The organism is Xenorhabdus aichiensis, from assembly GCF_028598775.1.
GTDB classification, from domain to species: Bacteria; Pseudomonadota; Gammaproteobacteria; order Enterobacterales; family Enterobacteriaceae; genus Xenorhabdus; species Xenorhabdus bovienii.
Window position 1 is genome coordinate 1 of the sequence record NZ_JAQRFO010000019.1, and the last position, 57,671, is coordinate 57,671.

Here is a 57,671-nt window from a genome sequence, read left to right on the forward strand (position 1 = left end):
TTGATCATCGATTTCGCCAGCCAGCCATTTCAATGAGGGTTGACCGAATAGAGTACGCCCGACAGCAAAACCTTTGACGATAGGTTTACCTGCCGCAGCATTGAAACTCGCTTTCAAGATCGCTTCTGATGCATCAAGGCCAAGGATCACAACACCACGGCAATAGCGATCACGTTGTGCAATCAAGGCTTCAATCTGATCCCACGTTGCTGATTGCATTGGCGGTAATTTCCACCAGTCCGGCTTGATGCCAAGATTGTAGAAACGCTGGAGGGCGCGCAGGTAAAATTCATCAGAATGTGTCATATCGGATGGCAAAATCACTTCCAGCAACAATTCATGACCCGATTGGCAGCAGGCGGCGTACACTTCCTGCACGGTTCTTTCCTGCTCCAGACGTAAAAGAGGGCTGTCTTCAGGATGGAAGAACACCAGACATTTCACAATATGCTCCAGTGGCCAACCAACAAGCTGAGAGCCAATGTCACCGTGTTCTAAACACAGTGGACGAGAGCCGGGTAATTCAATCGGACGCCCAATCCATAACCCTTTTCCTGTCGCGGAATTGAGCACATCCTGCCCGAAGGTGCTGTCACATAATATTCCGGCCTGCCCTTCAAGATGGGCTTCCGCGATCACTTCCTGGCTCGCACGGAATAACAGTTTTTTCAGTTGCGGGATGCGTTCGAGACTGGCGTTAACCTTACGCGCCATTTCAACAAACTGGATACGGTGATCAAACGCCATAACACACAATTCTTCCCACTGTTTGTGACGGCGGCTAATGCGGTGCAAATGGTTAAGGTGAACATCCAAATCCGGGCGCAGCACATCCTCAGCCCGAGCAAGGTAATTATCCAGTTCAATTTTATCTGGCATAGCTGGCGCGCAGCCATGACGGGAAACCACCAGTGCGCCGCAGGCATTGGCATAAATACAGGCCTGTTCCCAGCTTTCGTTATTCAGATAGCCACGCAGTAAGCCAGACATAAAAGCATCACCCGCCCCCAGAACGTTGAGAACTTCCACTCTGACGCCCTGTATGGTAATCCCCTCATCCAGTGTATCGGGAATACTTGCGTTGAATACAGAGCATCCCAATGCGCCCCGTTTGCAGACGAGAGTCGCCTCAGTCAATGCCCGAACACAACGCAGAGCTTCAACGGTATCTGTGGAGCCACCCGCAATATGAAACTCTTCCTCCGTACCAACGATTAGATCAAATTGGGGGAGGACTTCCTGCAATTGTGCTGTCACCTGCTCTGATGCGATATAACGGGTTTCACCATCGCCAAGTGACGTCAGCCCCCACAATACCGGACGATAATCGATATCAATGGCGGTTTTTACTCCATTACGGCGGGCATATTGCAACGCTGTCAGCACGGCATCACGGGTTTGTGGATGGGAAAGATGAGTTCCTGTAATCGCCAGACAACGGGCAGATGCAATATAGTCTTCGCTGAAATCATTACGGGTGATAGCCATATCTGCACAATTATCACGGTAAAAGATCAACGGGAAAGTTTCGTTATCTTTAATGCCGAGCAATACCAGCGCCGTCAGCCGTTCTTTATCGGTGATCAAGTGGCTGGTATCACAGCCAACCCGCTGCAACTCTTCACGCAGAAAACGCCCCATGTGTTCATCACCGACCCTTGCCAGCATAGAAGATTTCAGTCCCTGACGCGCAGTGCCATAAGCGACATTACCCGAAGAGCCGCCAAGGTATTTAGAAAAACTCCCCATGTCTTCCAGACGGGCACCAATTTGCTGACCATACAGATCAACGGCGATTCGCCCCATGCAGATAACATCAAACTTTTTATACTGATCCATTGTTCCACCTCTTACCGAATACGGTATGGCGCCTTCGCCGCGACAGGCCGTTTAAACAGTACACGGCCTATTTGATAGAGGACATAGCCCAGAACACCTGCGGCAAATACATAGTAGAGCACCATTACATATACAGGTACGTTATGTGCGAGGAAAACGTACATGGAAATGGCAGCCAATGTGATTAACCATCCCGTCGGTTTTACCATCGACCACGGCGTAATATCGACCTGCTTTGTATACACTTCCTGATAAGTTTCAGCCGGGAAGAAATAACCGATAGTCAGCATAAAGATAATATTCAGTACGAATAAAATGCCGACCAAATGGAAGAAATGAATATTGATGTGCAGGATAAAGTTACAGATGATATAAGCCGACACGCCAAACAACAGCCCCAGTTTTGCTGCAATCGGTGGAACACGTTTTGTCATTAACCCGACCAGTACGACGCTCAGGATCGGGGCGTTAAAAATACCCTGTAGCTGCTGAATCAGGTAGAACAAACCATCCGGCGCGTTGGCAACAAGTGGCGCAATGATCATGGTTGCCAGCGCCAGCCCAATTCCCAGATATTTGCCGACCGCCACAGTCTGTGCTTCAGTCGCGTTCGGGTTAATTCGCGGTTTGTAGATATTGACAATAAACAGAGTCACGGAAGAGTTCAGCCCACCGCTGAATGTGGAAAATACCGCTCCCACAACGACCGCAGCAAAGAAGCCAACCAGAATTTTTGGCAGTACCAATTGCACCAGTGCAGGATAAGCGTTGTCTGGATTATCTATTTGCCCACTGAAAATATGGAATGCGATAATCCCCGGTAGAATAATAATGGAGGGAATGATGAGCTTAAATAAGGCACACAGCATCACACCTTTTTGCCCTTCTGCCAGATTCTTGGCACCCAGTGATTTCTGCACGATGGATTGGTTGGTACACCAAAAGAACATGTTGGAGACAATCAGCCCTGTAAATAGCGTAGAGAATGGAACCAGCGAATCTTCACTGCCAATCGAATTGAATTTATCAGGATGTGCCTGATAAACATCAGTCAAACCTTTCCACGCGTTGCCATCCCCGACATACAACAAGGCAAAAACCGTGACCATTAATCCGCCAACAATCAGCCCAACGCCATTAACAGTATCAGCAACGGCAATAGCCTTAATCCCCCCGAAGATAGCATAAACTGCGCCAAGCCCACCGACGCCCCAGACCATAATCCATAACGCAGTAGTTCTATCGACCTTAAGTACCTGAGACACCTGAAACAGACTTTCCAGTGCAATTGCTCCGGTATATAACACGATGGGTAATAACGAAATTACGTACATCGCCAGAAATAAAATCGAGGTAATCAGCAGGGTGTTTTTATCAAACCGACGTTCTAAATATTCAGGGATCGTCGAAATACCCAATTTCAGATATTTTGGCAGGAAATAGACGGCAAACAGCACGATGGTCAATGCCGCGATGACTTCCCAGGCCATAACGATAAATCCGGTTCTGAATGCCAGCCCGTTCAAGCCGACCAAATGCTCTGTAGATAAATTCATTAATAGCATGGAGCTACCAATATAAATTCCGGTCAGAGAACGCCCGCCAAGAAAATAACCTTCGGTAGAATCAATTAAGTGTTTATTTCGCGTTTTATAATAGGCAGTCCCTGCTACTAGCAGGGTAAACCCAATAAAAGAAAGAAAAGCTAACATCTGATCCTCCCCCCTGATTGACTATCCTCAGGCAGCAATACTTTTATCGTTATCAAACCCTACAGCTATAGTTTGATTTCTTGGCCGGATAGCAGAGATTCAAGCGCTTTGTCTGCAAGATACAGAGCCTGTTCACCGTCAATGCCGTTGGTTTCAGGTATCGCTCTACCTGCCATGACATCGACAAAGTGATTCCATTCCGCAATATAGGCCTCACGATAACGTTGCAGGAAAAAGTGCTCAGGTTTAGCGGCAAGACACCCTTCTTCACCCCAGAGTTCAACGCTGTTTTCTTTAATATTACCAACAGTTAACAAACCTTTCTCACCATGCAATTCCAGACGTTGGTCATAACCATATCCCGAACGGCGGCTATTGGTGATGGTTGCCATTGCCCCGGACGGAAACTTCATAACAATAAACGCGGTATCAATATCGCCTGCCTGCCCAATCGCAAGATCAACAAGATTGCTGCCTTGTGCATAAATAGCGCAAGGCTCTTCACCAATGATAAAACGAGCCATGTCAAAATCATGGATGGTCATATCTCGGAACATGCCCCCAGACACCCGAACATATTCAACTGGCGGAGGGGACGGATCGCGCGAAGTGATTAGCAGGGATTCCGCTTTACCGATCATGCCTGCATTAAACAGGGTTTTCAGCCGCCGAAACTGGGGATCGTAGCGACGATTAAAGCCGACAAACAAAGGAACCTGACACTCTTTTACCGTGGCAAGGCACTGACGAACTCGCTCAAGGTCAAGATGAACCGGTTTTTCACAGAAAATCGTTTTATTGTGCCGGGCGGCAAACTCGATCAGATCGGCGTGGGTATGCGTTGCTGATGCAATAAGGACACCATCAACATCAGGGTCGGACATCGCTTCTTTGATGGTCTGTATTTTTGCCTGATATTTCTGTGCCAACATTTCAGCACTTGCCCGATGGAGATCAACCACGGAATAAAGGTGAGTTTCTTTATGATTGGCAATGTTAACCGCATGAACCTGCCCAATCCGCCCAGCGCCAAATAATGCAATATTGAACATGGATGCTCCTTGGTACTTCGGTATCTGTTTCTGGTATGGATAAAAATATATCAAGCAAAATATTTATTTCAATTTTTTAATCTTTGAAAATTTTATTTTTTAGAGATGGTTAGCATTTTGTGATGAAAAAAATGAATTTAGTGTCATACCTGTCACGAAAGATAGAGTAATCACTTTTGATAAATGGAAAAATAACCTTTAAAAACATAAAGTAATGTAGTATGCAAACCTGTGTGTTATTTTTTGAAAGAAGTAGATGGAATTGGAGAGTAATAACATTGCGGGATATGAAATAAAAATTCCATATCCAACATTAAAATAGGATAACTCAGATTTTAGCAATTAATATTGGCGCGTCTTTTTCTCCACATATTCCCTGATGTTTTCCGCCGCCTGTGTAATCGCTGGGTTATCCGCGATCTGGGCTGTCCCTGTTCTCCACCATGATTCATAATCATGGGTCATGGTTTTTGGCAGCACTTTAATATCAATTAAAGTCGCGCACGGCTGTGTTTGGGCATCCAGCAAAGCGGTAATTAATTGTTGCTCATCATGCACCCGATAACTCTTGCAGCCATAACTTTCCGCATTCTTGGCAAAATCCACCTGCACCAGCCCCCCATCCAGCCGCCCACTCTGCTGATTGCGATAACGGTTTTCCGTAGCGAAACTACCCATGCCTTGACTCATCTGCAAATTATTGATGCAACCGAACCCGGCATTATCAAACAACAGAACCGTGATCTTGATGTTTTCCTGAATCGCCGTTTGTAATTCACTATGCAGCATCAGGTAAGAACCATCCCCTACCATCGCGTAAACTGGTTGATCCGGACAGGCAAGTTTTGCTCCCAGCGAGGCCGCTATTTCATACCCCATACAGGAATAGCCATACTCAAGGTGATAAGTATCAGGCTCTTTTGGCTGCCATACGCGCTGTAAATCCCCCGGCAGGGAGCCTGCCGCTCCCACAATGATCGCGTTCGGCTCCAAATAGCGAGCCATCAGGCCGAGTACCCGCGTCTGAGTCAGGTTGGTTTGCAGCGTTTCACTGTATTCGCCTAGTTTGTCATCTAAATGACCCGCGATTTCTGGTTTATCTCCGGCCTGATACTGAATGGCAAACAACCGCTCCAGCTCTTGTTGCCAAGCTGCTTTCGCCTGCGAAATTTCCTGCTGCCAGCCCGAACGCCATGCTGTTTTTGCCAATGACTGCACGATGACATTCAGTCCTTCTCTGGCATCTGCGACGACACCGACAGCATCCAGTTTACAGGCGTCAAATTCCGCCACATTGATGGTAAGGAATTCCACTTCTGGGTTCTGGAACAGGGATTTTGATGCCGTGGTGAAATCGGTAAAACGTGTTCCAACACCAATAATTAAATCCGCTTCCTTAGCCAGCAGGTTTGCGGCCAGACAGCCCGTCGTACCAATACCACCGCAATTTAATGGATGAGCCGCCACAATCACACTTTTCCCTGCCTGCGTTTCAGCAAATGGAATATTGAATATTTCAGCAAACTGGCGAAAAGCGTCATGCGCTTCGGAATAACGCACACCACCGCCACAAATTAACAGCGGCTTTTTCTTGCGCTGAATCAGTTCCAGCGCATCCTGAATACTTGGCAAAGAGGCGGGGCGGCGTTCAAGACGATGTACCCGTTTCTGGAAGAAGTAATGGGGATAATTCCACACTTCGCCCTGAACATCCTGTGGTAAGCAGATCGTGACTGCGCCCGTATCGGCGGGATCGGTCAATACCCGCATCGCGTGGATCATGGCGCTCATCAATTGCTCAGGTCTGGAAATACGATCCCAATAACGGGAAACAGGACGGAGACAATCATTGGTACTGATCGTGCCATCACCATACTGTTCAACCTGCTGCAAAACCGGATCGGGCTGACGACAGGCGAAGGTATCTCCCGGTAATAACAGTAATGGAATGCGGTTAGCTGTCGCTGTTGCGGCGGCAGTCACCATGTTGGCAGCCCCTGGCCCCACAGAAGATGTGACGGCAAAAATCTGCCGGCGTTTTTTCTGCTTGGCAAAACCAGTAGCAATATGCGCCATCCCCTGCTCATTACATCCTTGATAGACACGGAGATGACCGGGTTCCTGTTCCAGCGCCTGCCCCAATCCCACGACATTACCGTGACCAAATATTGTAAAAACGCCACGGATAAAAGGATATTCTTCCCCATCTACGTCAATATATTGCTGATTGAGAAATTTGACCAAAGCCTGCGCCATGGTCATTTTCTTTGTATTGATTGCCGCTGTATTCATGGGTTACTCCATCGTTGGCATGACAAAGCTGCTGTCGTGATGTTCCAGACGCACACCATCATTGCCATTCACAAATTGAGTCAATATGCTACAGATATATGAAATATACGTTTCATTTTCAATAAAAATTGAAATGCACTTTAATTAATGTGATCAACACGCTATTTTTATGCAATTACATTCATCAGAAAGTGATAACTTGCGATCATCTTCAGCAGGCTTGTCTGATGAATGAATTATCCATTTCATTACAATTTATTATGGAGGCATTATGTCTGCTGCGTCGAACCTGAATGAGCTGCAAGAACAAGTTCGCTCGCGTTATGGTGAGTTAAGTAAACGGTTACAGCAAGTTGCAAGATATGTACTGGATAATACTAATAGTGTCGCATTTGATACGGTGGCGGTTATCGCAAAAGAGGCCAATGTTCCGCCTTCTACACTCATTCGTTTCGCTAATGCCTTTGATTTCAGCGGCTTCAATGAGATGAAACAATTATTTCGTATGAATCTGGTTGAAGAAACCGCCAGTTATACGGATCGGGCGCGGTTATTTAAGGAGTTGGATGGCGATCAGCAGATACCGGAAGATCCGCAGCATATTTTGCAGGAATTCGCCAATTCCAATGCACAGGCGATGCAGCAACTCGCTGCTCGTACACCAGCGGAAGACTTAAACAAGGCAGTGGATTTACTGGCCGGCGCCCACCATATCTACATTATTGGGCTGCGTCGCTCTTTCAGCGTGGCATCGTATCTCACTTATGCCCTCAGTCATTTGGAGTGCCGCCCTTTGCTGGTGGATGGTCTGGGCGGAATGTTTCGCGAACAGATGAATAGGATTGGTTCTGATGATGTTGTGGTGTCAATCAGCTTTACGCCGTATGCCGAAGAAACGGTGATGGTCAGTGAAAGGGCCGCACGGGCGGGGGCGAAGCAGATTGTGATTACTGATAGCCAAATCAGCCCACTGGCCAGTTTCAGCGATATCTGCTTTGTGGTGAAGGAAGCACAGGTGGATGCATTCCGCTCTCAGTCAGCGACTTTGTGTCTGGTGCAGTCATTAACGGTGGCGCTGGCGTATCAGCAAGGAAATGGAGGATGATTGCCCTTATCATCTAATTAATGTGCTCAAAAGCGATTGCTTTTGGGCAAAACACTTTCCAGAAAAAATGGGCTTTTTTGTCCGTTATCTTCACATTTTTGGGAACCTGTCACCAGTTTGTATTGATCTAACTGATTTATAATTACTTCCAAATGAGATGCCGCAGGAATATATTACTACAGAGACAGCATCCAAAGATAACGACAGAATGTTTCAACAATAATCCCATTATTCATCACTCATTAGGAGTTTCACCTATGCCTGCAGCTATTTGGGCTCTAGCCATAGCAACATTTGGAATTGCTACAACCGAGTTCATTATCGCCGGATTACTTCCTGAAATTGCAACCGAGTTTAATATTTCAATACCTATGGCGGGGTATATGGCAACCAGTTATGCCCTTGGTGTATTTGTTGGTGCGCCCGTTTTGATTATATTGGGGAGACAGGTAGAAAGAAAAAAGATGCTCGCCATATTAATGATGTTATTTATTATTGGAAATGCTTTGACTGCTTTAGCTCCCACATTCTATCTGGCAATTGTTGGTCGCATAGTAACATCTCTTACCCACGGCGCTTTTATGGGAATAGGCGCTATTATTGCGGCAGAACTGGTGCCGGAAAATAAGAAGACAAGCGCTATCGCATTTATGTTCAGTGGGATGACGCTTGCCAATCTTATTGGTATACCGCTTGGTACATGGATAGGAAAAGTTATTTCATGGCGTGTCACTTTTGCCATTATTACCTTTATCGGCATTATCGCATTACTCGGTATTTTAAGATTATTACCTAAATTCCTTCAACAAACGCCTACCAGTATCAAAAAGGAATTACTGGCCTTTACAAATATCCATGTTCTGCTGGCGATGGGGATCACAGTTTTAGGCCCTGCTGCATTCTTTACTGCTATTACTTATATCGCGCCGTTGATGACCCATATTGCAGGTTTTTCAGAAAGCGCAATCACATGGATTCTTGTCGTCTTGGGGCTGGGATTTTTCTTTGGCAATATCGTCGGGGGAAAACTCGCGGACAAAGCGATGATGCCATTATTATATTGGACACTGGGGTTACAAGCCTTGGTTTTATTTATTTTCTGGCTTTATGGCGACAATCCATTCATTGCCTGCTTAAGTATATTTCTGATGGCGGCGTTTGGCTTTGCTACAGTATCGCCAATCCAGCGTCTGGTGATGGATAAAGCCCAAGAAGCCGGTGCGCCTAATCTCGTTTCCTCAGTCAATATTGGATTTTTTAATTTAGGCAATGCAGTTGGTGCATGGTTGGGCGGAGTTGTTATCGCCTCTAATTATGGTTACGCTTCACTCAATTTAGTGGGCGGCCTGCTCGCCTCTACAGCATTACTATTGGCGGTAATTTCAGGTTTCCTTACCTATAATAAAGCGCGTGTAGAAGCGCTTAAATCTTCTTAAAAAAACATCTTCTTTTGTGGTGCTGATATTCATTCAGCACCTACAGTTACTGAGCAAATAATGACAACGCATTCGCGTCATGCCTCTCGTAATGATGAAATACTCTTAATTCAAACATAATCAACCATCATTCCTCACAGGCGTTTCCTTATATAACAGATCGGCGGCTCGATTACACAATTCTGTGAATATTGCGATTTCCCCTTGTGACATGCTAGAAGCAACAATATCTGCCATATTATGGCGACTAAGTTCAGCTCTTTGCAAAAACATCAACCCTTTATGACTTAAACGTGTCACGAGTTCTCTTTTGTCATTTTCACCAGATTCTTGTTCAATTAATTCCTTTTCTTTGAGCGAGCGGAGTATTTTGGACATTTTTGATCGAGTAAACCCGAGTTTTTCACCAATCATACTTGGGATCATAGGTTGAAATTGTCGCAAAAAATGCAGGGTATCGTATTGAGCCCACGAGACACCTTCCGGGTTAGTCGCTGTTCGTCTGGCAACAAGAACACATTGGAGCTTACCTAATGCGCTTTCGAATGGCGTCACTGTTGCGCTATCTGTCTCACTATCGCCTCTGTTTGTATTGCAATTTTCATTACATAATTGATTATCTTTTTTCATTATAACTTTCTCAATATTGTCTTATAATTTATATACAACAGTAACATCATAATATAATAATCTCGTAATTATACCATAAAAAAGTAATAATAAGTTTTAAAATAACAATTGAAATAAAATGACTGAATAATATATGATAAAGTTAAAAATAAAACAACCACCCACATCACATGGATTATTACCCTCTGTAATGTGGGTATAGTTATGTAATAATTTAATGATTGGAAAGTATAGACTCTCTATTTAACACATCCTCGTAATCGTGTAACTCTTTAATTTTTCCATTTTCAATCTTAAATACATTTATATATAGGCAATAAAAATCCTTCTTGTGCGGCAATGTTTTTCCGTTTAGACGGTATTCGACAATAAACGTGTCACGCTCAGAAATATCATATATTTCTACATCTTTAATCGAAGTAAATACCAGTGGTGCCTGACCAAAACTCGCTAAGTAATGTTCGAGAATCTTGGATTTACCCTCAATTATAGGTCGATTTGTTCTAAATGGTAACTTTAAAATACCATCATCACAGAATAATGAAGCAAGCTTTGAAGGTGACTTTTCAATAACGGCTTCGATATAATTATCAAATACAACTTTTAACATTATGTCTCCTTATTATTTATTTTACCTTTGCTTTAAATGGCACTTTGTTCTCCATAAAATAGGAGATCATTCTGGTAAATGTATTAACATTAATATTAGGGAAATCGAATCCAGATGCCTTAATTGCATTAATAGTTATCTCATTATTATATGTACAATCACCGATATTCAAAGCCTCCTCCTTGTATAAATGAATAAGTGATCCAAGAGCCACATCATATCCATCAACTACCATTTGTTCGAGTTTCTCTAGCCAAGTTTCCTCAGACATAGTTTCAATTGAATGCCCAGTACTTTCTATAGCTTTGTAGACTGGGATGAAATCCGTTCCTTTAGGATGAAATAAATGATAATTTTTTTGTGAATCTGTATTAGACAACGATAACGCGACGATAGCTTTACCCACAAAATCAACCGGGAGGAGATCGGTAGCAAGAGTTTCAGCAAATGGTGCTACCCCCATCTGGATAAAACTTTTGATTTGACGCCACAGGAAATCATCTTCCTGACATGCGCCAGTTATGCTGTCACCGGATATGCGGCCTATTCTATAGACGTTAATATTCACGCCCTGCTTACGCGCTTGATGAACATATTGTTCAGCTACCCACTTACTTTGTGTATAACCTATCGACAAAGATTGCGGATAATCCGGTATACTACTCTCGGTAATTGGCTGCTTGGGGTATTTAGGGGAAAAAACGGCAATTGTCGAAATATACTCCAATTTTTTGCGCATTTGATGGCAACAAAAATTAATAATATTGACTGTACCATCGACGTTTGCACCTTTAACTGAACTGTACGGCAACACAAAATTGATATGGGCAGCAGCATGATACACTGTAGACACTGTTCCAGATAAGCGCCTGTAATCTTGCTCATCTAGCCCAAGGTTTTCGCTAGCAACATCACCCACAACGATGGCAACACGAGAAAAATCTATATCGTTCTCAATGCCGTACTCACATGCGTTTTTAATTAATCGATTAAGGCCTGATTGAGGATCATCTGCCCTGACTAGACATACAACTTTCCCATTTACTTGATTCGATAACAAACGTAGCAAATAGATACCCAGAAAACCTGTGGCGCCAGTTAATAATATATCATCTCCTGTTGCCATTCTTAATTTTTGTGCATAACGCCAGTCGTGCTCTATAGCGGCATCTTTAACAAATACTTTCTCTATTTCAGAACTAGAATGATCCTTTTTGCTGAGGTATTTTTCTACAACGGTGGACATATCACGTAACGTAGGGTTGTTAAATAATAACTTCAGTGGAAAGTCGACTTTGAATTGTTGGCGCAACAAGTACACCAATTGAGTCGCCAGCAATGAGTGTCCACCAATGGTGAAAAAATCGTCCGTCACTTTTATCACTCTATTTGGAAACGCTCTTTGCCATAAATCCCTAACTTCGCGCTCTATTGAGTTCAGTTCCTCTTCGTCACAACTTTCATTGTCTACTTGTTGTATATCTATGTGATGGAGTGCTTTACGGTCAATCTTTCCACTGGGTGTTGTCGGCAAATCATTTAGGATCACCAATTCACTCGGTATCATGTAATCAGGTAAGTGTTCCCGCAACTGCACCAGTATCTTTGACTGATCCAACGTGTTGCCACCAGCAATAAAGGCAACTAATTGTCTATTACCCGCTGACATCTCTTTACCTATTACCGCCGACACCTTTACACCTTCGAGTGCGTTAATAGCAGCCTCTACCTCCGATGGCTCGATTCGGAAGCCGCGAATTTTCAGTTGGTTATCCATACGGCCAAGATACGTAAATGTATCATTGCACTCTAATTTAACCAGATCGCCCGATTTATAAGATTGTTGGCTTACTGCTTCCGGCCATTCACTGGCCAAAAACCTCGAGTTTGTTTCTTGGCCTTTGTTATGATATCCCGGAGACAGGAAATCACTGACAATCCAAAGCTCACCTGCAACGCCAGCGGGTACTAATTGTCTTCTTTCATCCAATGCAAGTAGGCTAAAACCGGGTAAAGGGTAACCTATCGATGCGGCATCGCCCCAAGTTGATACATCCGAAGGCATCACATACGCTGAACAAACATGGCTCTCAGAAGGCCCATACAAATTAATCAGCCGTCTACCATCCTTAAACATATGTTTAATACTCGAAGTAAGAACCAACTGTTCACCAGTAGAATACACTTCTTCTAGTGTTAATAACGTCGCATTGTTCATTACACTCAATTGAGCCAAATGTTGTAAAGCAACGTAAGGGAAGTACGCACGTTGTATTCCGCGAGCCTCAATCACACCTTGAAGATGATGAAGATCTTTGCGCTCCTCTTCATCTGAAATATACAGCTTCCCTCCTGTACACAAAGTACCAAAAATTTCCTGCACAGACACATCAAAGGACAATGACATATAATGCAACGTGTACGCCCCTTCTCGACATACCGTTATTTCCTTTTGCCACGCAAGTAGATTAGAAAGGGTTTTATTGAGAAGCCGGACGCCTTTTGGTTGCCCTGTGGAACCAGAGGTATAAATGACGTACAACTCATCATCAGGTTTTCGTTGAACTGGCTGCCAATCAACTTGAGCGCTAAACTCAACTTCATTCAACAGTAATTTATGAATATCCACCGGTAAAGATGATACAAAGTCACTTGTGGTAATAATATAATCGACCGCCGCATCATTTAGCATATAGTCAATTCGCTCTCGCGGATAACTAGGATCGACAGGAACATAAGATGCGCCTGTTTTTAAAACCGCCAGCAAAGAAACGATAGAATCTTCATTGCGATTTAACAGCAACCCTACACGAGTACCGGCTCCAATCTTAAAATTGTTATACATGTACTCTGCAATTTGGTTAGCGCGATTCTCTAACCATCCGTATGTCCAATCACCTTTTCGGGAAACTAGTGCGGTAGCATTTGGATGCTCTGATGCAAATTTTCGGATTTCACTAACAAAGCACTGATAATAATCTTCAGTAATAGATGTACTGGATCGATTAACAATATTTACCTGCTCTTCGTGCGTCAGTATCTCTATTTCTCCCAATCGGGTCGTATCACACTCCCCCATCATCAACGCTATGTGTCGAAACAACTGTAACCAATAGTTGATCGTCTTTTCTTCGAATAACTCTGCGTTATACTCCATGACCAACCGATGACTGGAAGCCGTGTCTATAAATAGCGTCAAATCATATTTGGCTGCTTGGCTGTAGTATTCTGTCAGTTTTACTGCGAATGGAAGATGGGTGAAGATATCGTCCTTAGTATCCGGTATCACAAGCAATGTTTGAAAAATCGGATTCCCCTGCCCATAACTTTGACCTGTACTTGCGACAATATCCCCGAATGGGAAATGCTTATTCACATGAGCTTCGATAAATCTATTTCGAACCGCTACGGCTAGATCATTAACACTCGCATCTGAGTCTATATACGTTCTAAATGGCAGGGTATTGATAAAGTATCCGACTGTTTCTTCAAATTCACTGTGCTCTCTAAGTGTGAATGGAATGCCGATTATAATATCCCTTTGGCCGGATAATCGATGCAACAAGAACTGCCAGCACATTGCCATATACATAAATGGTGTCATCGCTAACTGCCGTGCTTGCGCATAAATTTTCAGTTCATCATCACGCGTTATATCAACATGGCAATATCCAGCCGTTACACCATTAATGTACTTTCTAGAATGATCAGCAGGTAAATCAATCATAGATAGCCGAGGACTAAGAACCTCCTTCCAATATTCTTTCATACTGGCGGATTCGGGCCGTGCAAGTAGCGAGCTTTGCCATTGAGTGAAATCAGTATAGGTTGCGCCAACCTTCTTAGAAGGTAAAGGCAGCCCTTCTGTGAGGTTGGAATAAAAATTAAGCAACTGACTTAAGGTTATGCGTACAGAAGGAGCATCGACGATAATATGATGGAAACAACATGCCAACCAACTGCGATTAGAGTCATCTGTTATTAGACAAATATCGGACAACCCGCCTTCTGATAAGTCAAAGTGCTTACGAGCCATTTGTTTAATGATTTGTTCGGGGCATTCTCCTTTTGCCAAGCGCTTACGGGTAATATTGATGTTCCCCTCTTTACTAATCACTTGATAAAGTCGATTTTGGTTGAAAGAGAAATGAGTACATAGGGCTGGTGTGATTTCTGCAACCTTCGCAACTGCCATCCTAACAAACTGCCAATTTAAAGCAGTATCCACTTCCATGAGTAAAGGCACATTATAGCTTTCAGGTTGCTTCAACGTTTGATCCAGTAACCAAATGCCTTTTTGCCCGGGTGTCGCAGGGACAAAACTCATATCACGCAATTTTGGGGTTCTATCAATCAAACGCTCCACTAAACAACTCACTGAGGAACAAGATTGTAGATCTTGAAGGGTCACCTTAACTTGTAGAAATACTGATAGTAATTCAGCACATTTATTCGATTCAGATCCTAAAATAGAGCTAAAGTCAAAATTCCCCTTCTGCCCCAAACAGTTTTCTAAAGTGTCCCTAACTGCGCTATATAAGGTCTCATTGCTCATTTGATTTCCCCAAAACAAAAAGTAACGCCTTACCGTCCTTGCTTATTGGCAAGCTGATCTGCTAGCTTTTGAACACTACCAGCAGTGAATACATCCACAGACGAAACATGAATATTGAGTTCTTTACTAACCAGTGACGCCAATTTAATTAAATGCAGCGAATTCGCACCTTGCGCCAAAAACAAATCTGATGGTTCCACGTTACTGCTACCTATAACCTCTTCCCAGATGGTAAGAATCTTTGCTTGTATGTTATTTTCCATTTTTAAATATTCTCATTTGCTAAACACTGAGCCATTTGTATGCGATCACGCTTGCCATTCTTCGTCATTGGCAGGGTTTCATATTGAGTGAATCGCTCTGGTACCATGTATGACGGTAATCTTGAGCTCAAAAAATTACGAAGGTCTCCATTATCTACAGAATCTACTTTGCTCAGATAGCAGGCGTGTAGCCGAGGTTCATTAGATGTTTCCTCTATTACGACAATGACATCTTCTATTTGAGGGTGTTCTCGAAGCACATGCTCTATGCCAGTAAGCTCAACTCTAAAACCACGGATTTTACAGATGTGGCTACCACGCCCCAGCAGCGTAAAATTCCCAAATTCATCACATTTGGCACGGTCGTCGGTTCGATAATAGCGTTGAAGTTGACCGTCAACACTGACAACAATGAAACGGTCGCTTGTTAACTTCGGATCTAAGTAGCCTTCGGCAAGCCCCGCACCACCAATACAAAGTTCACCCGGCATATTAGGCTCGCATTTTTGTTGATGTTCATCGAGCACAATCATATCGACTAGCGGCAACGGAGTACCAATTGGGACAGGCAGGCCATCATCAAAGGTATCGTGTGGTGAAACAAGATGGACTGATGAAATAGCCGAATTTTCAGTACACCCCATTCCATTAAATATTTTCGTTAACCCCGCCTTGGCCGCTGTCGTAAACAATCTCGGGCTAACGAAATCACCGGAAACAATAACGCTATTTGGCATATGCAATGTATCGGGGCTGACTTCGATCAGTAGCCTGAACAAACCACCGGAAAGAAAAAGAATAGAGACCTGTTGACTGTGAATAATGCTACCTAGTTCAATTAAATCTGGGATACTAGAAGGATATACAACAAGAGTAGCGCCCGTAAGAAGACTCATCCATATCTCGTTGGCACACGCAGCAAATGAAGGTTCGGCAAGCTGTAAGTATCGATCATCAGCAGTATTACTGAGTTGATCAATGGGAATAGATAATCGAGCCAAACCACAATGCCGTATTACCACACTTTTCGGTTTGCCCGTAGATCCTGAAGTCATCAATATCATGACCGGATCTGATGACAACAAAGACTGAAATTCGATCGGTACGAAATTTAAAAATTTTGCTTCAAAAAAAAGATCTTCTACTGAGATTGGTTGGTAAGATCCCTTGTAAACGAGGCTGCTATCATTGCTAATCAGAAAACTCACATTGGCAACCTCAATGCTTTCTTCAACGTATTGCTTTGGGCTTACATTATTAATTGGAACAATAATCGCCCCCACCCGAATAACAGCGAGCAATATCAAATACAACTCAATATTCCTTGTTAGTTTAATTGCTACTTTGTTCCCCTTCTTTACTCCAGTTTTTTGGAGAACAAATGCTAATTTAGCTGATTTTTCCCATAGTTCTCTATAGGAAAGAGTTTCTGATTCAAATACCAGTGCTATTTTATTTGAATATTTACTTACCACCTCAAACAGAGCATCCGGTATAGCCTTTAGCTCTCCCTCATATTTAGGCATGTGAAACCACCTCCGAGCATTCAATATAAATTGAAGCCCTGAAAATAACGAATTGATATAATGACAAATAAAAATAATAAACAAATTAAAATATTATTAAATATAGCCTAATATCTTACTCTTTCTTAAAAAAATTCAACGCTTCGAAGTCTACAATGCATTCCTGAAACCAGTCAAATGATTTCCAAAATAAAATCACTTTTTTAAAAAACTCAAACCTAACATTTATTATTCATATAAAATCAATAAGTTAAAATAATTTTTTTGTTTTTATATTTTTAATAATTGACATATGGAATCTAAAGGTGTGTGATAATTTATGTATCCATCTAGGATAAATTAATATTTTTATAAAATGTTGTACCCGGACGGCTCACGTTTATCACACGGTTTTGTCATAAAGAAATTTCTAAATCAGCAGTACTAATAGATGCCGTTTTAGAAATTGAAATTCCCATACTTTGGATATGTGACCCTACGCATGGAAATACCACAAAGACAACGAGTGGTAATAAACATCAAGATCTTGCAGAAATGGAAAACGAGATCACAAGTTTTCAGTTCCAGTTAGCTGAACGTAATGCTTGTTGCGCAGCCATTTATTTAGAAACGACTGCTGAAGACATTGCAGAGTGTTTTGGTTGCGGCTTTTACCCTGAAGAACACGAATTATCAAAGATAGTATGTGACCCTCGTCTAAACAGAACACAAGCACTTATTAAACATTGGAAAGATAATCAGGAAAAATTATGACTTTCGACAAAAACTATATCGCAATCATCACTGGTGCATGCGGAGGCATTGGTGAAGCTACAGCTGATAAACTTGCAGCTCAAGGAATAACATTAGCATTAGTTGATAATAAAGCTGAGGCACTTCAGGTTTTGGTAGGTAAGCTAAACAAAAAGTACTCTCAACCGATTGTCGCATTTCCTGCGAATGTAGCCGATACACAACAAATCGAAGAAGTCTTTCTTGCTATCACGAACCAACTGGGCGCAATTGGTTACTTGGTAAATGGTGCAGGTATACTACATCATGGAACCGTTGAAGATACAGATATTGACGCATGGAATCGTACATTCTCTGTCAATACCACTGGCGTATTTAACGTAAGCAAAGCAGCTGCCAAGCATATGGTAGAGCAGAAAAAAGGCAGTATTGTTACCATCGCTTCAAATGCATCCCGTGTCCCTCGCGCAACAATGTCTGCCTACTGTGCATCTAAAGCAGCGGCTCAAGCATTTACTTACGCTTTAGGCTTAGAAGTCGCACCTTATGGCGTTCGCTGCAATGTCGTTTCTCCGGGTTCCACTGACACCCCAATGCTTCGTGATATGTGGCAAAACGAAAACGATAAAAACCATACATTAAAAGGCAATCCAGAACAATTCCGCATCGGAATCCCATTACGCAAAATTGCCACGCCCGAAGAAATTGCAGCAGCAGTCTGTTTTTATCTATCTGAAGAGTCCGGCCAAACTACCTTATCTACGTTGCTCGTAGACGGTGGTGCCGCCTTAGGTAACTGTTAATCGCTAATAAGAGATTTCGTTATGGACAAGATTTCACCGTACCCATTGCCAAAAGGCTCGAACTTACCAAAATCAGCAGCAGATTGGATTCTGGATCGCGAGCGAGCTGCTTTGCTCATCCATGATATGCAAAACTACTTTGTCGACTTCTTTGAAGCCAATAAAAGCCCAATTGCTCCTGTTATCGAAAACACATACAGATTACTACGCCTTGCCAGAAAACTTGGGATCCCAGTTTTTTACACTGCTCAACCGGGCAGTATGACAACCGAACAACGAGGGCTGCTAAAAAGTATTTGGGGTGCCGGTATGAAAGCAACAGAAGAACACAAACAAATCATTCCCCCACTCGCCCCAACTGAAGGGGAAACAGTCCTTACGAAGTGGCGTTATAGTGCATTTTTTAACTCTGATTTACATCAGAATTTGCGAGATCTAAAGCGTAATCAACTAATCATTTGCGGAGTTTATGCACATATCGGCTGCCTAACAACTGCAATTGAAGCTTATTCAAACGACATAGAGACATTCTTCGTATCTGATGCCGTGGCTGATTTTTCTGAACAAAAGCATCATCTCGCATTGAACATGGCAGCAGAAATATGCGCTGTCGTACAACCAACAGAACAGGTTATAGCCAACTTAGGCGAATGATACATTCGTGAATTAGGAGGGAATCATGTTGCCTCAATCAGCATTACCACAACCAAAGGAATCGAAGGATCTCTTTAGCCGTTTAGTGGAATCAAATAAGCCTTTTGCATGTATTTATCGCCCACTATCCGATTCTAAAAGATCTTTTTTACTACTTGAGGGAGAGGTAACTTACACACATTCCCTCTCATTACTTTCGTTAGATCCTATAAAACCTGACTATTCATCTAATAAAAATCTGATTGCTTCACAATTGATAATTCTCCCTTTTAACCAAATAGCTGAAAAAGGGTTCGTGTGTCATGACGACAATGAACCCGTCATCGTCATAAACGTTGTTAAGCAAACACGTCATAACGTCAATGATTGGGGAATTATTGAAAGTGACACTCCTCTGACGGCCGTTAATATCCACTTTGACCTCAGTGATGAATCTTACAACCAGTTAGTAAAAGACATAATCAATGACGAGATTAATGCAGGCGAAGGCAGCAACTTTGTCATGTCCAGAAGCATGGAAGGAGATATCACCAATTTTTCATTACAGCATGCACTCAGATTGTTTAATCGCTTATTGATGTCTGAGCGAGGCTCATACTGGACTTGGATTGTTTACACTGGTGATCGTTTCTTTATCGGTAGTAGTCCAGAACAACATATTCAGGTAGATGGGGATCGAGTTTCTATGAACCCAATTAGCGGTACTCTAAAATACCCTGAAAAGAATATAGCACACGCCTTATATCGTTTCGTTAATGATAATAAAGAACGTAACGAACTGTTTATGGTCGTTGATGAAGAGCTAAAAATGATGAGCTGCATATGCGACAGTGATATCACAGTCACAGGCCCACAATTAAAGATGATGTCTCGCGTTGCCCATACAGAGTATTTCATTGATGGAACCTCTTCGCGCTCTCTGCAATATATCTTGCAGCAATCCCTCTTCGCCCCGACAGTAACGGGTAGCCCAGTGGAAAATGCTGCGCAGGTGATAAAACGCCGAGAAAAACGAGGTAGAGGTTACTATAGTGGTGTCATTGGCCTAATTGGAACTAAAGATAACCTGCGTTACCTTGATGCTGCCATTCTTATTCGCGCTGCGGACATTACTAAAGACGGCCATTTCCGGCTTACAGCAGGCGCCACGATCGTTCGAGACTCTAATCCCCAAAATGAAGCAGAAGAAACTAAAGCAAAATTAAGTGTGTTAATGGGTTCCTTATTTGAAGAAACACAAACTAAAAAATCAAAATCAACGCTTCAATTACCTGAGCACGTTATACGCAGCATTACGACCACATTACAACAGCGTAACAGGGAAGTTTCTTCATTTTGGCTGGGGAATGTTGACAGGGTAAATACCGTAGACTCTACCCTGCCAAGCATAACGCTCATTGACATGGAAGATACATTTACTGAAATGATTGCATACCAATTAAGAAGTATCGGGCATGATGTAACAATTATTCCGTGGCATAAATCTATCAGTCGCTTACCACTCTTGATGGAAGATGGAAAGACAGACATATTATTTATGGGCCCAGGCCCAGGCGATCCTAACAATGAAGAGCACGACAAAATGGTAGTAGGGCGTGCACTGATCTCAGGTCGACTAAAACAGAACTTGCCTCTAATCGGCACATGCTTAGGACACCAGCTTATTTGTACTGAGTTCGGATTACCGATAAAACGCCTTCCTAAAACCCGTCAAGGCACCCAGTACAAAGTAACGATAGAGCACTCAACCTATCAAGTCGGGTTCTATAACAGCTTTGCTGGGATGCACAAGCTTCCTCATTGGGTCACGCCAAAATACAATCGACTCGTTTACCTGGAACGTTTAGGAGATCAAGAAATCGTCGCGCTGAAATCAGATAATGTCGCGTCGATACAATTTCATAACGAGTCGTTTTTAACGACCAACGCATTCCCTATTTATCATTGGATGATATATAACTCGCTCGGAGACTTCAGAAAAGAAAAAATAGCAGGGACATAGAAACTAAATAAAGATTGCACCGGGGTAATACATAAGAGCGTAATAATCCATGATACGTACATAATATGTATGCGGGATTACCGCCAAATTAGTTGGCTACCCCAGCCGACCTTGCTTATATTTCGCAGTGCTTACGTAAATACTCTGCGGTCAGGGAATTACAGTTATTTATCATGGACTGAGGTGTACCGCTGAACATGAGTTGACCACCATCAGTACCAGCCCCTAGCCCTAAATCAATAATCCAATCGGCTTCTGCAATCACTTCAATATTATGTTCGATAATAATGACTGAATTACCCTGTTCAACGAGACGGCGAAATAATGTAATGAGCAATATGACATCTGAAGGGTGTAAGCCAGTCGTTGGTTCATCAAAAACATACACATCCCCCTTATTATTTAAGTAGGATGCTAACTTCAGTCTTTGGCACTCGCCGCCAGAGAGATGATCTAAGGATTCACCTAAGCGCATGTATCCCAACCCAACCTCTTGTATATGGCTCAAAGTGGGTTGTATGCGATCATCATCTTTAAAGAACTCAACAGCCTGAAAGATACTCATATTCATGACATCGATTATGGTCTTACTCTTGTAGCGGTATTTTAATGCTTGATCATTATACTTCTGCCCATGACATGCTTCGCATGGCAAAGAAACCGAATCCATAAATGCTAAATCTGTCTCAATGATTCCTAAACCATTACATTCAAGGCAGGCACCTTTTGCATTAGGGGAAAACCACGACTGACTGACTTTATTGGTATCTGCGAAACGTTCACGAATCGTATTAAAAACACCACTCCACGACGCGATGTGCGACCGTTTAGAGGTATGGATGGGTTTTTGGTCAATCACTACCGCATTAGCACATTTTGGTATCACCTCTCCCATAATGAGTGAACTCTTACCAGACCCTGCTACACCACTAACGGCAACCATAATGCCCATAGGAATATCTAAAGATATCCCTTTCAGATTATGTAATGTGGCATTTTCAACTCTGATATCTCGAATGGGCAGCTTGGGTTTCAAGTTTAGGCGAGCAGCCTGCGATAGGAATTTCCCCGTTAACGTGTTTGAGGCACGTAAGCCTTTTAAGTCACCTTGATAAGTGATCGTTCCACCATTTTCTCCAGCTCCAGGGCCTAAATCAATAATATGATCGGCAATGTTTATCATATCGGGATCATGCTCGACCATCAGAATGGTATTCCCCTTGTCACGTAATTGCTTAATCAATATGTTTAGCTTAGTGATATCTGCGGGATGTAAACCCGAGCTCGGTTCATCAATGATATAAGTCATACCAATCAGACTACTACCTAGATGACGCACCATTTTCAGACGTTGGGACTCCCCACCAGACAACGTTGTGGTTGAGCGATTGAGGCTTAAGTACCCAAGACCCACCGAATCCATCGAAGTTAAGCGATCCTTTAAAGCATCAATAAGAGGAGTGACCTCTTCATTCTTCAATGTATTTATAAACTGCTTAAGCGCTACAATCGGCATATCAACGCAATCGCCAATACTTTTTCCTTTAATACGACAAGAGAGCACTTGCTTATTAAGTCTTTGTCCATGACAAGTAGGACAGGGCTTCATAGAAACAAGATTGCGGAATTCCTCGTTTTTAGACTCTTTATTGTCCTTCACAAGATAACTACGAGTGAAACGAGGAATAACTCCTTCAAACTTAGCCGATTTAGGCCAACCCAGTAAGGGTTTAGGCGGAGTAATATTGTCACCATAAAGCAGTAATTTTCGCTCCTTGGCGGTGTAGTCAGAGATCTTCTTATCATTATCAAACAAGCCTGAGTGTGCATACCGACGCCAACGCCACGTACCGGGAGCAAATGCCGAATACTCGATAGTTCCTTCGTTAATTGACTTGTTTTCATTGACCAATTTACCGATATCAATAGTGCTTGCGATGCCAAGACCTTCGCAATTAGGACACATTCCTGAAGGATGATTAAACGAAAAGATATTTGAATAACCGACAAAGGGTGTCCCTATTCGCGAAAACAACAAACGCAGAAGTGTATAAATATCTGAAGCAGTGCCGACGGTAGACCTAACATTCTCTCCAATTCTTTTTTGATCAATGATGACAGCCGTGGTGAGATTATGTATTGCATCGACATCAGGCTGTCCGTAGGAAGGGAGTCGGTGTCGAATATAAGGTGGAAAAGTATCATTGAGCTGTCTTTGAGACTCAGCGGCAATGATTCCAAACACAAGCGAGCTTTTCCCCGATCCTGAAACCCCAGTAATAACCGTTATCACATTCTTGGGTATACTCAGATTGATTCCTTTGAGGTTGTTTTGTCTTGCACCATAGATCTCAATTGCGTTTAGCATATGATCACTCATCTATTCATTTCCTTGCGCGCACTAACATTAAGGAAAAAATACTGAGCGCCCCACACCCCATCATCACGGTAGCAACAGGGAAAAGAGAAACTGAATGACCAAGACCGGCCAGGAAGGCTGTCAACGAAGCAACCCCAAATTGAAACGCGCCAAGAACCGCCGAGCCCGTCCCCCGAACTTCCGGCACAGCAGCCAACGCCAAACTTGCTGCATTCCCGAACACAAATGCCATCGTAAACATGAGCAACATGAAAATTATAATGGTCAGCTCAGACTGATAAAAATCAACGTAATTAACACCTAGCAATATACAGGCTAAACTAAACGAACTCACAACCCCCATCATGACAAGTTTTTTTGCCCCAACGCGCACAACCCACCGCGCACTCATAATGCTACTCAGCATCATAATCCCAGCATTGATAGCGAAAATGATGGAGAAAAACGTCGGGGTAAATCCAAACATGGACTGATAAATAAAGGGGGAAGATGAAATATAGGCAAATAGCATCCCAAACGTTGCAGCAAAGATTAACGTATACCCGATATAAATCCGGTTTTTAAACAACTTAAAAAACTGACTTAAAAAACCATCACCCCCCGCATGGCTATTCCTTTTTTCCGGCAGGCTTTCAGGCACATAGATGAAAGCAAAAATAGTCAAGATGAATGAAGTGATTGCCATAAAGATAAATACAACAGGCCAAGGAAAAAATGCGGCTACACCTCCCATTAACGGAGCGACAATGGGTGCAACACCTTGTATCGCTAAAATGAGGTTGAAATAGTATGCTGCCTTATTTCCAAAACTAAGATCTGACACGATAGCTCGCGTTAGAACAATGCCAGCCGCCCCTCCTGCCCCTTGAAAGAAACGACCCACAATCAGCGCCTGAATACTGGTCGATAGCGAGCAAGCAATTGAAGCAACAGTGAGCAATACCATACCCCCCAATAGGAGGTTTCGGCGCCCGATCACATCTGACCAAGGCCCTATAATTAGCTGACCAACAGCGAGACCCGCCATAAACGAAGTCAGGCTTAACTGAACACCTGCTGGAGTTGTAATTAATGCATGTGAAATAGCGGGGAATAATGGCAGGTACATATCGGTTGAAAGTGCGGCTATCGCACTAAGCATACCCAACACGAGAACAAGTTTTAAATTTAATTCTCCTTCACGATCAGATTGGCGCATCTGATCTATATGCATTTCAGTTACCTTATTCTGCGATTCATTCACTGCCATTCATCCCATATAAAGAAACATGGTACGACTATAGCACTGGCAAGATATGATTTCAATTTAGAAATCATATCTTATAATTAATCGCTAAAAATCTATAAAAATCAGCTTTTTTAAATAACTTTAATTACCAAAAAGAAATTATTTATCTGGGAATAATCAGAGTCTTATGCAATTACATATTGTAAAAGTTAAGAACACTTATACATCTGTCTTATTGATGCCCGCCGACAATTTCACGGTGCAGGCGGGCTTTAGTACTCAGGCTCCTAGCGTAGCGCCTCCATCAATGACGATATCCTGCAAAGTGATGTGGCTGGCAAGATCAGAGGCAAGAAACAGGACTGTGTCAGCAATTTCATCCGGTAAGGCAATTTTTTTCAGAGGAATGCCTAACTTAAATTTTTCAGGAAAACCATCAATAGTATGCTGTCTTGATGCCGGTGTCTGCCACATGCCTTGTAGCATCGGCGTATCCGTTGAACCCGGTGAAACTAAATTACAACGAACGCCATAGGGTGCCAATTCAAGCCCAACACTCAGGCAAAGGCTGCGAAGCGCGGCTTTAGACGCTCCGTAAGCTGACATTTCTACGCGAGGAACATGAGCCGCATTGGAACAAATAGAAACGATATTCCCACTGCATTGCCGTTGAAATTGTGGGATTACAGCCTGAAAGAAGTTAAAAGCTCCGCCGGCGTTAACATTAAGGCATTGCTGCCAGTCTTCCCAACTCAACGTTTCTGTGTGGCCTGTCCGCAAAATGCCAGCACCATTAACCAGTACGTCCAAGTGAGTTTCGGGTGTCAGCAACTCACGGCAACAGCGGCTGACGGCCAGATGATCGCTAATATCCAACACATAAGAGGTAAAAGGGATTTCAGCGTCAGGAAAAGCCACATCAAACCCAGTAACATTAGCGCCAGCCTGGCTAAAACGGCTGGCAATTTGATAACCTATTCCACGCCCAGCCCCCGTGATCCAGACATTTTTACCACTGAAATCAAAAACAGTGCTCATTATCTGACCTCCTGTTTATCAGTCAACAGCGTAAGCCAGTTCGATAAGGTTGGTGTTTTAACTAGCGTGATGAAATCTAGCTGATGGCCTTGATTATTCCAGCGTGTTATCAACGACATAATTCGTACCGAATCGAGGCCATAATCAAGTAAATTTTCATGATCATCAATGTCGCCACAGTCATCATCTAATAACGGTAAAATTTCAGCACGAAGGTGTTCCCGATCCCATTTATTCTCCCCTAGAGAAGAAGGTGACATTTCATTGAGCAATGTTGCCGTCGTCAGTACACGGCCACTACGTCCTGCGACATAACGCAGAGACATCATGTGCTCTTCACGGCTGAAATCTGCCAGTGCGTCTGCAACGAAGAAAGGTTTTATATCACGCATAAAGGCATCAGTGGCTGTTGTCATGCAGCCGATATGAGCATAAATACCACAGATAATTAATTGATCCCGTTCGCTATTTTTCAGTAACTGTTCCAAATCAGAACGTTGAAAAGCACTATAGCGCCACTTGACTAATAACGTGTCATCACCTTCGGGTGCTAATGCGTCAGTGATACTTTGCTGTTCAGGGTGTTTATTCAGCCCTGCCCCCCACATATCATTAAGTAAGCCCCGGTCAGCATCGCTCTGGTGGTCGGGCTGCGCGGTATAAAAAACAGGTATGCCAAGTTTCTGGCACTGTATTTTCAGGCGGGCAATATTATCGATGATTTGCGTCACTAGCTGACTATCAGGTTGCCAAAAATTGAGAAAATAATTCTGCATGTCATGGATGAGCAAAGCCGCCCGTTTGCTATCAAATGCCCAATTCACTTTATTGACAGGTAATTCCTGAGTAGCAGGCAGAGGATAATCGTTTAGTTTGGGGATGCTCATTGGGTTTCTCCGACTTGAAATGGGGTGTGCTGTGTAATTTGACGTAATTTTTGTTTATCAATTTTTCCGACAGGCGTCATGGGAAGGTGAGTGACACGTTCAAATCGATCCGGCAGTTTGTAATCAGCGATGCCTTGTTCACGTAAGAAACGGCGTAATACGGCAGATTTTATCTCTTCACGGGTAACAATATAGGCGCAACTTTTTTCTCCCATCAGTGAGTCTGGGATAGCAATCAGGGCAGCATGAATCATCTGAGGATGACGTAATAGGATATTCTCAATCTCTTCCGCAGCAATTTTTTCTCCACCACGATTAATCTGATCTTTTTCTCTGCCCACCACTTTTAAATAGCCTTCTCTGGTTTGAATAACAATATCTCCAGAGCAATAAAAGCCGTTTTCATCAAATACCTGTTCGTTGTGCTGAGGGCTTCGGTAATAGCCACGAAAAGTATATGGGCCACGGGTCATTAGCCTGCCGGCGACACCATGTGGCAGAGGGTTGCCTTGTTTATCCGCTATCCATACTTCATCATCAGCGCTGATTGGGCGGCCTTGGGTCGTGGAAATTGTTTGTTCATCGTCATCCAGCCGTGTGTAGTTCACCAGCCCTTCTGCCATGCCAAATACCTGCTGTAAGCGGCAGCCAAGCTCGGAAGGTATTCTTCTGGCTGATGATTCACTCAACCGTGCACCGCCAACCTGTAATAATTCCAGGCTTTTGAGGGGCGAGTTGTCTCCTGTGCTGCTAATCGCTTCTAACCACAGGCTTACTGCGGGAGGCACTAAGGCAGTCACATTAATCTGGTGTTGCTGGATCAGGGGAAAACAGCTTGATGCACTGGGGTCATTAGCCAGAACGACCTGACCACCTGCATAAAAAACGCCTAAGGCTCCCGGTGAACTCATCGGGTAATTATGTGCAGCCGGCAGAGCACATAAATAACGCGTATGGCGATTAAAATGACAGATTTCAACGCTGGCGCGGATACTGTAGTAGTAGTCATTATGGGTTCGTGGAATCAGCTTGGGAGTGCCCGTGCTGCCACCTGAAAGCTGGAAGAATGCAACTTCATCCGCGGGCGTAGAGGAAGCTGTGAAGCCATGTGCTTGTTCATCAAGCAATAAAGCCAAATCGATTGGGCTATGGTTATCACCCCGCAGGAAGATTTTTTTCAGCGTGGGGTAACGTCGTTGCAGCTCATGAAAAAAAGTATCGTCAGAAAATAGTGTATGGCTACGGTCAGCGATCAGTAATGAGGGCGTAATCTGATCAGCATAAGCCAACAATTCGCTGCGTTGATGGCTGAATAGCGCATTAACGGGAACGACTCCCAAACGCAGCAGAGCAAAAAAAGTAATATAAAATTCTGCGACATTACCTAATTGGACTAACGCCGTTTGTCCGTGCTGAACCCCTCGATGCTTGAGGCCAGCCGCCAGATTATCGACCAGACAATTGAGTTGCTGGTAACTATACTGATGTTTGCCAACAATAAGGGCGATATTTTCATTCGCGACTTGGCGACTGAGTATGTCACTCAAGGGCAAGTCAAGCCAATAACCACGTTGACGATAGTGTTGCGTTAATTTCTCAGGCCAGTGATTGAATTCAATATTCATAAACAACGTTCCTTATCATAAGACAATCCCAGCGCCTGTAGCATCGTGCCAAATTTCACATCTGTTTCATGCCATTCGGCACTGGGTTTCGAGTCGGCGACAACCCCTGCTCCTGCAAAGAGCCGAATATGGTTTTCAAACACTTCACCACAGCGAATCGTCACGACCCATTCGCCATTACCCCTGGCATCACACCAACCGACAATACCGCCAAAATAGTCGCGCTTGAACGGTTCCAATTCAGAAATCAGCGTCGCGGCCTGCTGTCTGGGAGCACCACACAGTGCCGGGGTTGGATGGAGCAAGCAAGCGATCGAGAGGGCATCTATTTGGTTATCGGCTAATTCACCACGAATTTCTGTCGCGAGATGCCAAAGCAAGGGAGTGCTGAGTAACGAGGGCGTCTCAGGAATAGCTAATTCAGTACAGCGTTCAGCTAATGCTTTTCTCATTGCGGTAATCACTAATTGATGTTCATGCTGATCTTTCGCTGAACGCAATAGCGATTGGCGCAATTCATTGTCTTGCATCACGTTGCTGCTTCTGCGTGAAGAACCCGCCAGAGGTTGAGAGATAATGGTATTCCCCTGTTTACACAACAGTAACTCTGGGCTGGCACCGATAAGGGTGCTGTTGCCAAGTGGAACATGGAAGTTATAGCTATAAGGGTTTTGTTGATTCAATCGCATAAATAACTGCGTAGCATCAGGCTGTTGGTCAAATTTGATGTTCAGCAGGCGGGAAAGGACAATTTTATCGAGCAAGCCATGATGAATTGCATCAACACCATGAGTCACCATCTGGCAGAATTCGTCTTTATCCGGCAATGAATGTATTTGCTGTAATTTGGGGCTGGAAGCAGTAGATGAAAAAGATAATGCCTCACGCTTTAGCCAAGAGTAATCCTCCGGAATAAACAAAGCAGAAGGCTGGCGTTTATCAAATGGAATAGCACCCACTATAATGGGGTTTTCAATACCTTTATTTTTAGCCTGACGGAAAAGCTCAGGTATATCGCGATGTAATTGGCAGTCAGTATCTGTATTATCACCGACTGGCGTGGTTATTTTGGTGAAGCATCCGTGTGCATGTAGACTTTTATTAGATGACAGGAACACAAAATCATCACAACAAAAATCCTGCAATTGGGATATGCGGAATTCAGTTGCTAAATTAGGCACGGTTTTTTTCCTATATTTTATTGACTGTTATTTTGTTTTTTCTGCCTATTACGGTTTTAATGAGAAAAACGTATTACACCTGTGTTGTATAAAAGTTATTTCTCAGGGGGCATCAGTAAGGTAAAAAGCAGCCTGTGCCAGCATTGCTTTATCAATGCCCCTGAGATAAATGCATTTCCGCTTACCAGCTATACGCTACAGTGGCAAAAATGCTGCGACCGCTGCCATAGAAGCAGGCTCCATCATTCGAGCACGAAGAGACATAACGTTTGTCGGTCAGATTATTCACGTTCAGTTGTACGCTGGCACCTTTTAACTGAGGTGACGCTTCACCAAGGTCATATTTTGCCATCAGATCGTAGAGAGTGTAGGACGGTACATTGAATTTTTCTGTAAAATCACCGGAAGTGGTGCCGAGGTAACGCACGCCAGTACCCAGCGTAAGTCCTTCCAGTACGGATTGTTTGAAACTATAGCTACCCCATACAGAAGCCGCATGTTCAGGAACCGCAGGCACTCTTTTACCGACACGAGCCGGGTTTCTATCGCTTTTCGTCTTGGTATCGGTATAGGTATACGACGCCATCAGATTGATTTCTGGGGTGATTTGAGAATGAATTTCGGCTTCCGCGCCTTTTGAACCAATCTTGCCAATTTGCTCGCTAATGCGGGTGACTGGATCACGGGTTGTCACGTTTTTCTGAGTGATATCAAACAGAGAAAGCGTCAGCAGAGTATCGTGATCTTTAGGCTGGAATTTAATGCCTATTTCGGTCTGTTCACCCATTGTGGGTTTGAATTCCGGTGTACCTGGTGCACCTGTATCCAGATTGGGTTCAAAAGAAGTGCTGTAACTGATATAAGGCGAAATACCGTTATCAAAGGCATACAGTAAACCAGCCCGTCCTGTAAAGGCACTGTCATTCTGTTTTTTTGATGTGTGCTTGATGAGATCTTGTTGCTTGACTTCAGTCCAGTCATAACGCCCTGAAAGAACTAAGTTCCAGTTTTCCCAATTGAGTTGATCCTGTAAATAGACACCTAACTGATGAAGTTTCTTTTTATCATTTGAGTCCAGTGAGAGGTTTCTCTCATCAATGTGAACGTTTCTAGTGGGATTTGACCAGTCAAAACGATATTGGGGTTCCCTGCCCGGGTTTTTATCATTCCATGTTTTATTGTGCCTGTCTCCCCACTTGTAATCTATTCCACTGATAATGTTATGCTCAATGTTAGCTGTTGAAAACAGAGCCTTCAGTTGATTATCTATACCAAATTCCTGCGCTTTATTGTGTTCACGTTGTGGGCGACGCCCAATGATGGAACTGGTAACATCTTTTGTATAAACAAACAATTTAGTGCGTTCATCCGAGCTTGAGTAACGTAAGGTTTGTTGGAAAGAGAAAATATCATTAATATCGTGCTCAAGAATATAGCCGATAGAAGTTTGCTCCCGTCTGGCCTGATTAAAAGAAGGCTCACTGAGATTCATATCATAGGGCATATAGCCCACATTGGGGATAGGCGTGACAGTCCCGACTTTAGGGTAAAAGTTACGGAATCCCATTTTAGGATCGTATTGATAACTGGTCAGCAACGTAAAGGTCGTGTCACTGTTCGGTATCCATGTCAGCGCCGGAGCAATTGCAATACGCTCCTTTTTATAGTCTTTGACGAATTGCTGTTGAGTACTGAGAATTCCATTCAAGCGATAGAAAAGAGGAATGTCGTCATGTACTGCCCCACCAAAATCAAAGGCAAACTCACCAAGACGCTGATTACCGGCTTTCATCTGCACTTTATGAATAGGTTGTGCCGTCGGTCTTTTGCTGGTCATGCTAACCAACCCACCGGGGCTGACTTGGCCGTATAGCACGGATGCTGGCCCATGAACGAGTTCCACACGCTCCAAAAACCAAGGATCGATCTGACCTGCCGTAGCCCCTTGGCCGTTTAAACCATAGCTCAGTCCATCAAGAAATTTGGGCGCATAACGGAAACCACGTGTAATGACTTCATCACTACGGTTGGAAGAACCACGATAGTTAGTGACTACACCACTGGAATAATTCAGAGCGTCAGCCACTGTTGTCGCGCCCTGAGCCTCTATTTGTGTACGGTTCACTACCGTAATCGCCTGAGGTGTTTTTATCAGTGGTGTAGCGCTTTTCGTGCCCGCAGAACTTTCTGATTCGATAAAGCCGCTGGAGCCGCCCTGTGTTGATGCGGTGACTATGATGGTGTCTTTCTCATTAGCCGTTTCATCGGCTATTACGGCGTGAGGAGATAAAAATAATACAGAAGTTAATATTAACGGTACTTTATTATTGTAACTTTTGGTTGTTTTATTTTTTAGCGTTTTTTTCGTGGGCATTACCATAGATTTCATCTCTTAAAATAGGATTTCTTGGAAATAATTACTTTATAATCAGATTATTATGTCTCTTATTTTCCCTAAGTCTCTATAAGAGGATTCCAGTCCTATTCTCCTCTGCGACGACCTTATTGATTCCATCAATCGATAAACTGCGCTCATAAAAGACGCCTAATGCTATTGCAAATAAAAATGATAATCAATATTGTTTAGCAAATGATAACCATTTATCTTTACCTGAGTGGTTATAAATTGTTATGCCAGATAGGGGCATTAATGGAACAACTAGATGGGGCAATTATTTTGAAGAGGATAAGGGAATGAAATTAGCATTTCAGCCATCCGGTACTATAAGTAATTTATTATCAGCATCTTACGCTGGCAGTGAATTATGGTGGGAGCATATTGCAGCTTTAGGGACTCCGTTAGTGGAAGCAAGGCCGGAGCATCAGGTTCAACTCGCGTTTTTCTGGCGAGATCCTGCCGGAAATGAACAGAATTCAGATATTCGCCGAGTTTATATTGATATTAACGGCATCACAGATCACCACAGTCCACAGCCACAAAGTCTGCAACGATTGCCCGAAAGTGACATTTGGTATTGGTCTGTCACGGTTGATGACAACTGGAGAGGAAGTTACAGCCTGATTCCTGCCACTCATGCCCATCGCCCCCCTGATTTTTACGGCGACACACAGCAGCGTAACCAACAGCAACGCGAATGGTGGTGTTCACTCTTTCCTCTGTCTATTCCCGATCCTCTGAATTTACAAGGCTGTCATCGTAATGGGCTTGGAATGTCTTTATCGGCCGCTCATATGCCCTATGCTCCTGAACAGTCAGCTTGGGCATCAATCGGGAGAAATAGTCTCGTTCAGTCGGATACACAACAGCCTGTTCTGTTGAATTGGCAGAGTCATCGCCTCGGTAATCAGCGGCGTATCTGGCTTTACGCTACGGGAGAGGAAACGGAGAGACCACGCCCGCTGGTCATTCTTCTGGATGGGCAAAACTGGGCAGAAAGAACCCCTATTTTTTCTGCCTTAGAAGCCGCTACCGAACAGCAGCACATACCGGGAGCCGTCTGGCTACTTATTGATGTGATTGATATGTCCCGACGGGAGCAGGAATTACCCTGCAACAGAGATTTCTGGCTGGCGGTTCAGGATGAACTTTTGCCGCTTGCTGCACAGCATGCCACGTTCAGCGATTCCCCCAGCAATACGGTTGTCGCCGGCCAGAGTTATGGTGGTCTGGCCGCACTTTATGCGGCACTGCATTGGCCGCAACGCTTTGGCTGTGTACTCACTCAGTCCGGCTCTTTCTGGTGGCCCTACAGCAAAATGATGAAGTCATCTGAGCGTCAAACCGGTTGGCTGACACAGCAGGTTATTGAGCAAAAAGTTACCCCATCTTCATTGAAAATCTTTCAGGAGGCGGGTTCCCGCGAAGATGATATCGAAGGTGTTAACCAGCAAATGTATGAAGCGTTGAAAAATGCCGGATATCACGTGAGTTATCGTGTTTTTAATGGCGGACATGATTCTTTGTGCTGGCGTGGCGGGTTGATTGATGGCCTTAGCTGGTTACTGTCTGAAAACGCATAAAACAATAACTGAAACTCTAAATATAACGAGAGCTAAAGATGTCTCAGGAACAAAAAAACCCTTTTGATGATGATAACGCGACTTTCTTTGTGCTGATCAACGCTCAACAGCAATACAGCCTCTGGCCTGCTTTTGCGGAACAGCCGGCTGGCTGGGAACAGGTTGCCGGGCCAGATTCGCGGGCAGCATGTATTACATACATAGAAGAACATTGGGTAGATATGCGCCCTGCCCGTTTGCGTGAATTATTAGTTAGTCGAGAATTGGTTAATCAGGACTGATAACCCTTGTCATTTAGCTTGCGCCAAGAAGGAAATACACGTGTCCAGTAGATTACAAGAGGTTGAGGTTAAAACAATAAATTTGACGCTACCACTGGTTGCTGCCCAGCCAGGGATTTGGATAGCCGATCAACTCGCTAACCCACGTAACATATTTACCATTGCACATTATATTGAAATTAAAGGGATATTAGACCAGCCATTATTTGATGCCGCTCTTCGTCAGGGATTGTCTGAAGCTGATACGATCCATGCCCGATATTTCCTGAATGAAGATGGAATACCGGTACAACAGATCCCGCTTTACTGTGACCCACAGCAAGTCATTGCCCCTGAATGGATTGATTTTTCCAGAGAGCCGGCTGAACAGGCTGAAATAGCATCACATACATTGATGCAGGAGGATCTCTCGGCTGAATTACCCGCAGATGGAGAACGTGCGCTGTACCGACAGGTGGTAATGAAGATTGATGAGCAACCTGAACGCTGGTTCTGGTATCAACGCTTTCATCATCTCATGCTGGATGGTTTCAGTTTTGATGCACTGACTCGTCGGATTATTCAGATTTATAACGCCCTGAAAACTGGACATCAGCCCGCTGAAACTCCTTTCTGTTCCTTTACTCAGGTGGTGGAGGAATATCAGGATTGGCAAAGTTCGCCGGCAAAAGCAAAGGCAGCGGCATTCTGGCAAGAATATTCCCGTGAGCCGGGTGCCTGTGTCTCTCTTTCAGTTGAAGATATTGCTGCTTCGGGGAACACCTCGCCTTTATATTATCACTGTCATTTTCCGGCAGCTCAGCTTACGTCATTAATGGCAGAGGATTCACTACGTCAATTTCAACCTGCTGAAATTGCCATGGCTGTACTCGGCATCTATTTCTACCGCATGTGCGGAGAAAAGCATCTCTCTATTGGTTTTCCGTTTATGCGGCGTATGGGATCAGCCGCGCTTTGCTCTACCGGCCCTGTGGTTAACCTGCTACCGTTACAAATCAAACTGCAGGACAGCATGACACTGGCCGATGTCGTGAAGGCTTTTGTGGCAGAAATAAAACAAATCCGCCGTCACCAGCGTTATGACGCCGAACAGCTACGCTGCGATTTAGGGTTATCGGGAAGCAGCAATCTGCTCTATGGCCCTGTTTTTAACTATAAAATATATAACGATACGCTGAAATTAGACGGCAGGCCGATTACGACTCATACACTCGCCACGGGGCCAGTAGATGATCTGGAATTTGAATTGAATTTCCAGGATGACGTTCTTCACCTGACCTTCATTGCTAATCGGACAAAATATAGCGAACAGAGTTTACGCTGGCACAGTGAACGCATCCGTTATCTATTAGATCAACTGCTCATTCAGCCGAAACAACCGATTGCTTTTATACCGATGATTCCCCCACAGGAACAACAGCGTCTTGATGACTGGTCCCGCGGACCATGCGTAACACCGCCATCAGGTAGGGTTTCTGTGCTTGATTTCTTCTTATCTCAAGTGAAACAGCAACCAGATACCTTAGCTGTCCGTTGTGGTGATCAACAACTTAGCTATCATCAATTAATGGCAAGAAGTATGCAGCTTGCGCGCCTATTGCTGGCGCAGGGTATTGGTGCCGAAGATGTGGTCGCGATAGGTGTACCCCGCTCAGTAGATTCGGTTGTCGCGATTCTGGGGGTATTAGCCAGTGGCGCGGCTTACATGCCACTTGATCTCGATTATCCGCGGGAACGCTTACAATTAATGAGCGATGATGCTCAACCGGCACTGTTGCTAACCTGCATTAATACACTGCCACAAATGCCTGATATACCGAAGGTAATCTGTCTGGATGATCATCAGATACAGGAGCGGTGTGCCAGTCTATCTTCCCTTCCTGTCACCGATGAAGAAAGGCGTGAAACGCTGCGGGGCGAACACCTTGCTTACATCATCTACACCTCTGGTTCCACGGGCAAACCCAAAGGGGTGATGAGTACACATGGTGGGTTGTTGAATTTGCTGGCTTCCCATGCTGCACGGTTGTTTGGGCCAGTTATTGACAATTTTCATCTTCAGCATCAACGGCGTATGCGCGCCGGTCACACCGCCTCTTTCTCATTTGATTCGTCCTGGGAGCCGCTGTTCTGCATGATGTTAGGCAGCGAACTTTATATCTTTGATGAAGAGTTGCGGCGAGATGCCTGGGGTGTAGTACAGCAAATGAATCAACTGCCTGTTGACCTCATGGATATTACCCCATCGTTTTTGACTCAGCTTATTGACAGCGGTTTGCTGGAAGAAGGCAATCACCAGCCAGCGTTTATTATGATTGGGGGTGAAGCGGCGACACCCCGATTGTGGGAGCTGTTGAAGCAATACCCGCAAATGAATATCCATAATTACTATGGCCCATCAGAATATACCATCGACACGCTGGGAGCCAATATTCAGGTCGCTGATCAACCTGTTATTGGGCGGCCCGTTGCCAATACTGATGTTTGGCTTCTGGATAGTCATCTGCAACCTGTGCCGGTTGGTGCCGTGGGGGAACTTTACCTTTCCGGGCCAGGCATTGCCCGCGGTTATCTGCGCCGTCCTGATTTAACCGCGGCGCGTTTTGTCGCCAATCCATTCAAGAATGGTGAGGTGATGTATCGTAGTGGCGATCTGATGCGTTGGCGGCCAGATGGGCAGCTTTCATTTGTTGGCCGAGTGGATCACCAAATTAAAGTACGCGGTTTTCGCGTTGAGTTAGGAGAGGTAGAGAATGCGTTGGCCGCTTTACCTGAAGTCAGCTCGGCCGTGGTTATTGCAGAACCCATGGGAGTCACATATCGGCTGATTGGCTATTGCTCGGTTCCTGATAATAAACTGCGAGCCTTAGCAGATATTTCTGCACGATTGCTGGCTGAACTGGCAAAACAGCTACCTGATTATATGGTGCCTGCTTTATTGGTGATATTGGAAGAGTTGCCATTGACAGTCAATGGTAAGGTGGATCGCAAGGCACTGCCCAAGCCACAACAACAGCATTTTTCTATGGGGCGGCAAGCTGAAAATGAAAAGGAAAAATATATTTGTGAGGCGTTCGCAACCTTATTAGGAATGGAACAAGTCAGTGCAGATGATGATTTCTTTGCGCTTGGAGGCGACAGTATCTCTGCAATGTCACTGGGAACGCAATTGCGTCGTGTTGGCTGGCAGCTTCGTCCACGAGATATTTTCAGTGAACGGACACCCGCGCGTATGGCTCTGAAAATGTCTCCGGTCGCTATTGGCAAGCGAACATCTAGCGCCAATAAGATATCTAAACCAGTACAAATCGGCGAGATCGATCACTTACCTATTTTGCATTGGTTTGCAGAATCTCATGGCATCAATACCCGTTTCGCCCACGGTGTATTCATCCGCGTACCGACTGAATTACGGCCAGAACATTTATCATCAGCCCTCCTCGCTTTGAGCCAGACTCACCCGGTACTTCATGCTGTTACCCGCAATAATCGCCTTATTCTCGGTGAAAAACCTGTACTGGCAGACGGATCGTATTACAGCGTTATACCCACCCGCGGTCATATAGAAACGAGTGCAGAACAGGCTTTCCATGAGGCGGTGATGCGCCTGGATCCGGCCACGGGTCATTTATTCCATGCCTGTTTACTGCAACAAGATGAAGAAACTCAGGGATTAGTATGGGTTATTCATCATCTGGCAACGGATGGTGTGTCATGGCGAATATTACTGGATGAACTGCAACAGGCGGTAGAAGCTGCCATAGCGGGTAAAGCAATCGCTTTGCCACCGGAAGAGTACACATTGTATGACTGGAACCTCCAGCTAGGTCAAAATTTAGCAAGCCGTGCCGGAGAGCTGTCTTTCTGGCAAGCCATGCTTGACAAAAAAATTCCCCTGCTAGGAAAACGCCCGTTGGATGCACATCGGGATCGGCAAGTCGCTGTCCGTGAGCAACGAACACTATTAACCAGCAAACAGACCACGGCATTGCTGGGAGCGTTGCCGCAGCAGTACCATGCCAACATCGAAGAGATGTTATTAACGATATTTGCCATGGCCTGTAACCAATACTTTGGTGTCAGCAAATTACGTTTCCAATTAGAGTCGCATGGTCGCATTGAATTGGAGGATGACGTTGATTTAGCACGAACCGTTGGCTGGTTAACGGCGGAATATCCCGTTGTGCTGACGTTGCCACAGGCAGAACACCAATCCACAGAAATCGCTGCCGAAAACCCTTCAAAAATCGTACGGGCAGTGAAAAGCGCCCTGCGTACAATACCCGATCGTGGCATAGGTTATGGCCTGCTGCGTTATCTGGATCAAACTGGCCGACAAGTATTAACCCAACAGGCTACGCCAGAGATCTTATTTAACTATTTGGGGCGTTTTGCTACGACTGATAACTTATGGGCGCCACAGCGAACTGAAAACCTGTTCCGTGATACTTTTGCTGTTTATCAAGATCCGCAAATGTCCCCCAATCATAGCTTGGAAATCAACCTGTTTGTTGATGAACAGGGAAGCATTCCGCAGTTAGCGATTAACTGGCAATGGGTAGATGGCATCTTCAGCGAACAAGACATCTCTGAATTACAGCGCGGCATGGAATGGGCTACCGACTACCTAATCAATTTTGCCCGACAGCAGCCACAGCAGGCGGCCGCGACGCTGGTTGCCGCAGAAATTGTTTTACCAAGACTTGAAGAAAGTGATCTGACGCAACTGACTGAACGTTATGGGCCTTTGACGACTGTGTTACCGCTGTTACCGCTGCAACAGGGGTTACTCTTTCACGCTCAGACAGCAACAGACAAGGGTAATTATAATTCACTCACCCGCCTTTCTCTGCATGGGCCATTAGATCGGGTTAAACTACGCCGGGCACTGTCTGGCCTGATCCGCCACCATCCTCAGCTTGCCGCACGTTTTGATACTGAGCAAAGTGCTTCTCCTCTACAACTGATACCCCTTTTATCAGAGGATAGCGAGATTTGGCCGCTTGATTTTTATCAGCTCCCCGAATTATCTGAGCAGGAAGAAGAGGCGGCATTATTAGAACTGGAAAGAACGGAACTGGCTCGCGATCTTTTCCACCAGCCTCAAGCCATGCTGCATGCTTTACTGGTGTGTCACGGCGAAGGTTCACGTTATACGTTATTGTTGAATATTCACCATCTCGTCGTGGATGGCTGGTCAACACCTATCTTGATACAAGATCTTTTAACCTTGCTGAATCAAGGTGAACAGGCGTTATCTGTACCCAGAGTCAGTTATCAAGAGATCGTACATCAATTGGCGGCACGAGAAACGGCAGCGGCGCGCCAATGCTGGCAAGATGTGCTGAAGGGCGTCCAACCGACCAAACTGTTCAGCGATCAACCCCATAACGGTAACGTGAAAGAACTTGATATCGTGCTCAAACCTGAAATGGAACAGGCACTATTCAGCTTATGTCAGCAACGTGGTTTGACACTCAATACGCTGATGCAGGGGATCTGGTCTGTTCTGCTCAGTATACACAGTGGCTCGTCCGATGTGGTTTTCGGTTCCCCCGTGTCTGGGCGATTTGGTCAGATTGAAGGGTTAGACCAGCATGTTGGGCTGTTCAGCAACACGCTGCCGGTTCGAATGACGCTGGATATCACGTTACCCCTATTGCCTCAGTTGGAACAATTGCAGGCACAGCAGATCCAGTTGATTGAACACGACAATATCGGTCTGGGTGAAATTCAACATATTGCGGGGACAAGTACGCTTTTTGATACCTTATTGGTAGTGGAAAATTATCCAGAAACCGATACTGAATCAGATTGCACCCAAACGATCATTTGTCAGCGGATTAATAACCGTGGTTACACGCATTATCCCTTAACCTTGCTGGTTCTGCCGGGTAAGCGGCTGCGTTTATTAATGGAATATCGGGAATGTGTCAAACAACCTGAATTATTGGCTCAACGCATTCTTCTCCTGATTCAGCAACTGCTTGAGCAACCCGATACGGCTCTGCAGGATTGGATTTTACAATCACCGGATGAAGCTGCATTGATTACCGAAGTGAATCGGACACACCATGAAATCCCTTCTGGTACACTCCACCAGTTTGTGATTGAACAGGCTGAAAAAACGCCTGATGATTTAGCGTTACTGGATAACCAGCATCACCTGACTTATCGGCAAATGCGTGTTCAGACCCGTCTATTAGTTGATCGTTTAATTGAAGCAGGGGTTCAGCCCGGTGATATTATTGGGATTGCTTTACCCCGTTCAGTAAGACTCAGCCTGGCATTACAGGCGATACTGGAAGCGGGAGCAGCCTGGTTACCCCTCGATACCGGTTATCCTGATGATCGTTTGGCGATGATGCTGGAGGATGCCCAGCCACGGTTAGTCATTACGGAAAGTGAACTTCAAGCGCGTTTTGCTCATCAGGCTCCTTTGCTGGTACTGGATCAGTTGGCGGATGAAAATCAGCAGCCGGTGCATCCCGCAGCACAAGTGACGCCACAGCACACGGCTTATATCATTTATACCTCGGGTTCAACCGGACGGCCAAAAGGTGTGATGGTCAGCCATCAATCCATTGTGAACCGTCTGTTATGGATGCAGGATGCTTACCCACTTACCCGGGATGATGTGGTTTTGCAGAAAACACCATGCAGCTTCGATGTTTCTGTCTGGGAATTTTTCTGGCCGCTGATGACAGGCGCTAAACTCGTGATGGCTCCACCTGAAGTGCATCGCGATCCAGAAGCGCTAATGCAGCTTATTGATGACTATGCGGTGACGACGCTGCACTTTGTGCCATCCATGTTGGCGACGTTAGTTGACTCATTGGCATCATATCAGCAAAGTGCGTTATTCTGCCCTAGCCTGCGTCGGGTGTTTTGCAGTGGTGAGGCGTTATCCTGTGAACTGGCTCGCCGCTATCAAACATTCATCACTGCACCTTTACATAATCTCTATGGGCCAACGGAAGCGGCAGTCGATGTCACATGGCAGCCGGCTTATGGTGAGGCATTAGATCACTGTACAGGTTCAGGTGTGCCTATTGGCCGACCGGTATGGAATACCCAATTGCGTATTTTGGACTCTTGGCTGCGTCCGGTTCCTGTTGGTGTAGCGGGCGATCTCTATCTCTGCGGTATTCAATTGGCGACGGGCTACCTGAACCGGGCTGATTTGACGGCCAGCCGTTTTGTGGCTGATCCTTTTGCCTGTGGCGAGCGCATGTATCGAACTGGCGATATTGCCTGTTGGCTGCCGAATGGTGAAGTGGAATATCTTGGACGCAGTGACGATCAATTAAAAATACGGGGTCAGCGTATTGAGCTGGGAGAAATTGAACAGGTTCTTCTGGAACAGCCCGGCGTCGCTCAGGCGGCGGTTGCTGCGTGTGAATTAGGCAAAACAGCCAACACTGTTAGTGATGCAGATGCCCGCCAGTTAGTTGCCTGGTTAATTCCTCAACCCGATGTTTCACTGGATACAGAGGCATTACATCAAGCACTTACCCGGCGATTGCCTGCTTATATGCTGCCGGTCAGTTATGTACTTCAGGACAGTTTCCCATTAAGCGCCAATGGGAAATTGAATCGCAAGGCACTTCCTATGCCACAGAAACTCACTACTGGGCGCTTGCCTGTGGCAGGTCTGGAAAGCCAAATGGCAGCCCTTTTTGCTGAAGTTCTGGACTGCGACACCGTTTGGGCTGATGATGATTTCTTTGCGCTGGGTGGCCACTCACTGTTAGCTATGCGCTTGGCCGCAGAAATACGCCGCCGTTTTAATCGGTCTATTTCTATTGGTCATATCATGGTTGCTCGCAGCGTCGAAAAACTGAGCGCATTACTGTCTGATGAGAATAGACAAAATTCCGCAGAAAATCGTGGCTTGGGGGAAGTGTTCCCACTAAGAGACGGGCACGGCCCGGCACTATTCTGCCTGCACCCTGCATCTGGCTTTGCCTGGCAATATAGTGGGCTGCTGCGTTATTTAAAAGGCGACTGGCCGATCATTGGACTACAGTCACCTCGCCCGCTGGGCGTTATTGCCGACTCTGATAGCCTTGAAGATATGTGTACACACCATTTAGCGACATTGCGGCAGATCCAGCCACATGGCCCTTATTACCTACTCGGTTATTCGTTAGGCGGGATGCTGGCTCAAGGCATGGCTGCGCGCTTGCGCCAAGAGGGAGAAGAAGTGGCTTTCCTCGGATTATTGGATACTTATCCACCGGAAGGCCAAGACTGGACTGTCTTAAGTGAAGAAGAAGCCAAAGAAGAAGCTGCGCGTGAACAGGCCGAATTTATGGCCGCCACGGAAGATGAGCGTGATCCCCTGTTGCGTGCTGAAAAGCAGGCCATGTTCGCCGAAATTGTGGCTAACTATAAGGATTCTGTTCGTATCCTTTCATCAGCCGCCAATCAAAAATATGATGGCGAAGCCATTCTGTTTTCGGCAACACGCACATTGCCTGCTGATATGGATGTTGCAGCGACATGGGCGCCTTGGATCCGGCAGTTAAGCATCTATTGGCAAGATTGTGAACATGCGGATATTCTTTCGCCAACATCACTGAAACAGTTAGGGCCATTGCTCAATACACTGTTGAAAACGCATCGCGATTGAAAAAATACCTAGCTTGAAACATTACCTAAAAATCCCGTCATCATTCATTGGTGATGGGATTTTTTCTTTTTAACGGTTTTTAAATGTCTTTTACCGAATGGTAGCGGCCGCAGGGAATAACCAGGGGCGTGTGGGAAACCGGATCTTCAATGACAACACAAGATAAGCCAAACACCGATTTGATCAGTTCTGTACTGATAATATCCTGAGGCTTACCCTGTGTAACAATCTGCCCTGCCTGCATAACGATTAAATGATCCGCATAGCGGCATGCCTGATTAATATCATGCAGTACTGCAACAAGGGTGTGGCTGCTTTCCTGATTAAGTTGCAGGAAAAGATCCAGCAGGTCAATTTGATGAGCAATATCGAGCCAGGTTGTTGGTTCATCAAGAAACAGTAAAGGAGTTTGCTGGGCTAATACCATAGCTACCCAGACACGCTGCTTCTGCCCTCCTGATAATTCATCAACATAGCATTCAGCTAATTGTGCAATCCCTGTGGCTTTCATCGCCTGAGCCACGGCAGTTCTATCATCCAGACTCCATTGGCGCAGCAGGCTTTGATGGGGATAGCGGCCACGGGCGACTAGCTCGGAAACCGTGATATTTTCCGGCACTATCGCTTGCTGGGGCAGTAAACCTAACTGACGTGCCAACGCCTTAGTCGATATTTGTTGAATATCTTTTCCATCCAGCAAAATATGACCGTGATGGGGCTTCAGTAAACGACAAAGCGCACGCAGCAACGTAGATTTGCCGCAGGCATTTGGGCCAATGATTACGCTGAACTGTTTATCCGGAATACTGATACTTAAATCTTCAGCAATAATTTTTCGTTCATAGCCTAATGTCAAATGTGAAGCGCTGAGGCGATATGTCATCGATAATTACTCTTTCTGTTTACTGTATGATTGGCATTATTGGCGAGCTTCCCGAATAAGAAGCCAAATAAGGTAGATACCACCAATACTGACGGTGACAGCACCCACAGGTAGCTGCACATTTGAAAAAGTATGCTGCGCAACTAAATCAGCAGTTAACAATAGCAAGGCACCTGTCATAGCAGCAGAAAACAGAGGAACATAGCTTGTACCTGTTAATCTTCGGGCAATTTGCGGTGCAGCAAGGGAAATAAAGGATATCGGGCCTGTCGTTGCCGTCACGACAGCAGTCAGAAGGATGCCATAGAGAATAAGCTGCATACGGTTAGTTTCAACATTACAGCCCAAGGCGCTGGCTTTATCATCCCCCATTTCCATTATTTTCAGCGACTTTGCCAGAGCAAAAGCGCCGAAAGTCAGCAAAGGAATGACAAACAGGGCTGAAGCAGATTTTTGCCAGGTGATGCCGTTAAGCGAACCGTTGCCCCAAAGTGCCGCACTCATGACATGTTCCAGCGAACCCGTTACGATAAGCCAAGTATTGACCGCTGTCAGCATGGCACTGATAGCAATCCCCACAATAATCAGGCGGAAACCGTGGATACCCTGGCGCCAGGCGAGTAAATAAATTAAGGCAGCCGTTAATGAACCGCCGATCAGCGCGCCCAGGGTCATTTGATAATAACCGCCATTTAGAAAAATCAGAGTAATCAGTACACCAGTCCATGCGCCGGTACTGAACCCCATAATATCGGGACTGCTCAAAGGGTTGCGGATGACAGACTGAAAGATGACGCCACTTATCGCCAGTGCGGCTCCGACCACCAGCGCAATGGCAACACGGGGCGCTCGCCATTGCGTGACGACAGCAATAATGCCGGGATCACCTTCACCTTGAAAAGCCTGCCAGATTTGCCAGAAGGGAAGTTTCAGCGTTCCGTAATAAACAGCGAACAGCGCTAATAACATAATTAAAAATAGCTGGAGAGTATTCACCAGTAGAACCCGAAGGGGAATGCGGCCATTTATCCACCCTTCTGGATTCCCGACTTGCAACATTTTCGGCATGAAATCTGTCTCCTGCTCAATATTTACGCTTACGTACCTGCCAGATCAGCACGGGCGCACCAATAAAGGCCGTGACGATTGATACGCGCAGCTCACCGGCAACCAGTAAACGCCCGACGATATCTGCACTAAGTAATAACACCGGAGCCATGAGTAATGAATGCAGAATGATCCAGCGCTGGTCTGGGCCACACCACCAGCGCGCGATATGTGGGATCATCAATCCAACAAACCCGATCGGGCCAGCCAATGCGGTTGCCGTTCCACATAACAGCATAATGGCTATGATGGCTGAAACTTTTACCCAGAGGATTTTGACGCCTAACGTTGTTGCGATTTCTTCCCCCATACTCAACGTATTGAGCGGCCTTGAAATCAATAAGGTGAGCGCACAGCCGGTAAGAATGAGCGGAGCAACAAGGAGAGTAACCTGTAAAGATCGGATATCCAGCGTACCCGCCTGCCAGATGCGTAATTGATCGAAAGTTGAAGGATTGAGCAGGGCAATATTGGTAGTGACCCCGGTTAACAGAGCGCTAATCGCGACTCCCGACAGTATTAAGCGTACAGGATTGGATTTATCACCAGACTGCATACTGATTAACCAGACCGCCAGGCTGGCAAGAAAAGCGCCCAGACAGGCCACGCTAACTTTTGCCATAACACTGCTTAAGCCAAATAATGTGATTGCCACTACGATGGCAAAGCTGGCTCCTGCGTTGACACCCAATATGCCCGGGTCTGCCAGAGGGTTACGTGTCAGTGCCTGAATTAATGCCCCCGCGCCACCTAATGCCATCCCGACCAAAATACCGACAAGGGTACGAGGCAGGCGCGATTCGAGAATAATGATGCTCTCATTGTTATGCAGCTCACCGGTTAAACTATTCCAGACGGTCTCAGGGGCAATATATTTACTGCCTAATAACAGACTCGCTATAGAAAAAATAATGAGGAGTAATAAACAGATTATGGGACCTGTTAACCGACGGGTACGATAAGTATGAAATTGAGGCAAGGGTTTTGAAGAGGTTATCTCACGATGCATTGGGGCAGCAGGCATAACCGGAAAGACTCCATTCGTTATTGATTGTGATAATCATTTGTATTGCCATTATCATTAACGGTCGATATGCTAGCACAGCTTTTTCTGGAAACATATTTATATTGCGGCAATTAAGCTGCGAAGATCACTTATTTCAATTCCTGTTTACGTACTGCATGGAGCATCATGGCTAAGTCATCAATCCTGCTAGACTTCAGTTTACTTAAAAATAATGCACACTTCCGCGCTATCTTTATCGCCCGTATGCTATCTGTTTTTGCATTAGGAATGCTGACAGTGGGCGTCCCAGTTCAAATGCAGTCTTTGACCGGTTCTACCTTGCAGGTGGGGATCGTGGTGGCATTGGATGGGATCGGCATGTTTATCGGATTGATGCTGGGCGGAATACTGGCCGACCGCTATGACAGGCGTAAACTGATTCTGTTTGCCCGTGGCACTTGTGGCTTGGGTTTTGTTGCATTAAGTTTTAATGCGTTTTTGGATTCCCCTTCACTGTTTGTACTCTATTTTCTTTCCGTCTGGGATGGGTTCTTTGGCGCTTTAGGCATGACCGCTTTAATGGCGGCGATCCCAAACTTAGTTGGCCGGGAAAATCTAGCTGCGGCGGGTGCCTTGAGTATGATCACGGTTCGCATTGGTGCCATTCTTTCCCCCGCATTAGGGGGGCTTATTATCGTTGCCAGTGGGCCGGGCTGGAACTTTGCCATTGCCGCAGCAGGGACTTTGGCTACACTGATCCCACTGGTGAGGCTGCCAAAAATGAAGCCACAGTCAACCCTGCAAGAGCATCCACTCAGAGCGTTAGTGAGTGGTGTACGATTTGTCTGTCAGCATAAAATCGTAGGCAGTGTGATATTAGTCGGTATGTTGATCAGCATGGCGGGGGCAGTTCGCATCCTTTTCCCTGCGTTATCTCAAGAGGTTTATCACCAAGGTCCTTCCGCGACAGGTTTGATGTATTCAGCCGTTCCTCTGGGTGCCATGCTAGGAGCATTTACCAGTGGCTGGATAGGACGAAGCGCCCGACCCGGTCTTCTGCTCATTATTTTTGCGCTGGGCTCTTTCCTCGCATTATCCCTGCTCGGTGTCATGACGCATATTGTCCCGGCATTACTCGCATTGGTGTGTTATGGCTACCTGAATGCTTTTGCTTCCTTATTGCAGTTTACACTCATCCAGAGTCATACACCGGATCACTTATTGGGGCGGGTGAATAGTTTTGTCACGGCACAGGATGTTACCGGTGATTCTATGGGAGCGTTGGGATTAGGCGTCATGGGACGTCTGTTATCTCCTCTCATCACGGCGCTTTCATTTGGTTCTTTTGCGGCAATTACCTGTCTATTGCTTGCAGCACTGGTAAAACCTCTGCGCCATTCTACTCTGCATGATAATGCCGCATCATTAGAGGGCGGTGCCTCTGAAAAGTGAATATGATGCAGCAATCTTTGTTTTTTGAACCGCCTAATTTTTTAATTCTTGATTTGAGAAATAGTGTTCAATGCGATCAAGCATATTGTTTGCACTGTAATAGTCTAAGCGGAAAGTATCCGGCCCCATCGCATAGAGGCGTTGAGTACTGACAGCAGGCAGGTGCTGTAAAAAAGAGTTAGCATTCACAGCTTGAATGGTGCTGTCATTGGTAGCGAATAGCATAAAGGATTGGCCGTTTAAACCATCTGCTAACCCTTCAGCAGAAAGCTGAATGATATCTTCACGTTTGCCCATACTGGTTTCTGTTTTCAGGCTGGTCGGTAATGTGGCGAGTGTAAAACCTAATTGATGCAATAATTGCCCTTGCGCAGATGATGGCGTCCAAAGATTGACACCTCTCCCATCAGCATAATAGACAAATGCAGAAACAGGATTCGGGGGTAAGGTGATATCTTGTTTCACTTTCTGCAAACGTTGCTCAAAGCGCGCGATGATTTCCCCGGCACCAGCTTCATTCCCGGTTATTTGCCCAAGTTGCAGGGCAAGCTGTTGCCAGCTCTTATCGCCATAATCAATAACCAGTATGGGTGCAATGGTTGAGAGTTGTTCATACAGTTTCATGGCTGAATCCCCTCCCGTCGCTGAAATAACAATCAGATCTGGCACCATAGCCGCAACAGCTTCGGCATTGGGTTCACTGATATAGAGAAGCTTTACACCTCGTTCATAAGCAACTTTGGCCCATTGAATAAAAAAGCCTTGGCTATCAGCCACATCAGTATTTGGGCCTGTTGCGCCTGAAGCGATTAAAGGGGCATTGATAGCCAGCAAAGTGCCACTGAGCGTCACGCTGGTAGAAACAATACGCTTAGGAGGTTGTGTTAATGTGAGAGGACCTTTTACTGTTTCGAAGGTTCGTGGCCAGCCCGCCATGCTGGTGGTTTCCCCAGAAGGTTGAGGATGTCCGGCTTTAACTTCTGTCGATTTTTTATCACAGCCACTGGTAAGGATTAGTGCGATAAAAGCAAAAATAACGGTGATTAATCGGTAATAGGAAAAAGTAAATTTGCACTGCATTTTTAATTTCCTTAATCATCAGAGCATAAATGGAATTCTGGCATGGAAATACCCAAAACTTTCATTCGACCTATTTGAATAAAGGGAAAGAGTACATTCTATCCAGAAGTAAGGGACACATAGCGCAACCATAAATGAAAATGGGAATTATTACTATTAAATATGATCATATTTTACAGAGGCTTACCCATTAATTCTATAGCGGACTGCGATGTTGATATCACCCTGGTTTCCACCATTCAGTCGTTTTCCCGGAGTGAGGATATCGGCAAGAGCTTTAGTGCATTTTCAACGTTGGCCAACACTGCTGAAGCTGCATCAGGATTATTGTCTGGTCTGTTTGCGATGATTGGTTTGCTCTCCTCCTTTATTGGCATGTCCTTTTTAATCGCTCTTACAGGGCTGATTGCCATGAAGCGAATACATGGACAACCCACCCCGGAAAATCATAACGAGTAATAAAATAGCCTTCAAAAATAATGAGGAGCATGCTACGTGGGAATATATTGCTTAAAAACATAGACCTTCTTATTAAATAGGTATTTATCTAAATTTTTTATTTTAAAATTAATTACTATTTAAGTTATTTATGCCAACAATCTTTAATTATAAATGGAAAATTTAACGGAAAATGTTTTATTAAATTTAAGCTACTTGTTATTGTTATGAAAAACCAAGAGCTCGAAATATTCATCACGCATTAACCATTCCTATTTTTACGTTTTTTGGTTTTCTTTTTATTATCTCTGCATACTTCTAATTGAACGTTTATTATGATCTAAGTTGTATCGTTCTCAAGTTAGACTAAATAAAAAAGGCCTGGGAATTATTTTACAATGAGATTAAGTATTACAGCCGTAATCCATATTGTGCCATGATGAGGCTCTTCTTCCTTAAATAAAAGGCGGTGTCACATGCCATCCCCTGCCAAAATCTGGGAACAGGCGCCACAGGCATTACATGCCCGTCTGGCGCCCTTATTTCACTATACCGGCCCACGACAACGCAGTCTCGCCTATCTTCGGGGGATTGCTCAGTGATGTTGAACGTAAGAATAGCTGGCAACTAGCTGAATGGATGGGGGAAAGTACCCCCGATGGGATTCAATATTTGCTGGAACGCGCTGATTGGGATGTCGATATGGCCCGCGATATCCTGCGGGATTATGTGACTGAACATTTGGGCGATGAGCAGGGTGTTCTCATCATTGATGAGACCGGATTTATCAAAAATGGATGCCATTCTGCCGGGGTACAGCGCCAATATAGTGACACAGCAGGACGCATAGAAAACAGCCAGATAGGCGTATTTCTTTGTTACGCCGGCAACGGAGGGCATGCCTTTGTTGACCGGGCATTATACCTGCCTCGCCAGTGGACAGATGCCCGTTCCCGCGGTGAAGCTGCGGGTATCCCCGCCAGCGTCACTTTTGCAACGAAACCCCAGTTAGCCAGGCAGATGCTGGAACGAACATTGGATGCCGGCGTTCCCTGTCGCCGGGTGACCGCGGATGAAGTTTATGGCCGTGACCGTCGTCTAAGAGTCTGGCTGGAGTCCCGATACCAGCCCTTCGTGTTAGCTATTCCCTGCAATACCCTCTTATGGTGGCGAGGGCCAGAGTATATCCGTGCTGAGCGTATTGCCGATACCCTGACCACCGCTGACTGGAAAATACGGTCAGCGGGAACGGGGACAAAAGGGGAATGTGGGCTGGATCATGACGAAGTGCGGCGATGCCAGAGTTGGCACCGACATATTACCTTGTCGTTACTGGCCCATGCAGTCCTGACGGTTCTGCGGGTACAGGAGAAAAAAACACCGATAGGCCGGGTTCCGCTCAGTGTAGCGGAACTGCGTAAGCTGCTGTCAAAGCTGATGGAAAAAGCGGGAAAGACAATCGAACAGATTTTACATTGGTCAGACTGGCGACGACGGCATCAATACCGGGCGCAACAATGTCACTATCGCCGCCGGGGAGATCATCGGCTTACAGAGCAATTACGGCTGTAGTACTAAGTTGTCAGAAAATTTTATGCACCCACTTGAATTGAGTCAGTGTCCATATATGTTTTTTAATGGAAGCACCATCTATCTTGACAGAGTAGGATAACGTTTCACCCTACTCGATTTGTTGAACATTATCCTCACTATTGTCCAGAGTCTAGCCAATATTATTATCTATTTTACTCTTAAGATAGATGCTTAAAAATGCCGTAACCGTAAATATGATACTAATAAGAACAACGGAATGAACACCTAAATAAGATACTCCCCATCCACCTACCATGGCACCTACTGTGATTCCTAAATTTGAAAACGATATATACAAACTATTAGCAAACTCAGGTGCTTCATTGGCTTCCTTCATAAGCCATGTTTGGCTGATAACGAGCCCTGCTGAATGTAACGCTCCCCAAAAAAAAATCAATATCAATATAGCTATTGGGGAAAAACCCAGAATCCAAATAAAAACATATAGTAACGTCAACAAAATAGGATATAACTTCGTTGTTTTTATAGCATTTTTTTGTAGAAAGGTGCTAAAAATAAAATTACCAAATATTCCGCTAACACCAAACAAAACGAGAAATACACTAATAGTGTCATTATCAAGACGTGTGATTTTAGCAAGATAGTCTGCAATATAACTAAAATTTGCGAACATTGCAGAGAATACGGCCGTTACTGTAACAATTGTTAACCATAATTTTCCATTGCGTAATATAATTAATTGACTGGAAAAGTTAACTTTTTTTGTAGAGATAGAAGAAGGAATAAAGAATAAAATACCTATAAAAGCGAGCAAACAAGATATTGAACCAAAATAAAACGCAGCGCTTAATGATAAATGTTCTGCGATAAACGAGCTAACCGGCATGCCTAATACCAATCCTACAGCAACCCCGGCGAAAACTTTCGCCACTGCTCTTGGGCTTTCCTCTTTAGCTACTGAATTGGCAGCGACGACGAGCGCCACAGCAAAGAAAGTGGCATGAAACAATGCTGGCAATATTCTAAAGAACAAGATTAAATTAAAGCTGCTTGTTGTGGCATAGATAAGGTTAGAGATAACAAATATAAGAAGGATTGTAAGAAGAATGTACTTTTTATTATATCGCGATAGTAGTAATGTGATGAATGGCCCTGTTATAGCAACAATGACAGCATAAATACTGACAAGAAAACCGACTTGTGTAGGTGTAACGTGAAGTTGTGACCCTAATTGTGGTAGTAGGCCGATTACTGCTACCTCAGTGGTAATCACTCCAAAGACAGCAATAGCCAAGACAAGCAATAGCATAACATTCTTATGTATCATAAATATTCCTAGATAGATTCATATAAAGCATGAAACGTTAAACTACTTTGAAAATGCTTTCAACAATATCAACTACAATAAATACCATCATGGTAATATGATTATTTAAATAATATTTTATTGCACTTAATTTTTACACGTTCCACCATTATATTTTAGTAAAATAAATTTATACTGAAAATTATTGTTTTGTATAAAATCTTCAGGTTTAATATGTGATCATTGAGTGTTAATATATTGAAAAACAAATAATTAACCAGAAGTTAAAATTAAAGTAATTTAATATGGAAATAATTTATTTAACTATAAGTCATTAAGATTATACTTATTTTATAATCTCAGAGATAAAAATATAATAATTTATTGACTTGAAGTTTAACCATGGTATACAGTTGTCTCGCAATTTTAAATATGTAAATTAAATAATAACCGTAGTGTCGTATTATTAACACTAGATTGGTAGGGTGAAATATGTCTTATACTCAGATAAAAACCACACCTCCGTTAATCAAATTAGTTGCTATTCGTGGTGCAGTTCAAGTCGATTTTGATACAGCTGAAAGTATTACTTCAAATACGTTATTAATTATTGATGAAATTATGTCTAAAAATAATTTATCAATTACTGATTTTGTAAGTTTATTTTTTACTATTACACCCGACCTTACCAATGAGTTACCTCCTTTGGTACTCTACGACTCTGGAATAAAAATTCCATCTTTATGTGCTGTAGAAAATAAAACCAGCATCATGATACCTCGAGTTATTCGAGTAATGGCTCATGTACAATGGCCTTATGGTGAACGACCGTATAAACATATTTATCTTCCAGGTACAGCGCCTTCAAGGCCATTTTCTGAGTAAGGAAAATTGTCTTCTATTTCACATTAATGGAACTAAAGATTATGGATATAATAGAAAAAAAACAAAGTGATGCTTGCTCCTTGAATAATATCATATTAGAACTAAAAAAGATAGTCGGTGAAACATATATTCAAATTAAATTCAATGAAATATCAACTCTTACCTTGGGAAGAAATGTAAGTTTATTTGCGCCAAAAAATGTTAACGCTATTGTTAAACCTGGTTCGATCAATGAAGTAGTCCAGATTGTCCATCTAATGAATAAAAATAATCCAAAATTAGGATTACATATAGTCAGTTCTGGATATAATTGGGGGTTGGGATCTAAAGAACCTGTCAGTGAAGATGCTATTATTGTAATTCTAGATAGATTAACAGAGATCCGAGAAATAAATATCGAAAATGGATGGGCTATAATCGAACCTGGTGTAACACAGCTAAATTTAGCTAAGCTATTAAAAGATAGTTCACGAATGCTAAACGTGACAGCTTCCTCTGGGCACACAAGTGTGGTAGGTAATATTCTGGAGCGTGGAGTTGGATTACGTCGCCAAAGAACTGACGACTTGTTAGGACTAGAGGTGATAACCCCTGACGGTGAAAAAATTAAAGTCGGATGGTGGCCACACGCAGAGAGAGAGACTGCATTTAATACATTTGGACATGGTCCTTCATTATTGCACCTTTATACTCAATCTAATCTTGGAATAATAACTGGAGCTGTAGTTCGCTTATTACCTAGACCACAAAAACAAACTGTTTTGCATTTACGATTTCTTAGGAAAAAACTGTTAGGCGCTGTCAATTTGTTCAGAGACTGGTATGCACAGGAGATGGTCTCTGGTGTATTAAAAATCTATGACACTGTTTCTACTGAATCTTACGGCGGCTCGGTGGATGAACATCTCACCTTGATATGCGTGTCTGGTAATCATAAGAAAGTGGAAGCCACTATATCTATATTGTTTGAAGAAGCCAAAGACAGTGGAATATTTACAAAAATAACTCATTCAAATGAAATTAGTTCAGACAAAAATGACTTTGTTTTACAAGTTGTAGAACATGCTTATGCTGGTGATCCTACATGGAATGAGCATATGCTTCGTGCGGCTACTGGGCAAAATGCTAATGAGGTAGATAGTAAAGGTGGTGGTTGGATTTTCTTTTTAGCTTTTATACCGTTCAAAGGAGAAACTATTGTCGAAGCTCTATCTATTATTGATGATATTTCTAACCAAACAGGCGTCAAAATTGGTACAACTGTAAATGCGTTATCTTCTGATGTTATAGACTTAGTTATTTCAATAAAATTTCCACCAGTAAAAAATCAGATAAGTAAAGCACATGAAACTCTAGATTTGATTTATGAACACTTTACTTATAAAGGATTTTATCCTTACCGTTTAGACATTAATCACACTCATTTTCTTGAACAGTATTATTCACAAACTGAGCGTGAAGTTAATAAAAAGTTGAAGAGTATACTAGACCCTAATGGAATTATTTCCACCGGGCGTTATTTTTAATTAATAAAACAAGGAAATGAAAATGGAAAATATGGGGCTTATGTCTAATTACAATGAAGTTATTCCAAATAATGCAGAAGATATTATTAATAAGGCTAAGAGTATTGTTCCGATATTAAAAGAGAATTCCGAAAAAATTGAAAATAACAGGAAACTTACTCAAAATATCATTGACCTTTTAAGAAACACAGGTGTTTTTCGCGCAGCAATGCCTAAAGAATGGGGGGGACCTGAGTTGACATCTATTCAGCAGACACAACTCATAGAGATTCTTGCCACAGGTGATGTTTCTGCGGCTTGGTGCAGTATGATTGGTATGGATTCTGGGATATATTCTGGTTTTTTACCTCCCGATATCGCACGCTCTTTATATCCTCATCTTGATATGGCTAATTCAGGATGGATTCATCCACAGGGGCGTGCTGAACGTGTTGACGGAGGATATGTTGTCAGTGGTAATTGGAGATTTGGTAGCGGGATAACTCACTGTGATGTACTAATATGCGGTGTATTAGTCTACTGTAATGGAGCACTAGAAAAAGATCCGATTACCGGAGAAGAACAACACTGGCGTATTATGGTTGCAAAACCAGAGCAATTTAACATTATAGACACTTGGTACACAACTGGACTAGCTGGTAGTGGTAGTTTAGATTACTCGGTTGAAAAGCTTTTTGTGCCTAAAAAACACAGCTTTTCATTTTCACAGCCATACCGTCTAGGACCTCTCTATAATTCACCTGATACCATCCTTCGAAAGATGGCAGGAATTCCTTTAGGAATGGCTCGTTCTTGCTTGGATTATGTGCGGGATCAAGTGCAAAATCGTGTTGATCGTGAAACTAACACACCTTGGATTACAGATTTTCGTATTCAATCCGCCATCGCCCGTGCCGAAATGGAACTTGCCGCTGCACGAGCATCAGTCTATACCAGTCTTGAAAAACAGTGGCAAAATATTTTGGAAGGTGATGAATCTGCTTCAGATTATCGCGTTGTGACTGCTTTGGCTCGTTATAATGCCTTTCAGACAGCTCGTAATATCGTACAATCTATGTACAATTTGCTTGGTGGTAGTTCAGTTTATCGGAAATCTCCTCTTGATCGCTGGCTTCGTGACGCACAGACGATGTGTCAACATGCAGTAGCACAAGATGCTATTTTACAGCTAGCTGGAAATGTTTTGGTCGGCGGTAAATCAACTAATATTTTCTTTTGATTTTTAAATCTGAGTATTGTTATGTCTAAAAAAACTAAAATAGTACTATTCACTGAGATTAATTCAAAACTAGGATCTCCGTTTCTAAGAATATTGTCAGCACACCCAATGATTGAGTTGCTAATGGTTATAACTTCGCCTCCAAATAAGGAATGTGACTATTTTATTAATGATAGCCATTCTGTAAATATAGAAAAGGAAGCTATATCATTGGGGGTGACAATTAAACGACCAGAAAAGGTAAATTCGCCAGAAACTATAATATCAATAAAAGAAGTTAATCCAGATTATTTTATTGTTGCTAATTTCCAACAGTTATTAACTAGAGAGCTACTGGATATTCCTAATGCTATGCCTATTAATTTTCATCCAAGTCCTTTACCTCGTTATGCAGGATTGGCACCATTCTATTGGATGATAAAAAATGGTGAAACTAAAACATCCATTAGTGCTATTAAAATGGATGAAGGGCTTGATACGGGTGATATAATTATGCAACGCTCTATTCACTTTTCAGAAAAAGAAACTTGCATTGGTTTGAGAACCTTTCAGGAAGATCAAAATGTTTTAATGTTATTAGATTTGATACCTCTTATGGTAAATAATAATTTTTCTTATAAACCCCAAAATATGCAAAACCGTAGTTACTTTGGTCGTCCAAAATCCTCTGATTATCATCTGAATTTCCAGCTTGAGGCTCAGGTATTAGAAAGACATATAAGAGCAGCATATCGTCACCCAGGTGCGTATTTTTTAACAAAAAAAAATCTAAAGATTGTAGTGCTTTCAGCTAATGTTACTAATATCCCGTCAAACATCGAAGAATCTGGTGAAATTAGATATTCTAAAGGAAAAATTTTTGTTGCAACAAAAGATTTTTGGCTTCAGCTACTAACTATTGATATGGATGGAGTAGAGGTGCCAGCATCGTTATTAATTAATAAAGAAAAAACAGATAACCGCACCAATATACTTGAAAATATACATATTTAATGGAGTGTGATATATTAAATTTTAAATAATACATTAATCATCTATAATTACAATGATAACAATCTAGTGTTATTAAAACCATGTAACTAATATAAGAAAAATTAATATTTTCATTATTATTGAAATAATGTTGAAGAGAGAGGTATTATAGAGACGTGCTAATTAAATTGTACCTCTCAACATAAATACTCTTATAGTACCCTGCAGTTTGAGATGGTTGTTATCAAATTATTTACATAAAAAGACGCGGCGATTCATAATATTATAAAATAAAATCAAAATATTACTATGTTACAGTATGCCTCAGGCTACAAATTTTGTGTCTGCCATGAGCTTTATAAAGTCAGTCGTGTCTAGAGAAAACGAGATTCGATTGCAATGTCTTTATATTACAAGAAGCATTGGCCAATTTGGAGGGTAATATAGTGAAATTACAATAGGTATACATTACGTCTATTTAGTAGAAATAAAATAGATGATTATTCAGGATGTAAGACATGGATTTATTTATTTTAAACGTGTTTTACCCATCAATAGTTAAAAATTTATCAATTGAAGCTTAATTACTAAATCATATACAGTATATGAATGCATCTCGTTTGCAAGATACAAGTTATTGATTCGGAAATTCTCACTGAAAAAAAATTATATGTATTTTACATAGCGTTACAGAAGAAAATAAAAAAACTTTCGCACTATTTGAAACTATCTTGACCAGTATAGGAAAAATACTTCATTTGAAATTTCAAATAATAAAAATATATTGTATTTTATGTCCGTTCATCGAAAATTGCAGAAATCTGATGGCGGGATATACAAATATTACCATTGATGACAGAGTCATAACTATTACAGGCAGAGCCGTGATCCGCTTAAACGACCCAACCGATCATTGGTCAGTGAAAGCAGTTATCACTATAAGCCCCGTTTGTCTGCCGAAAATGAGCAGATTTCGGCGTGGTTACTGAATATTACGGGACAATAGCGTAATTGGGGATTTGGGCTTTGCTACTTGTATTTACGCAATGTGAAAAGGTTTCTTTGGAACCATAAACGGGTTTACCGAATTTATTGTGAACTGGCTCTGAATAAAACGCATTAAACCCAAGAAACAGTTGAAACGCGAACAACCTGAACCTTTGAAAGTGCCTGATGTACCTAATAAAAGTGGGTCAATGGATTTTATGCATGATTAGTTGTCAGATGGCCGTTCGGTGCGTTTGCTCAATATTATTGATGATTTTAATCGCGAAGCGCTCACTATTGAGGTTGATTTTTCATTGCCCAGTTGTCGTGTAATACGAACATTGGAGCACCTGATGGAGTGGTGGGGAAAACCTGCTTCAATACGTTGTGACACCAGCCATGAATTTCAGGCATCGGCGAAGGCGCATGAGATAGTGTTGAATTTTATCCAACCCGGAAAGCCTCAACAGAATGCCTATATTGAGCGTTATAATCGAACGATTCGTTATAACTGGCTGGGACACTATTTATTTGCTTCCTTGAGTGAATTACAAGACTCTGCAACAAAATGGCAGTGGTTTTATAATCATGAAAGCCCAATATGGCATTAGGTGGCTATACACCAAAGCAACATATATTACGTGTTGCTTAAATTCTACTTTTAACCTCCATGAAAAATGGGAGGATTACCCTTTGCCCTGATAGTCCATCACATCACTACAGTTTAAAACAGGATTGGTTATTCAAAACACATCATGAAAATACATGAGGAGATGAAAAAAGATGTGTTGGATTATCTACATTACTAC

Annotated in this window: 36 protein-coding genes and 3 pseudogenes (1 of these 39 running past the window's edge); 18 read left to right on the forward strand and 21 right to left on the reverse strand. The window is 43.6% G+C overall.

What is annotated here, in order from left to right:
* From PSI22_RS10210 to iolD, 4 genes are all read right to left on the reverse strand, one after another.
* Nucleotides 1-1,839, reverse strand: a 1,839-nt coding sequence (locus tag PSI22_RS10210; RefSeq protein ID WP_273579651.1) for a bifunctional 5-dehydro-2-deoxygluconokinase/5-dehydro-2-deoxyphosphogluconate aldolase, incomplete at its 3' end; no start/stop codon positions are given.
* Nucleotides 1,840-1,850: 11 nt separating this feature from the next.
* A complete protein-coding gene (locus tag PSI22_RS10215; protein ID WP_273579652.1) occupies nucleotides 1,851-3,551 on the reverse strand; it encodes a solute:sodium symporter family transporter in 1,701 nt (566 codons plus the stop codon).
* Nucleotides 3,552-3,616: 65 nt separating this feature from the next.
* Nucleotides 3,617-4,603: an inositol 2-dehydrogenase gene (iolG, locus tag PSI22_RS10220; protein ID WP_273579653.1), complete on the reverse strand. Its 987-nt coding sequence runs from the start codon at nucleotides 4,601-4,603 to the stop codon at nucleotides 3,617-3,619.
* 342 nt (nucleotides 4,604-4,945) lie between these two features.
* On the reverse strand, nucleotides 4,946-6,880 hold the full coding sequence (gene iolD, locus PSI22_RS10225) for a 3D-(3,5/4)-trihydroxycyclohexane-1,2-dione acylhydrolase (decyclizing) (protein ID WP_273579700.1): 1,935 nt from the start codon (nucleotides 6,878-6,880) through the stop codon (nucleotides 4,946-4,948).
* Nucleotides 6,881-7,166: 286 nt separating this feature from the next.
* On the opposite strand from iolD, the gene PSI22_RS10230 reads away from it, so the two are divergent.
* Together PSI22_RS10230 and PSI22_RS10235 are read left to right on the forward strand one after the other, a co-directional pair.
* Nucleotides 7,167-8,000 (forward strand): MurR/RpiR family transcriptional regulator, encoded by an 834-nt coding sequence (locus PSI22_RS10230; RefSeq protein WP_273579654.1) that lies wholly within the window; start codon nucleotides 7,167-7,169, stop codon nucleotides 7,998-8,000.
* A 257-nt stretch (nucleotides 8,001-8,257) separates the two neighbouring features.
* Complete coding sequence (locus tag PSI22_RS10235) at nucleotides 8,258-9,436, forward strand: MFS transporter (RefSeq protein ID WP_273579655.1); 1,179 nt, start codon at nucleotides 8,258-8,260, stop codon at nucleotides 9,434-9,436.
* A gap of 120 nt (nucleotides 9,437-9,556) precedes the next feature.
* Here PSI22_RS10235 and PSI22_RS10240 read toward each other — a convergent pair whose 3' ends face one another.
* From PSI22_RS10240 to PSI22_RS10260, 5 genes are all read right to left on the reverse strand, one after another.
* On the reverse strand, nucleotides 9,557-10,066 hold the full coding sequence (locus PSI22_RS10240; protein ID WP_273579656.1) for a MarR family winged helix-turn-helix transcriptional regulator: 510 nt from the start codon (nucleotides 10,064-10,066) through the stop codon (nucleotides 9,557-9,559).
* A 214-nt stretch (nucleotides 10,067-10,280) separates the two neighbouring features.
* Complete coding sequence (locus tag PSI22_RS10245) at nucleotides 10,281-10,676, reverse strand: nuclear transport factor 2 family protein (RefSeq protein WP_273579657.1); 396 nt, start codon at nucleotides 10,674-10,676, stop codon at nucleotides 10,281-10,283.
* Nucleotides 10,677-10,692: 16 nt separating this feature from the next.
* Nucleotides 10,693-15,231, reverse strand: coding sequence for a non-ribosomal peptide synthetase family protein (locus tag PSI22_RS10250; protein ID WP_273579658.1), 4,539 nt, complete (start codon nucleotides 15,229-15,231; stop codon nucleotides 10,693-10,695).
* A 29-nt stretch (nucleotides 15,232-15,260) separates the two neighbouring features.
* Complete coding sequence (locus tag PSI22_RS10255) at nucleotides 15,261-15,494, reverse strand: acyl carrier protein (RefSeq protein ID WP_273579659.1); 234 nt, start codon at nucleotides 15,492-15,494, stop codon at nucleotides 15,261-15,263.
* 2 nt (nucleotides 15,495-15,496) lie between these two features.
* Nucleotides 15,497-17,020 carry an amino acid adenylation domain-containing protein gene (locus PSI22_RS10260; protein WP_273579660.1) on the reverse strand — a complete coding sequence of 508 codons (1,524 nt, stop codon included), beginning with the start codon at nucleotides 17,018-17,020 and terminating at the stop codon, nucleotides 15,497-15,499.
* Nucleotides 17,021-17,392: 372 nt separating this feature from the next.
* Here PSI22_RS10260 and PSI22_RS10265 point away from each other — a divergent pair.
* The 4 genes and pseudogenes from PSI22_RS10265 to PSI22_RS10280 form a co-directional block, all read left to right on the forward strand.
* Nucleotides 17,393-17,773 (forward strand): annotated as a pseudogene (locus PSI22_RS10265) (3-deoxy-7-phosphoheptulonate synthase); the annotation flags it as partial.
* Nucleotides 17,770-18,555: a 2,3-dihydro-2,3-dihydroxybenzoate dehydrogenase gene (locus tag PSI22_RS10270; protein ID WP_273579661.1), complete on the forward strand. Its 786-nt coding sequence runs from the start codon at nucleotides 17,770-17,772 to the stop codon at nucleotides 18,553-18,555. The pseudogene PSI22_RS10265 and the gene PSI22_RS10270, both read left to right, overlap by 4 nt.
* 21 nt (nucleotides 18,556-18,576) lie before the next feature.
* Entirely contained in the window at nucleotides 18,577-19,209 is a 633-nt protein-coding gene (locus tag PSI22_RS10275; RefSeq protein ID WP_273579662.1) for an isochorismatase family protein, read from the forward strand.
* 25 nt (nucleotides 19,210-19,234) lie between these two features.
* Nucleotides 19,235-21,211, forward strand: coding sequence for a chorismate-binding protein (locus tag PSI22_RS10280; RefSeq protein ID WP_273579663.1), 1,977 nt, complete (start codon nucleotides 19,235-19,237; stop codon nucleotides 21,209-21,211).
* A 115-nt stretch (nucleotides 21,212-21,326) separates the two neighbouring features.
* Here the strand turns inward: PSI22_RS10280 and PSI22_RS10285 are convergent, their stop codons facing one another.
* From PSI22_RS10285 to PSI22_RS10315, 7 genes are all read right to left on the reverse strand, one after another.
* Nucleotides 21,327-23,591 (reverse strand): ATP-binding cassette domain-containing protein, encoded by a 2,265-nt coding sequence (locus PSI22_RS10285; RefSeq protein ID WP_273579664.1) that lies wholly within the window; start codon nucleotides 23,589-23,591, stop codon nucleotides 21,327-21,329.
* A 4-nt stretch (nucleotides 23,592-23,595) separates the two neighbouring features.
* Entirely contained in the window at nucleotides 23,596-24,840 is a 1,245-nt protein-coding gene (locus PSI22_RS10290) for a multidrug effflux MFS transporter (RefSeq protein ID WP_273579665.1), read from the reverse strand.
* A 258-nt stretch (nucleotides 24,841-25,098) separates the two neighbouring features.
* On the reverse strand, nucleotides 25,099-25,857 hold the full coding sequence (gene dhbA / locus PSI22_RS10295) for a 2,3-dihydro-2,3-dihydroxybenzoate dehydrogenase (protein WP_273579666.1): 759 nt from the start codon (nucleotides 25,855-25,857) through the stop codon (nucleotides 25,099-25,101).
* Nucleotides 25,857-26,744 (reverse strand): isochorismatase family protein, encoded by an 888-nt coding sequence (locus tag PSI22_RS10300; protein ID WP_273579667.1) that lies wholly within the window; start codon nucleotides 26,742-26,744, stop codon nucleotides 25,857-25,859. The genes dhbA and PSI22_RS10300 overlap by 1 nt, the downstream gene beginning before the upstream one ends.
* Nucleotides 26,741-28,369 carry a (2,3-dihydroxybenzoyl)adenylate synthase gene (locus tag PSI22_RS10305; protein ID WP_273579668.1) on the reverse strand — a complete coding sequence of 543 codons (1,629 nt, stop codon included), beginning with the start codon at nucleotides 28,367-28,369 and terminating at the stop codon, nucleotides 26,741-26,743. The genes PSI22_RS10300 and PSI22_RS10305 overlap by 4 nt, the downstream gene beginning before the upstream one ends.
* A complete protein-coding gene (locus PSI22_RS10310; protein WP_273579669.1) occupies nucleotides 28,366-29,550 on the reverse strand; it encodes an isochorismate synthase in 1,185 nt (394 codons plus the stop codon). The genes PSI22_RS10305 and PSI22_RS10310 overlap by 4 nt, the downstream gene beginning before the upstream one ends.
* Before the next feature lie 181 nt (nucleotides 29,551-29,731).
* On the reverse strand, nucleotides 29,732-31,930 hold the full coding sequence (locus tag PSI22_RS10315; RefSeq protein WP_273579670.1) for a TonB-dependent siderophore receptor: 2,199 nt from the start codon (nucleotides 31,928-31,930) through the stop codon (nucleotides 29,732-29,734).
* Between the two features lie 314 nt (nucleotides 31,931-32,244).
* Between PSI22_RS10315 and fes the strand changes: the two genes are divergently transcribed.
* Genes fes through PSI22_RS10330 form a run of 3 tightly spaced genes read left to right on the forward strand, consistent with a single transcriptional unit; the run spans nucleotide 32,245 to nucleotide 42,447 of the window.
* Complete coding sequence (fes, locus tag PSI22_RS10320) at nucleotides 32,245-33,531, forward strand: enterochelin esterase (protein WP_273579671.1); 1,287 nt, start codon at nucleotides 32,245-32,247, stop codon at nucleotides 33,529-33,531.
* A gap of 38 nt (nucleotides 33,532-33,569) precedes the next feature.
* Nucleotides 33,570-33,812 carry an MbtH family protein gene (locus PSI22_RS10325; protein ID WP_273579672.1) on the forward strand — a complete coding sequence of 81 codons (243 nt, stop codon included), beginning with the start codon at nucleotides 33,570-33,572 and terminating at the stop codon, nucleotides 33,810-33,812.
* Nucleotides 33,813-33,852: 40 nt separating this feature from the next.
* On the forward strand, nucleotides 33,853-42,447 hold the full coding sequence (locus PSI22_RS10330) for a non-ribosomal peptide synthetase (RefSeq protein WP_273579673.1): 8,595 nt from the start codon (nucleotides 33,853-33,855) through the stop codon (nucleotides 42,445-42,447).
* A gap of 79 nt (nucleotides 42,448-42,526) precedes the next feature.
* Here PSI22_RS10330 and PSI22_RS10335 read toward each other — a convergent pair whose 3' ends face one another.
* From PSI22_RS10335 to fepD, 3 genes are read right to left on the reverse strand one after another with little or no spacing between them, the layout of a single operon-like run.
* A complete protein-coding gene (locus PSI22_RS10335; protein ID WP_273579674.1) occupies nucleotides 42,527-43,330 on the reverse strand; it encodes an ABC transporter ATP-binding protein in 804 nt (267 codons plus the stop codon).
* A 36-nt stretch (nucleotides 43,331-43,366) separates the two neighbouring features.
* Entirely contained in the window at nucleotides 43,367-44,398 is a 1,032-nt protein-coding gene (locus PSI22_RS10340) for a FecCD family ABC transporter permease (RefSeq protein WP_273579675.1), read from the reverse strand.
* A 16-nt stretch (nucleotides 44,399-44,414) separates the two neighbouring features.
* A complete protein-coding gene (fepD, locus tag PSI22_RS10345) occupies nucleotides 44,415-45,461 on the reverse strand; it encodes a Fe(3+)-siderophore ABC transporter permease (RefSeq protein WP_370689019.1) in 1,047 nt (348 codons plus the stop codon).
* A gap of 168 nt (nucleotides 45,462-45,629) precedes the next feature.
* Here fepD and entS point away from each other — a divergent pair, with 168 nt between their 5' ends.
* The gene (gene entS / locus PSI22_RS10350; RefSeq protein ID WP_273579676.1) at nucleotides 45,630-46,895 is read left to right on the forward strand and encodes an enterobactin transporter EntS; all 1,266 of its coding nucleotides are present in this window, start codon (nucleotides 45,630-45,632) and stop codon (nucleotides 46,893-46,895) included.
* 33 nt (nucleotides 46,896-46,928) lie between these two features.
* Here entS and fepB read toward each other — a convergent pair whose 3' ends face one another.
* Nucleotides 46,929-47,975 carry a Fe2+-enterobactin ABC transporter substrate-binding protein gene (gene fepB / locus PSI22_RS10355; protein ID WP_273579677.1) on the reverse strand — a complete coding sequence of 349 codons (1,047 nt, stop codon included), beginning with the start codon at nucleotides 47,973-47,975 and terminating at the stop codon, nucleotides 46,929-46,931.
* A 162-nt stretch (nucleotides 47,976-48,137) separates the two neighbouring features.
* On the opposite strand from fepB, the gene PSI22_RS10360 reads away from it, so the two are divergent.
* Nucleotides 48,138-48,434 carry a hypothetical protein gene (locus PSI22_RS10360; protein ID WP_273579678.1) on the forward strand — a complete coding sequence of 99 codons (297 nt, stop codon included), beginning with the start codon at nucleotides 48,138-48,140 and terminating at the stop codon, nucleotides 48,432-48,434.
* Nucleotides 48,435-48,889: 455 nt separating this feature from the next.
* Nucleotides 48,890-49,802 (forward strand): annotated as a pseudogene (locus PSI22_RS10365) (IS701 family transposase); the annotation flags it as partial.
* A 334-nt stretch (nucleotides 49,803-50,136) separates the two neighbouring features.
* Here PSI22_RS10365 and PSI22_RS10370 read toward each other — a convergent pair.
* Complete coding sequence (locus PSI22_RS10370) at nucleotides 50,137-51,294, reverse strand: MFS transporter (RefSeq protein WP_038246012.1); 1,158 nt, start codon at nucleotides 51,292-51,294, stop codon at nucleotides 50,137-50,139.
* Nucleotides 51,295-51,765: 471 nt separating this feature from the next.
* Here PSI22_RS10370 and PSI22_RS10375 point away from each other — a divergent pair, with 471 nt between their 5' ends.
* The 6 genes and pseudogenes from PSI22_RS10375 to PSI22_RS21485 all read left to right on the forward strand — a co-directional run.
* Complete coding sequence (locus tag PSI22_RS10375; protein ID WP_273579679.1) at nucleotides 51,766-52,158, forward strand: chorismate mutase; 393 nt, start codon at nucleotides 51,766-51,768, stop codon at nucleotides 52,156-52,158.
* A 41-nt stretch (nucleotides 52,159-52,199) separates the two neighbouring features.
* On the forward strand, nucleotides 52,200-53,684 hold the full coding sequence (locus PSI22_RS10380; RefSeq protein ID WP_273579680.1) for an FAD-binding oxidoreductase: 1,485 nt from the start codon (nucleotides 52,200-52,202) through the stop codon (nucleotides 53,682-53,684).
* Between the two features lie 22 nt (nucleotides 53,685-53,706).
* Nucleotides 53,707-54,903: an acyl-CoA dehydrogenase family protein gene (locus PSI22_RS10385; protein ID WP_273579681.1), complete on the forward strand. Its 1,197-nt coding sequence runs from the start codon at nucleotides 53,707-53,709 to the stop codon at nucleotides 54,901-54,903.
* A 21-nt stretch (nucleotides 54,904-54,924) separates the two neighbouring features.
* A complete protein-coding gene (locus PSI22_RS10390) occupies nucleotides 54,925-55,896 on the forward strand; it encodes a methionyl-tRNA formyltransferase (protein WP_273579682.1) in 972 nt (323 codons plus the stop codon).
* A gap of 895 nt (nucleotides 55,897-56,791) precedes the next feature.
* A pseudogene (locus PSI22_RS10395) lies at nucleotides 56,792-57,514 on the forward strand (integrase core domain-containing protein); the annotation flags it as partial.
* A gap of 103 nt (nucleotides 57,515-57,617) precedes the next feature.
* On the forward strand, nucleotides 57,618-57,671 hold the 5' end (the start) of the coding sequence (locus PSI22_RS21485) for an IS3 family transposase (protein ID WP_370689020.1). It continues 102 nt past the right edge of the window; only the first 54 of its 156 coding nucleotides appear in the window; its start codon is at nucleotides 57,618-57,620; its stop codon lies beyond the right edge, outside the window.

Excerpts from the sequence above, each read along its gene's own strand:
- PSI22_RS10215 (WP_273579652.1), bottom strand. The coding sequence starts at position 3,551 with ATGTTAGCTTTTCTTTCTTTTATTGGGTTTACCCTGCTAGTAGCAGGG.
- iolG (WP_273579653.1), bottom strand. The coding sequence starts at position 4,603 with ATGTTCAATATTGCATTATTTGGCGCTGGGCGGATTGGGCAGGTTCAT.
- PSI22_RS10230 (WP_273579654.1), top strand. The coding sequence starts at position 7,167 with ATGTCTGCTGCGTCGAACCTGAATGAGCTGCAAGAACAAGTTCGCTCG.
- PSI22_RS10235 (WP_273579655.1), top strand. The coding sequence starts at position 8,258 with ATGCCTGCAGCTATTTGGGCTCTAGCCATAGCAACATTTGGAATTGCT.
- PSI22_RS10240 (WP_273579656.1), bottom strand. The coding sequence starts at position 10,066 with ATGAAAAAAGATAATCAATTATGTAATGAAAATTGCAATACAAACAGA.
- PSI22_RS10245 (WP_273579657.1), bottom strand. The coding sequence starts at position 10,676 with ATGTTAAAAGTTGTATTTGATAATTATATCGAAGCCGTTATTGAAAAG.
- PSI22_RS10250 (WP_273579658.1), bottom strand. The coding sequence starts at position 15,231 with ATGAGCAATGAGACCTTATATAGCGCAGTTAGGGACACTTTAGAAAAC.
- PSI22_RS10255 (WP_273579659.1), bottom strand. The coding sequence starts at position 15,494 with ATGGAAAATAACATACAAGCAAAGATTCTTACCATCTGGGAAGAGGTT.
- PSI22_RS10260 (WP_273579660.1), bottom strand. The coding sequence starts at position 17,020 with ATGCCTAAATATGAGGGAGAGCTAAAGGCTATACCGGATGCTCTGTTT.
- PSI22_RS10270 (WP_273579661.1), top strand. The coding sequence starts at position 17,770 with ATGACTTTCGACAAAAACTATATCGCAATCATCACTGGTGCATGCGGA.
- PSI22_RS10275 (WP_273579662.1), top strand. The coding sequence starts at position 18,577 with ATGGACAAGATTTCACCGTACCCATTGCCAAAAGGCTCGAACTTACCA.
- PSI22_RS10280 (WP_273579663.1), top strand. The coding sequence starts at position 19,235 with ATGTTGCCTCAATCAGCATTACCACAACCAAAGGAATCGAAGGATCTC.
- PSI22_RS10285 (WP_273579664.1), bottom strand. The coding sequence starts at position 23,591 with ATGAGTGATCATATGCTAAACGCAATTGAGATCTATGGTGCAAGACAA.
- PSI22_RS10290 (WP_273579665.1), bottom strand. The coding sequence starts at position 24,840 with ATGGCAGTGAATGAATCGCAGAATAAGGTAACTGAAATGCATATAGAT.
- dhbA (WP_273579666.1), bottom strand. The coding sequence starts at position 25,857 with ATGAGCACTGTTTTTGATTTCAGTGGTAAAAATGTCTGGATCACGGGG.
- PSI22_RS10300 (WP_273579667.1), bottom strand. The coding sequence starts at position 26,744 with ATGAGCATCCCCAAACTAAACGATTATCCTCTGCCTGCTACTCAGGAA.
- PSI22_RS10305 (WP_273579668.1), bottom strand. The coding sequence starts at position 28,369 with ATGAATATTGAATTCAATCACTGGCCTGAGAAATTAACGCAACACTAT.
- PSI22_RS10315 (WP_273579670.1), bottom strand. The coding sequence starts at position 31,930 with ATGGTAATGCCCACGAAAAAAACGCTAAAAAATAAAACAACCAAAAGT.
- fes (WP_273579671.1), top strand. The coding sequence starts at position 32,245 with ATGAAATTAGCATTTCAGCCATCCGGTACTATAAGTAATTTATTATCA.
- PSI22_RS10325 (WP_273579672.1), top strand. The coding sequence starts at position 33,570 with ATGTCTCAGGAACAAAAAAACCCTTTTGATGATGATAACGCGACTTTC.
- PSI22_RS10335 (WP_273579674.1), bottom strand. The coding sequence starts at position 43,330 with ATGACATATCGCCTCAGCGCTTCACATTTGACATTAGGCTATGAACGA.
- PSI22_RS10340 (WP_273579675.1), bottom strand. The coding sequence starts at position 44,398 with ATGCCGAAAATGTTGCAAGTCGGGAATCCAGAAGGGTGGATAAATGGC.
- fepD (WP_370689019.1), bottom strand. The coding sequence starts at position 45,461 with ATGCCTGCTGCCCCAATGCATCGTGAGATAACCTCTTCAAAACCCTTG.
- entS (WP_273579676.1), top strand. The coding sequence starts at position 45,630 with ATGGCTAAGTCATCAATCCTGCTAGACTTCAGTTTACTTAAAAATAAT.
- fepB (WP_273579677.1), bottom strand. The coding sequence starts at position 47,975 with ATGCAGTGCAAATTTACTTTTTCCTATTACCGATTAATCACCGTTATT.
- PSI22_RS10360 (WP_273579678.1), top strand. The coding sequence starts at position 48,138 with ATGATCATATTTTACAGAGGCTTACCCATTAATTCTATAGCGGACTGC.
- PSI22_RS10370 (WP_038246012.1), bottom strand. The coding sequence starts at position 51,294 with ATGATACATAAGAATGTTATGCTATTGCTTGTCTTGGCTATTGCTGTC.
- PSI22_RS10375 (WP_273579679.1), top strand. The coding sequence starts at position 51,766 with ATGTCTTATACTCAGATAAAAACCACACCTCCGTTAATCAAATTAGTT.
- PSI22_RS10380 (WP_273579680.1), top strand. The coding sequence starts at position 52,200 with ATGGATATAATAGAAAAAAAACAAAGTGATGCTTGCTCCTTGAATAAT.
- PSI22_RS10385 (WP_273579681.1), top strand. The coding sequence starts at position 53,707 with ATGGAAAATATGGGGCTTATGTCTAATTACAATGAAGTTATTCCAAAT.
- PSI22_RS10390 (WP_273579682.1), top strand. The coding sequence starts at position 54,925 with ATGTCTAAAAAAACTAAAATAGTACTATTCACTGAGATTAATTCAAAA.